This window comes from Streptomyces sp. NPDC002784, assembly GCF_053592135.1.
This window is the reverse complement of the sequence record NZ_JBSFVD010000005.1, coordinates 57672-113952: the sequence shown is the minus strand read 5'-3', so window position 1 is coordinate 113952 and position 56281 is coordinate 57672. Positions and strand designations below refer to the sequence as shown.

Genomic DNA, 56281 nt, shown 5'->3' with positions numbered 1-56281 from the left:
GTGAAGAGTCCGTTGTACTCGCCCTCGACGTCGGTGATCTCGGTGTAGACGTAGGCGGACAGGCCCTTGGTGGTCATCAGCTGCTGTGCGTCACGGACCATGCCGGTATAGCGGTCGTTCAGCTGCTCGCGGCTGGAGACCTGCTCGTAGGCGAAGAACTGGCCGTTCGGGCTGTACTCGTGACCGGGTGTACGCAGCCCGATGCCGCCGAACTCGCCGAGCACGGAGATCCGGGTGGCCGACGGGCGCGGGGCGTCCGGGCCGGTGTAGACGTGCCAGTCGATGATGTCACCGGTGCCGGGGTCGCCTCTGGAGGCACAGCAGTTGAAGCCGCTGTGCGGGTTCATCAGCCGGGTCGGGTCGTAGTTCTCCAGGTCGGTGGTGACGCGCCGGGTGGCGGCGAGGTCCCACTCGCCCCAGCCCTCGTTGAACGGGACGTAGGTGACCACGGCGGGGGAGAAGCGGTGCTCGTCGATGATCTCGCGGGCCTCGGTCTCGAACTGCGCGATCTGTGCCGGGGTGCGGCTTTGGTCGGACGCGGGCGTGGAGGGGACGTCCTGCCACACCAGCAGCCCGAGCCGGTCGGCGTGGTAGTACCAGCGTGGGGGCTCGACCTTGATGTGCTTGCGCACCATGTTGAAGCCCAGGTCCTTGTGCTTCTGCACGTCGAAGGCGAGGGCCGCGTCGGTGGGGGCGGTGTAGAGGCCGTCCGGCCAGAACCCCTGGTCCAGGGTGCCGATCTGGAAGACGAACTCACCGTTCAGGGTGGGGCGCATGATCCCGTTGAGCATCTTCTTGCCGACCTCGCGCATGCCGAAGTAACTGGTGACCCGGTCGACCGGATTGCCGGCGGCATCGCGCAGGGTGACGCGCAGGTCGTACAGGAAGGGGTCGTCGGGCGACCAGCGGCGAGCGTCGGGCACGGGGACGGAGAACTCGGTGAAGCCGCCGGTCGAACTGCCCACCACCTGGGAGCCCGACATCGCCTCGGCCAGGACGGTGTGGCCGCCCACGTTGCCGCGGGTGAAGACGCGGACCCGCGCGGTGTTGTCCGAGAGGTTCGGCACGATGTCGACGGAGTAGATCGAGGAGGCGGGGGTGGGCTCCATCCACACCGTCTGCCAGATGCCGGAGGAGGGGGTGTAGAAGATGCCACCGGGGTTGTTCACCTGCTTGCCGACCGGCTGCTTCTCGCCTCGTCCGTCGGTCGGGTCGTAGACGCGGACGATCAGTTCGTTCGTGCCGCCGCTCAGCTGCGGGGTGATGTCGGCCTCGAAGCGGTCGTAGCCGCCCTTGTGGGTGGTGACCTGGGTGCCGTTGACCCAGACCGTGGCCTCGTAGTCGACGGCCCCGAAGTGCAGTTGCACCCGCTGGCCGGCCCAGCTCTGCGGGACGGTGAAGGTGCGCTTGTAGAACATCAGGTCCCGGTTGTCGTTGCGCATGATGCCGGACAGCGCCGACTCCACCGGATAGGGCACCAGGATGCGTTCGGGCAAGGTCTGGCCGACCGGGGGAGCGGCGTTGCGGTTGACGTTGCCCGAGCTGTCGGTGGGTGGGTTGAGGAACTGCCACTCCCCGTTGAGGGACTGCCAGTCCGGTCTGGTCATCTGTGGCCGGGGATAGTCCGGCAGGGGACTGGTGGTGGACACCTGACCGGTCCACGGGGTGCTCAGCGGCGGTGTCTTGGGGGTGACGGCGGCGGTGGCGGTGGTGGTGCCGGAGACGAGTAAGCCTCCGGTCATCGCCAACAGGGCCGCCAGGCAGGCGATGATGCGGCGCATCGAACTCCTCCAGGGCAGACGGGCACGGGGAGTCCCGCTGCCGCGCGGCCGACGGCACAAGCAGCGTGCGGGAGTCCGTGCGGGGTGAGCGAAGGCGGGGGTGAGGGGCCCCGCGCCGGGGTTCCGGTGGGCGGGAGGTGGCCTCCTGCCACCGGAACCGTTTCCGGTGCGCTGTCGGTCAGGGCTTCTCGTCGGCGTGGAGGCCGCCCACCTCCTCCGCTGTCAGGGCCTTGTCGAAGGCGTGGACCTCGTCGACCGCGCCGTTCCAGAAGTCGACCTGGGAGCCGTCCCAGTGGGCCCGGCCCACGGTCAGCGGGCCGGTGCTCGGGTGCGCGGCGCCGCCGGTGGCGGTCGCCGCGAGCGCGCCGTCGACGTACAGCCGGATCTCGTTGTCGGCGGCGTCGCGGACGCCGACGAGGTGGTACCAGCGGCCCGTCTCCACGGCGGTGGGCACCTGGGCGCGGCGCTCGCCGGGCGTGCTGAAGGCGAAGGTGCCGTGCCCGTACTGGAGGTAGAAGGAGTTGGCCGTGGCGCGGGAGTCCTGGCTGACCGCGGTGGCGTAGTTGCCGGGGAGCTGGTCGAGCCGGACCCAGGCGGCCACGGAGTAGCTGCCGGTGGTGTCGAGCACCGGTCCGGCGGTCGCCGCGTACTGCTTCTGGCCGTCGAACTTCAGCGCGCTGCCGCTGACGCCGGGCGTCCAGGAGGCTCCCTCGCGCAGGGTGAGCGGCCGGTCGGCGGGGCCCTGGTCCTGGGCGGTGGTGCCTGCGTTCTCGTCCAGGCTCCAGTGTCCGCCGCCCGTCAGGGGCTTCTGCGAGCCCGCGGCGGCTCCGGCGGCGATCACCTCGCGGTTGATGTCCCGCACCTGGGCCGGGTCCACCTTGATCTCGCGACGGTCGTAGGTGTAGAGGCCGTTGAGTTCGTTCTCCAGGTCGGTGATCTGGGTGTACACCGATCCGGACAGCTCCGCGCGGGCCTGCGCGAGATAGAACCGCTCGGTGTTCTCCACGTACTTGCGGGTCAGCTCCTCCCTGGTGGTGACGCCGCTGTAGATCACGGTCGGGGCGCCGGGCCACATGTGTCCCGGGGTGCGCAGGGTGAAGCCGCCGTGCTCGCCGTCCATGGCGGCCCGGGTCTCGTCGGGGAAGGCGGGATCGGTGTTGTTGTAGTCGTGGTGGTCGATGATGTCGCCCTTGCCCGAATCGCCCTTGGAGTTGCAGCAGTTGACCCCGCTGTGGGCGTTCACGACACGGGACGGGTCGGCGGCCCGCACGGACTCGGCGATGCGGCCGGTCTCCTCGCGGCTCCACTCGCCCCAGCCCTCGTTGAAGACGATCCAGCCGATGACGGACGGTGCGTCGTGGTGCTGCCGCATCATCTCCCGGCCCTGGTCGACGAAGGCCCTCTGGCCCGTCTCGTCGGTGATGTTGCCGGAGACGAAGTCCTGCCAGACCAGCAGCCCGAGCTTGTCGGCGTGGTAGAACCAGCGGTCCGGTTCCACCTTGATGTGTTTGCGGACGGCGTTGAAGCCGAGCTTCTTGTGCGCCTTGAGGTCGAAGGCGAGGGCCTCGTCGCTGGGCGCGGTGTACAGACCGTCGGGCCAGAAGCCCTGGTCCAGGGTGGCGAGGGAGAAGACCGGCTTGCCGTTGAGGACGAGCTTGTTGAAGCCGCCGACCTTCTCGATGCCGACCTCGCGCATGCCGAAGTAGCTGTCGACCCGGTCGGTGGACCTGCCGTCGGTGAGCCTGACGTCGAGGTCGTAGAGGTAGGGGTCGTCCGGGCTCCACAGACGTGGCTCGGCCACGGGCAGGGTGAGTTGCTCGTCGGCCGGTCCGCTGACCCGGCCGACGACCGTGCCGCGGGCGTCGCGGGCCACGGCCTCCACGCGGGCGGCGGGGGAGGCGCCGTCGGAGTCGACCGTCACGGCGAGGGTGCCCGTGTCGATGTCGGGGGTGGTGACGATGTCGTCGATGGACGCGGGCGCGACGGGCTCCATCCAGACGGTCTGCCAGATGCCGGACGTCTGGGTGTAGAAGATGCCGCTGGGGTGCGTGGACTGCTTGCCCATGGGCTGGTTCGCGCCGCCCGTGTCGGTGACGGCGACGACGATCTCCTGGGGGCCGGTGCCCTTGAGCGCGTCGGTGATGTCGGCGCTGAAGGCGGTGTAGCCGCCGGTGTGTTCGGCGACCTCGGTGCCGTTGACGTACACGCGGGCGCGGTAGTCCACGGCGCCGAAGTGGAGCTTGAGCCGGTTGGCGCGGCTGTCGGTGCCCACCTTCCAGTCCCTGGGGACGTCGACGAGCCTGCGGTAGAACATGTGGTCCTCGTGCCGCTCCAGGCCCGACAGCTGGGACTCGACGGGGAACGGCACGATGATCTTCTCGTCGAGGCTCTTGCCGAAGACCGGCTCCTCGCCCTCCTCGGCGGCGCTGAACTGCCAGGGCCCGTTGAGGTTCTTCCACGCGGACCGCACCTGCTGCGGGCGCGGGTACTCGGGCAGCGGGTGCTGCTTGTCGAGCTTGTCGCCCCACGGTGTGGTGAGCCGGTGGGCGGAGGCGTTCTCGGCGTAGCGGATGACCTTCGGCACGCGCTCGCCGCCGACCGTCAGGCCGCCCTGGCCGTCGTAGGAGACCCGCACCAGCTGGTTCTTCTGGATCGGCTTGGTGAGCGTGACCAGCAGGGAGGAGTCGTCGCCCGGGTAGGGCGCGACCGACCCGATGGGCATGGCGGTGGTGTCCGCCTCGATCCTGAGGTGCTCCCCGGCCGCCTGGAGCCCGCCCACGCGGCCGTCGAAGCGCAGACGCAGCCGCTTGCCGTCCGCGGCGACGGAGGGCTCCACCGGGTAGACCTCGAAGCCGGCCGGCGGGGTGAACGCCGACATCGGCACGAGCTGTCTGGGCAGGGCCGGGGTCGACCAGCGCAGATACATGCTGGCTCCGCCGGTGTCCTGGAACATCTCCAGGCGGAAGTCGTGCGGCTCACCGGCGGTCAGCCGTACGGGGGCGCTGGTCTGTTCGCGGTCCCAGTCGCCCACCCAGTGGTCGATGACGGGCTCGTCGTCGATGTAGAGGCGGAAGCCGTTGTCGCCGATGGCGTGGAAGGTGTAGTCGCCGGTGGCGGGCGCGGTGATGTGTCCCGTCCAGCGCGCGGTGGTGTGTTCCGTCTGCCCGGTCAACTCCTCGAAGGTGCTGGTCAGTCCGGAGAAGTTGATCTGGGGGTCGAGGAGGGTGCCGCCCAGTTCGGCGAAGTCGCGGGCGCCGGGCGCCGACATGCTGAAGTACTCGCCCTTCAGGCCGTGCGTCTGGACGGCGGCCCGTGCGGCCGGGGGCGCCGACACACTGCTCGGCTGCTCCGCGGCCGTCGCGGTGGGCAGCAGGCCCACCGGCGTCAGGGTCAGGGCGGCCGCCGCGAGCAGCGCCCACCATCTGGCTCGGGTACGGGTGCGGTGTGGTGTCATCGAACCTTTCCTCGTGCGGAGGCCGTGACCGGGCGGGGGCGCCGGAGCGGGACTTTTCAACGTTGGAAATCGGGTGACAGCGGTATGACAGCACGGCCTCTCACAGCTGTCCAGACCTCTCGCACCCCTGGGTTGACTTACCGTCACAGGACCCGGCGCCAGGCGCGGCGCCGGGTCGTCACCCCGTGACCCGGTTGATGTCGTCGGCGCGGGAGACGAAGCGGGCGGTGCGGTCCGTCACCCGGTAGAGGAAGGCGCCGGCGTCGTCGTGCGCCTGGAAGAACTCGTTGTCGGCGTCGTAGCTGAACGTGCGGGTGACGCCCTGCCAGGGGCGGCGCAGGATTTCGGAACGGAGGGCGGTACGGGGCTCGGGGCCGGCCGCGGTCAGGCCGTGGGCGGCGAAGCGGACGGTGTCGTACGCCTCGGCGGCCCAGGGTGCCGGGGCGGCGCCGAAGCGGGCCCGGTGGGCCGCGGTGAACGCCTTGAGGCGCGGGTCGGCGACGGGGTCCGCGTACCCCGTGCCGATCAGCCAGCCCTCCGCCTGCACGAGGAAACGGGCGCCGAGCACATGCTCGTCCGCCACGCACACGCCGCGATATCCCGCTTCCCGCAGGGCACGGGCGCAGGACGCGGCCCGGTCGGGACGGGCGCTCGCGAGCAGGACGGCGTCGTCCCCGCGGCCGGTGATCCGCCGGGCCGCGGCGGTGAAGTCGCGGTCCGCGGCGACTTCCTCCAGCGTGACGTCGCCGTCGAGTTTGCCGTGCACGGTGACGATGCGGACCGTCGGGACGGTCTCGGCGGCGTCGGTCAGATCGTGGACGACCGCGGTCCGCGCGGGTTTCACCACCCGGTTCAGATAGCGCAGGATCGCCGGCGGCCCGGCTGTCCTCGTCGAGCGCGTCAGCAGTGTGGTGGTGAGGTTGGCGGTGTCGAGTTCGCTCGTGTCGGCCCGGGTGACGAGATGCGGCATGCCGGCCAGGGCGCAGGCCTCCATCGCGGCGGGCACGGTCACGTTGGTGCCGCTGCTGATCAGCAGGGAGACCTCCGGGTCGGCGGCCAGGGCGGTGGCTGCCGCGGCGGTCCCCTTCGCGGTGCCGCCGCCGTCGGCGGTGCGCAGCGCGAGATCGAAGGCGCGTCGCGAGGCGGTGTTGTGCTCGCTCACCGCCAGCCGGGCGCCACGCTCATGAGCGAGGAACGCGGGGTCGGACCGGTCGCCGAGCAGACCGATCACCCGCTGCGGCACGTTTCCGGCGCGGGTCGGGCCGGAGCGTCCCCAGAGCCACCAACTGCCGCCACCCGCCGCGCCGATGCCCAGGACCGCGCCGCCCATGGCCAGCACCCGGCGGCGGGACGTCCCCGGTGCCGCGAGCGGCTCGGCGGCCCGGGTCCGGGCATCCGCCGCCGAGCCCACCGGGGGCCCGTCGACGACCGTGCCCTGCGGCACCGGCAGGTCGAGCACCCGCGCCGCGCGGGCCGCCACCAGCGCCGACAGCCCTTCCGGCAGCCAGCTCCGCTCGTCGAACAGACCGAAGTGCTCCCGCAGTTCACCGACCGTCGGGCGCTGTTCCGGCTCCTTGGACAGACGCCGCCCCACGATCCCGGTGAGCGCGTCGGGCAGCCCTTCCAGGTCGGGTTCCTCGTGCACGGTCCGGTACAGCACGCCGGCCGCGCCGCCGGTGCCGAAGACGGGACGGCCGGTGGCCGCGTGGGCCAGGACGCAGCCCAGCGAGAAGACATCGCTCGGCGGACCCACCGTGCGGCCGCGTGCCTGTTCGGGAGAGAGATAGCCCGGGGACCCGATGACCGACCCGTCCGCGGTGAGCGCGGTCACGCCGACCGCGCGGGCGATGTCGAAGTCGATCAGCCGGGGGCCGTCCGCGGCGAGCAGGATGTTGGCGGGCTTCACATCCCGGTGGACGAGCCCGCTGTCGTGGACCGCGTCGAGCACCTCGGCCAGCGCGGCGCCCAGGCAGCGCAGAGCCGCCGCCGGCCAGGGACCGTGCCGGGCGACGGCCTCGGCGAGCGAGGGCCCCGGCACATAGGCGGTGGCCAGCCACGGGGAACGGGCCTCGGCGTCGGCGGCGATGACGGGCACGGTCCAGCGGCCCCTGAGCCGTACCGCCAGTTCCGTCTCGCGCCGGAAGCGGGCACGGAACCCCGGATCGTCCGCGTGCTCGGAGCGGATCGACTTCAGGGCGCACCACGTGCCGTGCGGGGAACGGGCGAGGTACACCACGCCCATCCCGCCCGCGCCGAGCCGCGCCGCCAGTCGGTACGCGCCGATCATGGCCGGGTCGGACGGCAGCAGCCGGTCCATGGCACAACCCCCCTCTCCGCCCGCCCGCTCGCCGACGCGCAGCTCCGGCGCCGGGCGCGGGCGTCTCAGCCCTGAGCGGTCTCCGTGCCCTGAAGGTCGGCCAGCGACCCCAGCTGGCGGAAGCGCCCGTCGCGCACCTCATGCGCATACGTGCTGTTCATCCAGTCGTCCCCCTCGGCGGCGAAGTGGTGGTATTCGCCGAAGGTGTACGTCCGGTCGATGCCCTGGTACTCGGCCGAGGCCAGCCGCTCCCCGAGGGCGGCCCGCGCCGGCCGGGCACCGCGCCGCGAGGGCACCGTCCGGGCGAACGCGCCGAGCAGCATGCGCACGGAGTCGTACGCCTCCGCTGCGTACGGTTCGGGCGCCGCGCCGTAGCGGGTGCGCCAGGCGGCGGTGAACTCCCGTGCCGCCTTGCTGGTCAGGGCGGCCGGTTCCGCGGCGGCGTTGACCACGTACCAGCCTTCGCCCGCGGCTCCCGCGCGGCGCGGGAAGTCCGAGGCGTACAGCAGGTGCTGCATCCGGCGCGGGCCGTCGAAACCGGCCGCGGCCAGCTGGTTCGCCGCGGCGACCGTGGCGTCCAGGGGGCCGAGGTAGGCGAACGCGGTGACCTTGTCGGCGAGCAGCGCGCGGACCGCGTCCGGGCCGTCGCCGGTCTCCTCGGCCACCACCCGGGGCACGACCTCAGCCCCGAGCGAGTCCCGCCACTGCTTGAGAGGAGGCCGGCCTGGTCCTGGACGGCCGTGCCGCCGGAGCGGTCCAGGACGACTCCGAGGCGTCCGAGCTGACCGGTGAGCATGGCGTGCAGCGCGATCCATCCGCCGAGCGCGATGTGCGCCATGCCGGTCTGGAACGACGCCTTGGGCGAGGTCAGGAAGTAGTCCTGCTGTCCCGTGGTGCTCGACACATGCGTCAACCCGGCCTGGCCGTAGACCTTCGCCGCCGTCCGCATGGGCAGCTCGGTGACGGGCCCGAGGACGGCGATCACGTCCCGGTCCGCGGTGAAGCGGCCCGCCACGTCCTGGGCGCTGGGTGCGCTGCCCTCGTCCCGCAGGACGCGGACCTTCAGGTCGTAGGCGCGGCCGGGGGTGGTGTTGTGCTGGGCGACGGCGAGGCGGGCGGAGCGTTCGCTGACCCGGCTGACCAGCGGCGCGCACGTGCTGGCGTGCACACCGAGGACGTACACCGGCCGGGCCGTGCCGGGCTTCTCGTCGTTGTCGCGGGTCGCGAGCACGGCGGCGCCCGCACCTCCCGCGGTGAGCAGCAACGCCCCGCCGGCCAGCAGCAGCCGGCGCCGGTTCGGGCGCCGGCCGGCCGCGTCCTGGGGGTCGCCGCCGGGGCCGGTCGGTGCCGCGGATTCGTCCACTGCGGTCGGCTCGATCTCGGGCAGGGCGAGCCCTTCGGCGGACCGGGCGGCGATCATACGGGCGACCGCGTCGGGCAGTTCGGCGGTGCCGTCCGGGTCGTCCTCGGCCAGCAGGCGCCGCAGCTCCTCGGCGGTGGGCCGGTCTCCCGGGTCCTTGGAGAGACAGCGGGCGACCAGGGCCCGGAAGTCCTCCTCGATGCCGTCCAGCTCGGGTTCGTCGTGGACCGTGCGGTACAGCAGGGCCTCGGGCGCCCCGCTGCCGAAGGGCGGGCGGCCGGTCAGGGCGTAGGCCAGTACGCCGCCGAGGGAGAAGACGTCGCTCGCCGCAGTGGCCGGTTCGCCGCGGGCCTGTTCGGGGGAGAGGAAGCCGGGGCTGCCGACGACCATCCCGGAAGCCGTCAGCGCCGTGTCGTCCTCGGGCCGCGCGACCCCGAAGTCGATCAGCCGGGGTCCGTCCAGGGCCAGCAGCACATTGCCGGGCTTCACGTCCCGGTGGACCAGCCCGGCCGCGTGCAGCCGCGCCAGCGCCTCGGCCAGCAGCCTGCCGAGCGAGCGGGCCGTCGCGGAGGGCAGCGGGCCGTGCTCGGCGACCGCCTCGACCAGCGAGGGGCCCGGGACGAACGCGGTCGCCAGCCATGGCTCCGCCGCCTCCGCGTCCGCGCCTAGCACCGGCACCACCCAGCGGCTGGTGACCCGCCGCGCCAGCTCCGCCTCGCGCGTGAACCGGTCCCGGAACGCGGGGTCGCCCGCGCTCTCGCCCCGGATCACCTTGACCGCCGCGAGCGTGCCGTCGTCGGCCCGTCCCAGATAGACCACGCCCATACCGCCCGCGCCGAGCCGCCGCAGCAGCCGGAACCCGGCGATCCGGGAGGGGTCGGCGGGCCTGAGCGGCTCACTCATCGCGAACCCTCCGCATCGTCCTCGCCGTCGGTGCCGCCCTTGCCGTCGGCGCCGCCCCCGGCCCGGTTGCCGCCGATGCCGTCGATCTCGGCGGCCGTGTAGCCCACGCCCTGCGCCACCTGCGAGGCGATCCGGGACGCCGCCTCCTCGTCATGGCCCGCTCCGATACGGTCCGTCGCGGCGACCGTGACCGGACCGAGCCGGTACTTGAACCAGTCGAAGGGCAGCTCGCCCTTCGTGCCGTCCACCAGGTACGTGCCGCTCTCCACGAGGTCGTCGTCGGTGATCCCGTTGCGCATCTCGGAGAACGGATCGGCCCGTGAGTACAGTCCGCTCACCCGCTCAGTGGCGTTGAGCCGCTGGTCGGGGCAGCGCATCGCTTCCTCCAGGGACGCGGCCATGTCCCGGCGCGCGGCCGTGGTGGAGGTGTGGACGGTGACCGTCAGGGAGACCTGCACGGCCCCCTTGCCCCCGCTCTCCGGCAGCACGAACCTCCGGGTGAGACTGGCCAGCACCGTGCCGGGCAGCGGCTGCCGCCGCCAGACGCAGTCCTCGTCGAGTACGGCCCACTCGGCCGGATCACTCTCGTACGGCTGTGCCTTGCGGAACTCGGCGCCGAAGTGATCCGGCCGCGTGTTGAGCCCCCGCACGAACGCGACCGCCTCGGACCGGGTTTGTGGTGCCGACTCCTCGGCCATCGTGTACGGCTCGTCCTCGGCCGCGCTCGCCGAGGCACTGGCCCCGCCCGCGCCGCCGCTGCTCCGCGCCGGACCGGTCGTCGTACGCCCGCCAGGATCCCCGTCCGCACCACTGGTGCATCCGGCCAGCAGCAGTGCCCCCACCACCGCCGCCCCGACCGGTCTCCACTCGGTCATCCCAGCCCCCCAGCCCCGTACGGACGCTCTCCCGCCCCGCGGCGGTGCGTACGGAGGAAAGCTTGGCGCATCGAACGTCGTCCGAACACCAACTCGACTGGTCCGGAACGGACTTGGCACATTGACACCGCTTGGCCACGACGGTGTGGCGGAGACCGGGTGGTCCGGCTCAGCGTCGCTTGCCGACGTCCTTCACCGACGTCGGCCCCAACTGCCTGGCGCTCGCGTACTCCGGCATCGTCATGGGCTTGTCGAACAGGAAGAAGGACTGGTTCGTGCCGATGGTGAACTCCATGTACGCACCCGTCGTGGCGTCGAAGCCGTAGTAGGCGTTGCACGTGGAGCCCGAGGAGTACGTGCCGTCCATGCCGGGCTGCGACAGGACCGCGATGCCGTCGGAGGAGGACTCCACGCGCTCGGTGGGGGTGAGCATCTTGCAGCGCGGCACCGGGAGGCCCTTCATAATGAAGTACCCGTACTCGCCCTTGGCGTTCTGAATGTAGACGTACGAGAGTTTGCCCCGCTTGCCCCACGTCTTGATCCACTGGTTGATCGCTTCGCGGGTGGGGGAGTACTCCATGCGGCCCGCCGGCTGCTGGGCCACGAGGTGGTCGTAGTTCTCCTGCTTGGCCTTGTTCTCCTTGTCCTGGCTGGAGTCGCCGGTGCAGGAGGCGAGGGCGAGGCCCACCACGAGCGCGACGACGCCGACCAGGACCGTGTGCACGAACTTCTTCATCCCTTGCTGTCCTCTTCCCGGAGTGGTGGGGATCAGTGGGCGCATGTCGTACGCTCCGCGTCGGCGTCCAGCCGGTACGGCAGGTCCTGGTCGCGGAAGGGCCCGCGGTGCTCCTGAGCGGCCTTGGCGTTGTAGTCGTTGACGGACTCGATCCGAGTGGCCTTGAGCGCGGTGATCGACTGATCGATCTGCGTCGCCCGTGCCTCCGAGGCGGTCTCCCGCTCCTCGAGGAGCGCCTGAATCGTTCCTTCGGCGTTCTGTACGGCCGCGCACAGATCGAAGAACGTCTCGTAGGTGGTCTGGCGGAACTCCCCGGACGCCACCGTGTTCCCGCGCTTGTCCACCTCCCCCCGGAAGGGTGCGGTGATCCACGCCGCGCCGCCGAAGGCGAACGCCCCGATCACGTACAGCACGGCGAGGCCGACGACCCCGCTGACGGCCCATGCGCCGACACGTGCCCCCTCGCGTAACTGCCCCATGGCTCCCCCTTCACCGGTGGCCCCGTGGCGTGGAACCACCACTTGCGAAGGAGGACACGGCGGTCGGCGGATCGGTTCCGCGGGCGGCTGCGGCAGGAATTCCCGCTAGGTCCGAGGCCGCGCCCCGGGTCCCGGCTTCGCGGAGACCTCGCGGGGCGACAGCGCGGCATGCTCCTCGGCGCACTCGACGACGACGCGGACCGGGGCTCCGCAGTCGGCGTGGCGCAGGTCGAGGACGGGTCCCTGGGGATCCGGGGCGTAGGTCTCGCCCCACTGGCGCAGCGCGACGAGCACGGGCCACAGGTCCCATCCCTTGCGGGTCAGCCGGTACTCGTTGCGGGAGCGGCTGCCCGGCTCGCGGTAGGGGACGGTCGTCAGGATGCCGGCCGCGGTCAGCTTGCGCAGCCGGTCGCTCAAGACCGCCTCGGACAGGCCGATATGGCGCCGGAAGTCGTCGAACCGGCGGACGCCGTTGGCGGCATCCCGCAGGATCAGCAGCGTCCACTTCTCGCCGACCAGGTCGAGGGTGCACTGGACGGGACAGTTCTCCGTACTGACGTCGAGCCACTCCATGCCCCCATGCTAGCGCTGGCTTCACCTTTGACAGCCAGGTGACCACCCGGCTAGCTTCAGTTGACGAAGTCAGCGGAGAGGATGCCGGGGCATGGGACGCACACGCACGTACGAGTGGGAGGACCCCTCGATCACCGCCGCCGCCGTGGGGCACGCCTCCGGGCTGGACCTGCTGCGGGAGATGCTCGCGGGCCGACTGCCCGCGCCGCCCGTCGCGGGGACCCTCGACTTCACCCTCGACGAGGTGGACGAGGGCCGGGCGGTGTTCTCGATGACACCGGGCGAGGAGCACTACAACCCGATCGGCAGCGTGCACGGCGGTGTCTACGCCACCCTGCTCGACTCGGCGGCGGGCTGCGCCGTGCAGTCCACGCTGCCGCCGGGCATGGGGTACACCTCGCTCGATCTGACCGTGAAGTTCCTGAAGCGGATCACGGTGGACACGGGGCGGGTCCGGGCCATCGGCGCGATCGTCAGCCGCGGCCGGCAGACCGCGCTCGCGGAGGCCAGGCTCATCGACGCGAAGGACCGCCTGCTGGCCCACGCCACGAGCAGCTGCATGCTCTTCCCGGTGCCTCCACCGGCGGCCTGAAGGCCACTCGCGGAAACCGGGATGCCGCGCGAGGCGGTGCTCCGGTAGCGTGCGGGACATGTCGAGTCCTGAGTCAGACGAGTCGGGGGCTTTCGGTCACGCCGTCAGCCCCCTGAACCACTGAACTCATAACCGTCCCACCGCCGTTGCGCGGCGGGACGAGTGTGCTCCGGGGGCCGACCGCGGTGACGAGACGACCCTCTTCTCTCCTCACCTCGGAGCCACTCGATGCCTCTCCCGCTGTATCTGCTCGCCCTGGCCGTCTTCGCCATGGGCACCTCGGAGTTCATGCTCGCCGGTCTCGTACCGGACATCGCCGCGAATCTCGACGTCACCGTCGCAACGGCGGGCACACTCACCTCCGCCTACGCGATCGGCATGATCGTCGGCGCCCCCCTCGTGGCCGCGTTCGCCCGCAACTGGCCCCGGCGCTCCAGCCTTCTCGGGTTCGTCCTCGTGTTCGCGGCGGCGCACGCCGTGGGCGCCTGCACCACCAGCTTCCCGCTCCTGTTCGCCGCCCGGGTCGTCGCCGCGATCGCCAACGCGGGGTTCCTCGCCGTCGCCCTGACGGCCGCCGCCGCGCTGGTCCCGCCGGACAGGAAGGGGCGCGCGCTGGCTGTGCTGCTGTCCGGCACGACGGTGGCCACGATCGCCGGGGTCCCCGGCGGGTCGGTCCTCGGCACGCTGCTCGACTGGCGGGCCACCTTCTGGGCGGTTGCCGTGCTGTGCCTGCCCGCGGCACTCGGCGTGTACCGGGGCATCCCGGCGGGGCGGCCGGAGGAAGCGTCGACGGACGCGACAGCCCTGCGAGCCGAACTCGCCCAACTCGCCGGCCCGCGGCTGCTCTTGGCGATGCTGCTCGGCGCACTGGTGAACGCGGCCACGTTCGCCGGCTTCACCTTCCTCGCGCCGGTGGTGACCGACACCGCCGGGCTGAGCGAGCTGTGGATCTCCGTCGTGCTGGTCCTGTTCGGTGCCGGTTCCTTCGTCGGGGTCTCCGTCGCCGGCCGCCTCTCCGACCGGCGTCCCGGCCTGGTGATCACCGCCGGCGGCCCGCTGCTGCTGATCGGCTGGTCCGCCCTGGCCCTGCTGGCCCATGAACCGGTGGCCCTGTGCACCCTCGTCCTCGTCCAGGGCGCGCTCTCCTTCGCCCTGGGCAGCACGCTGATCACGCGGGTCCTCTACGAGGCCGCCGCGGCCCCCACCATGGCAGGCGCGTACGCCACGGCAGCGCTCAACGTCGGCGCCGCCGCGGGCCCTCTCATCGCCGCGACCACCCTGGGCGCCACGGCCGGAAACCTCGGGCCGCTGTGGGCGAGCGGCGTCCTCGTCGCGGTCACCCTGCTCATCGCGTTGCCCTTGCGCGGCATGGTCACGACGGACCGAGGCGCTGACATGGCCCGGTGACACCCGCCCTTCACGCCGCAGGGGGAGGTGGCGGCGGTGGTGGGTGGAGAGGACGGGGCGGAAGCCGTGGCCGGGGAGGTGGGGCGGTGGCGGGCCAGAGGGGGTGCACGGCGACCAGTCGGCAGCCGAGCACGTGGGCGATCTCCTCGATCCGGCGCCGCCGCGCGGCCGAGACCCGGCCCGGCACCACGTCGACGCGGCTACGGCCGTCGAAGCGCGCCCGGATGCCGTCGTCGTACATGTGTCCCCCTCTCCGCCAGGGCCGCCAACTGCCGGGTGCCCACGGGATCTACGGCCGATCTTGGCACGTTCCGCGTCCGTCACCCCCGGCGCGGTCACGTTCGGCGGGGCCTGCCGGTGGGCACCTGCGGGCAGTCGCGGAAGGAATGCCCGAACCCGGCCGTCAGTGGCCGTCAGTTGCCGTCGTGTCCACGCGGGCGAGGCGTGGCCGACACAGTCGTGGAAGTAGTACGACTCGGGGTACTGCACCGAAGTTGACCAGCCCCGCCGCGCGCACCGTCCTGCTGTTCACCGGACTGGTTTCCCTCGCCGTCAGTCAGGTACCGCCCATGGTGCGGCCGACACGGACGTGGCGGTCAGCTCGCCGAGCGTCGGCCCAGGACGTGGGCGACCAGGAGGCCGGCCAGCAGCCCCCAGGCCAGTGCGCTGCGGCCCATATGGGTCCAGCCCAGCCCGCCCACGACCACAGCGGTCAGCGAGCCGCCCGCCCAGGCCGCCTTGTCCGTGACCCAGGCCCACTCCCGTCGCGCGCTGCCGGGCTGCCGTATCTCCAGCACCGCGGCTCGGACGACCAGGGCGGCGACGATGATCGCCACGGTCGTCACCGAAGCCGAAGGATCCACAAGCCGCCTCTTCCCGCTTCAGCGTTCCGTGGATGAACTGTATTGGTAGATGTCGGGGATGCCGTCGTGGTTGTCGTCACGGGTCTCATCCTCGTACAGCCGGCGGTAGATCCGGTTGCGCCGCTTGACCAGCATCGCGGCGAGCACCGCGGCGGTCAGCGAGCCGACGAGGACGGCGGCCTTGGCGGCTTCCGCGGTCGCCGGGTCGGAGAAGGCGAGGTCGCCGATCAGGAGGGCGACGGTGAAGCCGATCCCGGCCAGCGCCGACAGTGCGAAGACATCGGCCCAGGCCAGGTCCGGGTTGAGCCGGGCGCGGGTGAACCGTGCGGCGAGGTAGGTACCGACGAAGATGCCGACGGTCTTGCCGACGACGAGCCCCAGGACGACGCCGAGCGGTTCCGGCTCGGTGAACACCTCACCCAGTGAGGCCACGGAGACGCTGACACCGGCGGCGAAGAGCGCGAAGAGGGGGACGGCCACCCCCGCCGAGACAGGGTGCAGGAGGTGGGAGGTGCGTTCGCCGGGGGAGAGGTCCTCGTCCTTGTCGCGGGTGGTGCGCAGGATGAGGCCCATGGCCACGCCGGCGACGGTGGCGTGGATGCCGCCGTTGTACATCAGCGCCCAGATCGCGATCCCGAGCGGGGCGTACCACCACCATCCGCGGACGCGGAAGCGCTGGAGCAGATAGAAGACGAGGAGGCCCGCGAACGCTCCGCCCAGAGCCAGGAAGTTGAGATCGCTGGTGAAGAAGACGGCGATGACGAGGATGCCACCGAGATCGTCGACGACGGCCAGGGTCAGCAGGAAGGCGCGGAGCGCGGCGGGCAGATGGGTGCTGAGCACCGCGAGTACGGCCAGGGCGAAGGCGATGTCGGTGGCCATGGGCACCGCCCAGCCGTCCGCACTGCCGCCTCCCGCCGAGGCGGTGGCGGCGTACACCGCGGCGGGGACGACCATGCCGGAGACGGCGGCGATGACCGGCAGGGCGGCGGTGGCGGGGGTCCGCAGCTCACCGACGACCAGTTCCCGCTTGAGTTCTATACCGGCGATGAGGAAGAACAGGGTGAGCAGACCGTCCGCGGTCCAGTGCCCGATCGAGAGGTCCAGGCCGAGGGCCGGTATCCCGAAGTGGACGTCGTCGCGGAGGTATTCGTAGGCGTCGGACCAGGGGCTGTTCGCCCACACCAGCGCCACCACGGCCGACACCAGCAGCACCAGCCCGCCGACGGTCTCCGTCCTCAGGGCCCGGGTGATGGCCATGCTCTCGGGCAGCGGCAGAAGACCGAGGAAGGGGGAACGCTCGCGCGGCGCGGCAGCCATGAAGAAGCCTCCGGGGATCGGCATGAGGGCATACGAGCCCCTGACGCCGACCAGACTTCCCGGCACACCGCGCGTCGGCGGTACGCCCTCACGGAGGGCAGTCGCTGACGCGTTCCTTACACCCTAACCGGCGACCTCCTCTGCCGCCAGAACCCTTTCATCTGCGTAAATGCCTCGCTGCGCATGACGAGCGGGCCCGTCCACACCAAGTTTCGCGAGGTGTGTACGGGCCCGCTCGGGAGCCGGACCGCGGAGGCGGTCAGACGATGGTCTTCGCCGACTCCTGCTCTTCGCCCTCATCGCCCGCGCCGGCATTGCGGGCACGGACGAACTCCAGGAAGGAGCTGAACTCGCGCTTGACGACCGGGGCGAGCAGGTACAGGCCGATGATGTTGATGACGGCGAGCATGAAGAGCACGGCGTCGGCCAGGTCGATCAGCGTCTGCAGGGTGAGCAGCGAGCCCGCCACCGCGAAGAGGGTGTAGAGCGACTTGTACGTCACCTCGCTGGCCTTGCTGCGGCCGAAGAGGTACGTCCACGCCTTGAGGCCGTAGTAGCCCCAGGTGAGCACCGTGGAGATGGCGAACAGCAGGACGGCCACGGTGAGGACGTACGGGAACCAGGGCAGCACGGTCTCGAAGGCGTCGGAGGTGATGGTGACGCCGCCGATGCCCTCCTCGCCGCTGCGGTAGCTGGCGGGGTTCGCGATGATGATGGTCAGCGCGGTCATGGTGCAGATGACGACCGTGTCGATGAACGGCTCGAGCAGGGCGACCAGGCCCTCGCTGGCGGGGTGCTTGGTCTTCACCGCGGCGTGGGCGATCGGGGCGGAGCCGAGACCGGCCTCGTTGGAGAACGCGGCGCGCTTGAATCCGACGATCAGGGCGCCGATGATGCCGCCCGCGACGCCCTCGGGGTTGAACGCGCCCTCGATGATGGCGGAGAAGGCGGAGGGCAGCTCGGTCACGTGGACGACGATGACGACGAGGCAGGCCGTGATGTAGATGATCGCCATGGCCGGGACCAGACGGCTGGTGACGGAGGCGATGGAGCGGATGCCGCCGAGCAGCACGATGCCGACCAGGGCGGCGACCAGGATGCCGAAGAAGAGCGCGCCGGCCGAGGAGCCGAGGGCGCCGTCCTCGCCGCCGGCGACGGAGACGAGGAGGGTGTAGCTCTGGTTGACCTGGAAGAGGTTGCCGCCGAAGAGGCCGAAGAAGAGGATCATGACGGAGGCGAGGATCGCCAGCACCTTGCCGAGCTTGGCGCCGTTGCTGCCGAAGCGCTCGGTCAGGCCCTTGGGCAGGTAGTGCATCGGGCCACCGGAGACGGTGCCGTCCTCGTGCACCTCGCGGTACTTCACACCGAGGGTGACCTCGACGAACTTGGTGGCCATGCCGAGCAGGCCGCACACGATCATCCAGAAGGTGGCGCCCGGGCCGCCGATGGTGACGGCGACGGCGACACCGGCGATGTTGCCGAGGCCGACGGTGCCGGAGACGGCGGCAGTCAGCGCCTGGAAGTGGTTGACCTCACCCGCGGACCCCTTCTCGTCGTACTTGCCGCGCACGGTCTGCACGGCGAGCTTGAAGTGCTTCAGCTGGATGAAGCCGAACCAGGTGGTGAAGACGAGACCCGCGACCACGAGCCAGGCCACGATCAGGGGAAGGTCGGTGCCTCCTACGGGGACCGCGTAGAAGACGACCTCTCCGAGCCAAGTGGCTATGGGTTCGAAGAATCCGCTGACTGCCTCGTCGACGGACGTGGTGATGGAATCGAGTGACACGATGGCTACCTCGGTGGCGCGGACCGGCCCAGCGGACTGGGCCGGAAGGAAGAGCGGTCTTTGAGCGAACGCCGTTGTCCGGTCGGCGGCCGGGGTGACGTGTTCGGGGACTCGCACGTCATGGCCCTGGCCTGGGGAGTTGCGTCGTTCTATCACAGCTTTTGCGGGTTCTTTAGTGACGCAGGTCACTCCGGCTGCGATTGCGACCCAAAACACCAGCGAGTGAGGCCAGACCGTTATACGGGACGCGATGTCCGTTCATCGGACACTTATCTCTGCCGGCACCGGTCGGGGCGGGCACGGACTCTCGGTCCGTGCCCGCCCCGGGCGCGTGTTTGTCCGGTCGCTGTCAGCCGCCTACGTACCAGCTGAACCCACCGTTGTTGGCTGCGACGATCAGGAGCACGATCCAGAGGACCACGTCGACTATGCCGAGGATGATGCCGGCCTTCGCCATCCCCGCGCCGTTCTTGACCGCTGCCTGACGCCGGGCCACGGCACCGAAGATGATGGCCAAGGGGCCCAGGATGATGTTCAGGATGAACAGCCCGACGACGCCGCAGCACAGGCTCGCGATCGCCAGACCATTGGTGCGCGAACCAGCAGACGCGGCCGAGGAACTGCCGTAACTCGCCATTAGACACTCCCGGTTGTCGGTTGCACGGACCGATCGGGCCGCACACTCCCTACTGTTTGGCTGCTTTCCCGAATGCCCCTTCGAAGCGTTGTCATGTCTGAAACCTCGTGCCTCAGCCGAAGCGGGACAACGGCCGCGGGGCCTCCGGCAGCTGCCGGAGGCCCCGCCTCGTGCGATCGCTTGCCCGCGCTAGGCGGCCTGGGTGAGTTCCGCGCGGCCGAACAACAGGGCGTACCCGGCGGGGAGTTGGTCCAGGATGCGGGTGAGCAGGTCGTTGCCGGCCAGGGCCGCGACGGCGGTGAGGACGGAGCCCGTGTCCCAGCGGGTGGTGGCCAGGCCGGCGCCGTTACGGGCGGCGAGGTCCTTCACGAAGGCCCAGCCGGTCAGTGGCTGGGTGTCGGGGATCTGAGCGGTGAGTACGCGCGCGGCTTCGACGGGGAGGCAGGCGGCCAGTTCCACGCGTTCGTCACCCGTCAGCTGACGTCCCAGCCCCGCGAGGACCAGACGGACGGCCTCCTCGGCACGCTCGCGGGTGGGATAGGCGCCTTCGTAGCGGACCTTCTCCAGCATCTGCTCGTATGCCGTCCCGAAATGCTGCTGAAGCGGTGCGCGCCGGTCGGACATCTGCGGTCGTTGCCTTTCTGTCTACGGGGTGGTGGTGCCGGTCCCTGGCCGGGGCCGGGGGTGTGGGTGCTGGGGTCACGTGGGCTCAGGGCGGCCGAAGAGCAGGTCGTAGCCCGCGGGGAGCTGGAGCAGTATCTGCTTGAGCAGGTCGTCGCCGGCCGCGTCGGCGACCGTGCTGAGGACGGCGCCGACGTCCCAGGCGGCGGTCTGGGCGGTGGCTCCCTCGATCCAGGCCGCCGTCGCCCGTACGAACCGTTCCGGTGACAGGGGCTCGGCGCTCTGGAGCGGGTTGAGCAGGATCAGCGCGAAGTCCTCCGGCAGCCGTGCCGCCAGCTGGGATCGCACCTCGCCCACCAGGTGTGCGCCCAGCAGGGCGAGGATCACCCTGGCCGCACGCTGGGCCTCCTGCCGGTTCTCGTACTCGCCGCGTTCCTTGACCCGGTCGAGGAACGCATCCATGTGCAGGGTCACGTCAGCCGCCGCCCTTCTTCGAGCCCGAGGGGTGCGGAGGACGGGTGGAGGGGGAGATCGGGTACCCGTCCTCCGCGCGCTGATCGGCGTGGGTCGCCGCGTTCAGCCGGAGATCTCCTTGCGGGAGGATTCCCCGCTGATGGTGATCTTGCGGGGCTTGGCGCGCTCGGCGATCGGGATGCGAAGGGTGAGCACCCCGGCGTCGTAGTCGGCCGCGATGCGCTCGGTGTCCAGCGTGTCGGCCAGCACGATCTGGCGGGAGAAGGCACCCAGCGGTCGCTCGGAGAGCTCCACCTGCACGTCGTCGCCCTTGGCGACGGGCCGCCGCTCGGCCCGGACGGTCAGCATGTTCCGCTCGACGTCGATGTCGATCGCGTCCGGGCTGACGCCGGGGAGGTCGAAGGCCACGACGTACTCGTCACCGTCGCGGTACGCGTCCATCGGCATCGCGGACGGCCGCGACCAGGTGCCCGGCCCCATCAGCTGCTGGGCCAGCCGGTCGAGCTCACGGAAGGGGTCAGTGCGCATCAACATCGCGAAACACCTCCAGGAAGGTCAGGGGCAGTACCTGCCAATGCGCTTCACTGAAACCGTTGTAACATGTCATCCGATGGATGACAAACCCGATGTCGTCAAAAGGATGACAGCCCGGAAGGAGGTGCCCATGACCACAGCCGACCACTCGGCCGTCTCCCGCACCGACGCCCAGAGCCCGGCGTCGTTTCTCGCCGCCGCGGCGGCGCTGGAAGCCATCGACAGGGCCCTTGCCGACGCCCGGCACGAGGAGCCCGGCGCGGCCGCCGCCGAGGGCGCGGACTCCGAGCAGGCCCTGGCCTCTCTCCTGCTGCTGCGGCAGGTGCGCGAGCAGCTCGCCGGATGGGAGACCGGTCTGATCGAAACCGCCCGGCAGGCAGGTGCCAGCTGGGCCGACCTCGCCCACCCCCTCGGTGTCGCGAGCCGCCAGGCAGCCGAGCGCCGCTATCTGCGCAACCGGCCCGGCCCCGCCGGAACCACCGGCGAACAGCGCGTCCAGGCCACCCGCGAACGCCGCGCCGCCGACCGCACCCTCGCCGCGTGGGCTCGCCACAACGCCGCCGACCTGCGGCGCGTCGCCGGTCAGATCAGCGCCCTCACCGACCTGCCCAGGGCCGCCCGCCGTCCGCTCAGCCAACTCGACGCGGCCCTCGCCCAGGACGATCCCGCGGCTCTCCTCCGCCCCCTGAACGCCGCCCGCCCGCATCTGACCGACGCCCACCCCGACCTCGCGGCCCGAGTGGACACCCTCACCGACTCCGCCACGGCCGCGGCCGACGGCTCCCGGTAGTGCGGGTCCGGTGTGCGCTCCTTGCCGCGAGAAGGGACCTCAGTAGGTGAGCGCGTCCTCGGCCGTGCCGAAGAGGCTGGTCACCTGGCCGTCGTTGACCGTGACGGGGCCGCCGTCGATCACCACGGTCGACGGGCTCTCGGCCGCACTGAGAGCGACCTCCACCTCGTCCGCGCTCTTGCCGCCCGCGGTGTCGGCGCGCGCGAACATGATCCCGGCGTAGGCGCTCTCGCCGGCCTTCAGCATCCAGTCCTTGACCTCCGGCCCCGCGTGCTCGGCTGCCCCGTCCAATTCCGGAATCGTGATCACCAGCTCGTTGGCCGACAGCAGGCACGGGTCGCCGCTCGTGTTGGTCGCGGTCAGCAGCGCGTGGTTCACCGGACTGGACGCGACGGTGACCTTGTAGCTGAAGTCCTTGGTCTCGCACATGCCCACCCCTCCGTCCTGGTCGTCCTCGGCACCGGGCTCCGAGGGCGGGGTGCTGGCGTCGCTGCCGGCGGAGGCGCCGCTGTCGCCCTCACTCGGGCCGCCCGTCGAGGGGGTGTCGGCGCCCTGGCTCGTGCCCGAAGGGGACGGGCTCGTCGCGGTGCTCGGGGCAGCCGTGTCCTTGTCCCCGTCGCCGTTGCAGGCGGTCAGGGCCAGGACGCCGAGGGAGAGAGCGGCGAGTGCGGCGACGGTACGGCGTGAACGAGCGGTGTGAGCCATGAGAAGTCCCCCGGGGAGTCGCGATGTTCCGGTGATCGTGCCTCATGGCGGCGAGGTTGCCGCCCCCGTGAACCGACAAAGGTCCGACTGCGGACACGTTCGTGACACTGTGACAGCGGCCATGGGTACAGCAGATCCATGAACTCCAGACTCATGTGACCCACATCACATCCAGTTCCTGTCAGCAATCGAGGCCCTGTCCCGCTCAACCCTCGAAGGCAAGCCATCCGACAGGAGCTACTCATGAAGCACCGCATCGTCGTCCTCGGCGCCGGTTACGCCGGGGCCTTCGTGGCCGGGAACCTGGCCCGTCGGCTGTCCCCGGCGGACACCGAGATCACCGTGGTCAGCGCCGAGCCGGACTTCGTCCAACGGCTGCGGATGCACCAGCTCGCGGCCGGCCACGAAGTCGAGGCCCCGAAGCTCGCCGACATCTTCGCGGGCACGGGAATCGAGCTGCGCCTGGCCCGGGTCACGTCCGTCGACCCCGAGCACCAGGCCGTCACCGTGGCCGACGCCACCGGAGGCGGCGAACTCGGCTACGACACCTTGGTCTACACGCTCGGCAGCCACGTCGCCGACCAAGGTGTTCCCGGCGTGACCGAGCACGCCTTCAACGTCGCCGCCCGGCCCTCGGCACTGCGCCTGCGCGAGCGTCTGGACCGCCTGGACCAGCGAGGCGAAGGCGGAAGCGTGCTGGTCGTCGGCGAGGGACTGACCGGCATCGAGACCGCCACCGAGATCGCCGAAGCCCGGCCGCGCCTGTCGGTGACGCTCATCGCCCGCGGCGCACTGGGCGCCCCGCTCTCCACCGGAGCCCGCAGCCACCTGCGCCGGGCCTGCGACCGGCTGGGCATCACCGTCCTGGAGCACACCAGCGTCGAAGCCGTCGAAGCGACACGGGTGCTGTGCGCCGACGGCACCGTCCTGGCGTCCGACGCGACCGTGTGGACGGCCGGGTTCGCGGTCCATCCCATCGCCGCCGCCGGCGGTCTCGAGGTCACCGAAGAAGGCCGGATCGTCGTCGACGGCACCATGCGCTCGGTCTCGCACCCGAACGTCTACGCCGCCGGTGACAGCGTCCACGCCATCGGCGACAACGGCCGGCCGCTGCCGATGTCCTGCGCCTCGGCCGGCTACACCGGCAAGCAGGTCATCGAGGCGATCATGGGCAACCTGACCGGCCGCAAGATCGGGCACGTCAAGCTGGCCTACGTGGGCAACCACATCAGCCTCGGGCGGCGCGACGGCATCCTCCAGATGGTCGACGGCGAGGGCCGGGCGAAACCGACGTACATGGGCGGCCGGAAGGCCGCGCGCATCAAGTCCGCCGTCCTCAACGGCTCGTTGTGGGCCACCGCGCACCCGACCTTCCACCTGCCCAAGCGCAAGCGCCGCCTGGTCGCAACGCCGGACGCGGCCGCCGCGAAGGCCACCGCCCAATAAGGTGATCAGCGTGGACAGCGCCGCCACCGATCGCTTCGACACCAGTCGCTTCGAGGCCAGCCGCAACCGGCTGGCCTCCCTGGCCTACCGTCTCCTCGGCTCGGCCACCGACGCCGAGGACGCCGTGCAGGACGCGTTCCTGCACTGGCAGGCCGCCGACCGGCACCGCATCAAGGTGCCGGAAGCCTGGCTGACCAAGGTCGTCACGAACCTGTGCCTCGACCGGCTCCGCTCGGCGCAGGTCCGCCGCGAACGCACCGTCGGCGCCTGGCTTCCTGAACCGCTCCTCGACGGCGACCCGATGCTCGGACCGGCCGCCACCTTCGAGCAGCGCGAGTCGGTCTCCCTGGCCGTGCTGACCGTCATGGAGCGCCTGTCGCCCGTGGAGCGGGCCGTGTACGTCCTGCGCGAGGCGTTCTCCTACGGCCACGCCGAGATCGCCGAGATCCTCGACATCACCGAGTCCGCGAGCCAGCAGCACCTGCACCGGGCCCGGCGCCGTATCACCGCCGCCCGCCGCGGCGGCGAGGTCGACGCGGCAGCCGCCCGCCGGATCGTCGAGGAGTTCCTCGCCGCTGCCTCCTCGGGCCGCACCGAGCGGCTGGTGGCGCTGCTCACGGACGACGCCATCGCGGTCTCCGACGGCGCCGGCGGCACGGCCGCGAAACTGCTGCGGTTCGACACTCCGCAGCGCATCGCCGCCGTCGTACGGGCCGGCCTCAAGCCCACACCCGCCAAGCGGCGACTGCTCGGCGGCACGCCCGCCCTTCACTACGCGGTCGTCAACGGCGCCCCCGCCATCCTCTTCGTGCTCGGCGACCGGGTCATCGGCTCCGCGATGTTCGACATCGCCGACGGCAAGATCGCGACCGTACGCGGGATCGCCGCCCCCGCCCGCCTCGTCCGTCTCACCGAAGCCTGGCGTCAGCGCGAACCGGACGCGCCCCTCATCGCCCAGTGGTGACCGGAAAGGCGCATTCACCGTAAAGGGTGAGGAAGTTGGACGCATACGAAGGCGAACGGCAGCATGGCCCGGCGGCGGCCAACCGGACGCCACGTCTTCGGTGCTCAACGCACCCCATTTCAGGAGTACTTGGTGTTCAACGGATTTCGCTCGTTCCTCCTGCGCGGCAACGTGGTCGACCTGGCGGTCGGCATCGTGATCGGTGCGGCGTTCACCGCCGTCGTCACCGGTTTCGTCACCGCGTTCCTCACGCCGCTGATCGGCGTGGCGACCGGAGCGGTGGGCGACTTCAGCAAGCAGACGTTCACCGTCGGCGAGACCACCTTCCCCTACGGCGCCTTCCTGAACGCCCTGATCAGCTTCGTACTGGTCGCCGCCGTCATCTACTTCGCGGTCGTGGTGCCCGTGGGCCGCCTCCAGGCGCGCTTCAACCCGGTCAAGGACCAGCCCGTGGCCAAGGCCGACTGCCCGGACTGCCTCAGCACCGTGCCCGCGGCGGCGACCCGGTGCGCCTTCTGCACCTCCGACCTGGCCGGCCGCCCCGGATTCCCCGCCCAGGCGACGGCGTCCCTGCACTGACCGGATCCCGGCGAAGCGATTCCTCCCAGTTCAGGTCAGCTGCCGCTGCTCACACGCAGAGCGAGGCCGCAGGTCTCGGAGCTCGTCGCGCCGTCCTGTCCCGTCAGCTCCACGACGGCCTGGCCCTCGGCGTCCTGGCTGTAGGCGATCGTGCAGGTCAGCTGAGCCAGAGCGGTGCTGTCGAGGTCGTCCAGGGCCAGCGGCACGCGGGCCGTGACCCGGTTCTGGGGGAGGGCCTCGATCTCGACGCTCCCGCCACGGGCGGTCGCGGGCAGGGCGGTTCCCAGGCCGGCGGCCCGGTCCTCCTTCCGCGGCCCGCTGAGCAGCGCGGCGACGACCTTCTCCGCCGACACCGGTCCGGCCGGGTCACCGGAGCCTTCTCCCCCGTACTGGCCCCCGGCTCCCTCTCCCACGTATGGGCCGCTGAACTCGCCCGAGGGCCCGGTCGTACGGATCACCGGGCGCAGTCCTCCGTCGGCGGAGCGGAAGAAGAGCACCATGTCGTAGTCGCGGTCCAGGAACGCCTGGAAGCTGGCGGGACCGCCCGCCTCGATGACGTCGGTCTCCTGGATGCCGCAGGCCCCGAGCAGCGGCAGGGCCACCGCGAGTACGACGGCCGCCGCACGTCGGCGCCTGTGCGCACCCCTCATGTCCCGGTCTCCTCGGCGTGCAGCGGCAGTTCGACGGTGAAGACGGCACCGCCTCCCGGAAGGTTCCCCGCGCGGATCGTTCCGCCGTGCAGCTTCACGTTCTCCAGGGTGATCGCCAGTCCCAGACCGCTGCCGGCCGAGCGGGTGCGGGCCGCGTCGGCCTTGTAGAAGCGGTCGAAGATGTGGGGGAGCACCTCGGGCCGGATGCCGGGGCCGTTGTCGGCGACCTCGGTGATCAGCACGGGCGGCCCCTCGGGGCGGGCCGCGGTGCGCAGGCCCACCGTGACGGGTGCGGCGCCGTGCCGCAGGGCGTTGCCGACGAGGTTGGCGATCACCAGGTCGAAACGGCGCGGGTCGAGCCGGGCCCGGACGCCGCCGGGCAGGTCGGCGCGGATCCGGTCGTCGGTCCAGTGCCTGCTCTGCAGGGTCTTGCGGATGGCCTCGGCGACGTCGACCTCGTCGGTGTTCAGTTCGGCGGCGCGTGCGTCGAAGCGGGAGATCTCCATCAGGTCCTCGACGAGCACGGCGAGCTTTCCGGTCTCCGCGCTGACCAGCCGGACCGCCCGGGCGGTGTCGGCGTCGAGGCGGTCCGCCTCCTCGTCGAGCACCTCGGTGACGGCGAGCATGCCGGCGAGGGGGGTGCGCAGTTCGTGCGAGACGTCGGAGGCGAAGCGGCGGGCGCGTTCCCCCGCCTCGCGCAGTTCCCGCACCGAGCGCTCCAGTTGGGCCGCCGACTCGTTGAAGGTGTGTGCCAGGTCCGCCAGTTCGTCGCTGCCGCGCACCCGGATCCGGGTGTCGAGTCTGCCGCTTCCCATGTTCCGGGCCGCGTGGCGCAGTTCCCGCACCGGGCGCAGCACGCTGCGGGAGGCGATCAGGCCCGGTATCAGCGCGATGGCGAGGCCCGGCAGGGCGCCGTCGCGAGCGGCCATGAGGAGGGCGTCGACGTTGATCTGCTCCCCGTTCATCGGCATGACGGCGTACAGGACGAGTCCGCTGGGCAGCAGGCTGTCCGGGCTCGTCTTGAAGACCATGGGCATGGCGATGGTCAGGTAGGGGACGCCGTCCTTGACGACCCGCTCGAAGCTGCCGTGGGGGTTGGCCAGTGCGGTGCGGCGCAGTTCGGGGGTGATGACGGTGGATTCGGGGTTCTCGCCCGAGGAGGCGCGGAGCGACCCGTACTCGGCGAACACCACCCAGGGGTGCGGCTTGCCCTTGCGCGCGATGTCCCGCAGGACCTCCTCCAGGCTGTCCCCTCCCCGCAGGGGCAGGGCGAAGCTCGTCTGCTGCACCTGGTCCCGGAACGACGTGACCGCCGTGTCCTGGGCGGTCTCCAGCAGCGCGTTGCGGGCCTCGCGGTAGGTCAGCGCGGCGGTGGTGCCCGCGCTGACGGCGGCGACCAGCAGGAAGGCGAGCAGCAGCCGCGTCCGCAGCCCGAACGCCCGGATGCGGCGAGGGTCCTTGATCACAGCGGCCCGAAGCGGTAGCCGAAGCCGCGCAGGGTCTGGACGTAGCGCGGGCTGCCGACCTCGTCCTCGATCTTGCCGCGCAGGCGGGCGACGCAGGCGTCGACCAGCCGGGCGTCGGCGGAGAAGCTGTGCTCCCAGACGTGTTCCAGGAGTTGCTGCCTGCTGAACACCTGCTCGGGGGCGGCCGACAGGTACAGCAGGAGCTTGAGCTCCGAGGGAGCGAGCGCGAGCCGCCGGCCCGCTTTGGTGACGGTCAGTCCGGCCCGGTCGATGGTGAGTTCGCCGTACACCTCGACGGCCGGGCGGCCGGGGCTGTCGTCCAGGCGGCGCAGCACGGCACGGATCCGGGCCTCGATCACCTCGGGGCGGGCGGGCTTGACGATGTAGTCGTCGGCACCGGCTTCCAGGCCGATGACCACGTCGAAGTCGTCGCCGCGCGCGGTCAGCATGATGATCGGCAGTTGGCTGTGCTCGCGGACCTGCCGGCAGACCTGTACGCCGTTCATGCCGGGCAGCATCAGGTCCAGCAGCAGCAGGTCCGGGCGGAACTCGGCCAGCGCGACGAGACCGGACTCACCGGTCGCGGCGGCCCGTACCTCGTGGCCGCGGCGGCGCAGACCGATCTCGACCCCCTCGCGCACGGAAGGGTCGTCCTCGATGAGGAGCACGCGGGACATGAGTGGTTCTCCCTCGGTGGTGGTCAGGTCCGGGTTACTGCGCGGCGTACGCGGTGGAGCAGCGCGTCGAGTTCGGTGAGGCGCAGCGGACGGGCGAGCAGGGCGAAGACGAGCACGACGACGGCCGCGCCGGCACCCGTGGAGACCACCGCTCCCGCCGGTGCGGTTCCCGTTGCGGCGAGATGACCCAGCATGGTGGCGGGGACGGCGGCCAGCAGCAGCCGGGCGTGAGCGCCGACGGGGGTCGAGCGCAGGGGCCGCTCGACGGCGAGCCGGCGGCTCAGCACGCGGGCGGTCAGCGCCCAGCCCGCGCACAGGGCCAGGGAGTACGCCGCCGCCATGCCGGTCACGGCCCAGCGCGCCGGCAGCAGGTGGGCGGCGGTCAGGGAGAGGCCCGCGTTGAGGGTGACGACGACCAGGTTGAGCAGGAACGGCGTACGGGTGTCGGAGAGCGCGTAGAAGGCGCGGGACAGGACGTACTGGCCCGACAGCGCGACCAGTCCCGGCGCGAACGCCATCAGGATCCCGGCCATGGCGGCCGTGTCGGCGGCGCTGGTCCTGCCGTAGCCGAAGACCAGGGCCATCACCGGCTGGGCGAGGGCGAGCAGGGCGCAGGCGGCGGGTACGACGGCGGCGGCAACCACGCGCAGGGCGTGGGAGACGTCGCGTCGTACGGCGGCGAGGTCCCCGTCGGTGGCGGCCGCGCTCATCCGGGGCATCAGCGCGGTCACCACGGAGACGGTGATGATGCCGTGCGGGACGACCCACAGCGCATACGCGTTGTTGTACGCGCCGTACCCGGGACCGCCGTCCTGGCCCGCGGACGTGGCCAGCCGGGTGGTGACCCAGTAGGCGGCCTGGTTGGCCAGGACGAGCAGCACCAGCCAGCCGGCCGCGCGCAGGGCGGGCACCAGGGCGAGGGCCTGGACGGCGATACCGGCGGTCGTGCCCCAGCCGAGTACGGCCGTCTCGGTCGCGGTGAGGGTGTCCCCGACGCCCATGGCCAGGGCGAGGTACAGCCCGAAGACGGTCATGACGACGACGTTGTTCAGCACCGGCGCCCACATCATGGCGCCGAACCGGCCCCGCGCGTTGAGCACCTGCCCGAGCAGTGTGAACAGACCGAGGAAGAAGATCTGCGGCAGGCAGTAGCGGGCGAGCGCGGTGGTCATGGCCGCCTGCTCACCGGTGTAGTCGGTGTACACGTCGATGATGGCGGGGGCCGCCCACACCGCGGTCGCGGTGATCGCGAGCAGGGCGGCCACGCACACCGTGACGAGCCGGTCGGTGTACGCGGCACCCCCGTCGGCGTGTTCCTTCGCCGCCTTGACCAGCTCCGGCACGAAGACGGCGTTCAACGCGCCGCCGAGGAGCAGCATGTAGACGATGGTGGGCAGCGCGTTGCCGACCGCGTAACCGTCGGCGACCGGCCCGATGGTGCCCAGCGCCGCGGCGACCACGGCGGACCGGGCGAAACCGGTGGCCCGCGAGACGACGGATCCGGCGGCCATGACGGCGCTGCCGCGCGCGGCGGAGGCAGCCTTGGAAGCCGGTACGTCCGCGGCCCGCGTACCGGTCGGCGTGGTCTGCCTCATCGGCGGTTCAGGTATGCCTGGAAGGCGCGGTAGAGCGTGTGGTTGGCGCTGCCGCTCAAGGGTGTCTCCCATTCCCCCGACGTCTCGACGACCCGTCCTCCGGTGCCGAGCTTCCACCGCAGCAGTCCGTACGCACGTTCCCCAGGATCGAGAGTGGAGGGTACCCCGCGCATGTCGTAGACGTCGGCGCCGAGGGCGAGGGCGTCCCGCAGCATCCGCCATTGCAGGGCGTTGGAGGGCCGGACCTCGCGCCGGTGGTCGGCGGAGGCGCCGGTCTGGTACCAGGCCCGTCGGCCCACCGTGATCAGCGTGTGCGCGGCGAGGATCTCGCCCCGGTGCCGGGCGAGGTACAGCTTCATCCGGCCCGGCTCCTCGGCGTTGAGCGCCGCGTACTGGCGCTCGTAGTAGGCGAGCGAGCGGCCGAGCCGGAATCCGTCGCGGCGCTCGGTGATGCCCAGCAGCCGGTAGAACTCGGGGAGTTCCGCCGCACTGCCCACCACCACCTCCACGCCCTCCTTCTGCGCTCGGCGGACATTGCGCCGCCACTCCTGGTTGAGCCCGGACCACAGGTCCTCGGGGGTGCGTCCGGCGAGCGGCACATGGAAGACGTGCCGCGGCTGGGCATCCCCGTCCTGCCCGGTGTCACCACCGCAGCGCCGCCAGCCGCGGGCCCGCAGCCGTTCGGCCACGGCGGTACCGAGCGGGTCGACCTCACTGGCGAGGACGTCACCGAGGCGTCGGCCCGGCCCGGTCAGCGGCTTGAGCAGGGCGGCGTCCCAGCGCCGGTAGGCGGGCGACGGCCCGATGCGTACGGCGAAGGCGCCCGCGCGGCGCAGGTGTTCCAGCAGCGGACCGAGCCAGCCGTCGATGTCGGGGTCGCTCCAGTCGGCGACGGGCCCCTCGGGGAGGTAGGCGAAGTACTTGCGGGTGCCGGGGAACTGCCGCAGCAGCACCAGGGCCACGCCCGTCAGCTGCCCCGCCTCCGGATCCGGTCCCCAGCCGAGCAGTTGGGCGCGCCAGCCCTCCTTGACCTCGGCCCAGGACGGGCATTGCAGAAAACCGGCGCCGAGGGCCGCGCCGTCGGGGGACGCGAGGAAGGCGCGGTAGGTCTGCGCGGTGATGGGACGCAGGGCGAAACCCTGGGGGTGTGCCCGGGACGAGCGGCTGGGCGGAACGAGCAGCGCTGACACGGTGTGAGCCTCTCCTTCTCCCCGGCCCTGTCGCGGGGACACACAGGAGGCTCACAGCGGCCCATGACCGCTCCGTCCGGCGAATGTGACCGGACCATGACCGTTCCGCACCAGTCGCCGTCACCTTGCTCCACCGCCGCTGAGCTCGGGTTTCACGGCTCTACAGTCACGACATCGCCGCATCTCCCACCCATGAACGTCCTTCTTCGGAGGTCCCGTTGTCGCGCACCCGTGCCCGCACCCACGCCCGCGTCCGAGCCGCCACCGTGGCCGCCCTGCTGGCAGCCCTCACCGCCTGCTCGTCGAGCGGCGCTGGCGACTCCCAGAACGGCGAGGCACCACCGGCCGCCGACGACCGCCCGGTCAAGGTCGCCGTCACGCCCAAGGGAAAGCAGGCCCCGGCGGGCGAGCCGGTACGCGTCACCGCCACCGGCGGCGAACTCACCTCGGTGAGTGTCACCGACGACGAGGGCCACCGGCTCACCGGCAAGGTCGCCGCCGACGGCCGGTCGTGGGTCTCCGACCGCAAGGCCGTACCCGGCGCGGCGTACACGGTGACGACAGCGACCCGCACCGCCACCGGAACCGCCGAGAGCACCAAGGCCGCCTTCACCACAGCACCGGCGGACGAGGTCAACAAGGTCGACTGGCGGCCGGGCACCGGCGCCACGGTAGGCGTCGCCCAACCGATCTCGCTGGTCTTCGACCATCCGGTCGAGAACCGCGCCGAGGTCGAGAAGCACCTGCGGATCGCCACCTCGAACAACACCGAGGGGTCCTGGGGCTGGATACGCGACCGGTCGGGCCGGGACCGGGTGGACTGGCGGCCCAGGACGTACTGGAAGCCCGGCACCGAGGTCACACTCAAGGCCGAGCTGAACGGCACCGACTCGGGCACGGACGGGGGCTGGTTCGTACGCGACTACACGACCACGTTCACCATCGGCGCCCAGCAGATCGTCAAGGTCGACCTCGACCGCCACCAGCTCACCCTCGTGCGCGACGCCGAGACGGTGCGACGCATCCCGGTCTCCGGCGGCACACCCGGAGGCGACAAGCGTTCCTGGCGCGGAACCGCCGTGCTCATGGCCAAGGAGGGCACGATCAACATGAACTCCGAGACCGTGGGCCTGGGCGACGCCTACGACAAGATGGTCGACTACTCGATGCGCCTCACCTGGTCGGGCATGTACGCACACGCCGCCCCGTGGAACGCCCGCTACTTCGGCAACTCCAACCGGAGTTCCGGCTGCATAGGCATGAGCGACGCGAACGCGGCCTGGTTCTACGGTCAGGTGCGCCCGGGTGACCCCTTCGAGATCACCGGCGAGGACACCAAGGGCGTGATCGACCCCGGGAACGGGTTCGGCGCGTGGAACCTGTCGTGGACCCAGTGGCAGCAGAAGAGCGCGCTGCGCTGAATCCGGCCACAGCGTCACCGCGCGGGACACATCCCTGCTCCAGGTCGCTGCCCGGAGCCCCGCGCTCGCACCGCATCCCGGGCCGCTGCCTGACCAGCGCCCGGTGCCTGCGGCACAACCGCTCAGGACGACTGGGGCGCAGTCTCCTCGTCGGCCGCGGGGGAGTCCGCCGCCTCGGGGGTGGTGTAGAAGACGGAACTGCCCTGCTTGGTGCGCTGCGCGCGGTTCTTGGCCACGAGGCCCTCGAGCGTGGTGCGCACGACGGTCGTCTTGATGCCCCGATCCGGGTACTGCTGGGCCAGTGCGGTGCTGATTTCCGCGGCTGAACGGGGTTCGCGCTGGTCGGCGAGGTGGCCGTGGACGAGGTCGACGAGCGTGGGGGACGCGGAGGCAGCGGCCGGCGTCTTCTCGGCGGTCTTCTTGACGGTGCGCTTGCGGCTCGCCGCAGGCTTCTTGCCCTTTGCCTGCTTGGTCGTCTGCTTGGTCGCCGTGGATGCGGCGGCCGGCTTCTTGCGGGCGGCGGGTACCTTCGCGACGGCCTCCGGAGCGGGTTCCGCGGTGACACCGAGGGCCTGCTGGATGCTGACGAGGACCGCCTGGTCGTGCCGCAGGGCGGCCAACTGCGCCTGGAGCACGGCGATTTCGTCGTTGAGACGCTCCTGCTCCTTGAGGTTCCGCTCGAGGTCGCCGACTACTTGGGCGTTGTACTGCGAGGTCAACTCGGTGTTCGGAGCAGTGGTTTCGGACATGTTGCTCACGCCCTTCCTGGTTGCCGCCGTCAACAGTCATCCGTCGGCGGCGTATGCGATGCCTAATGTGGGTGCTGTTCGGGCTGGTACTGCGCGCTCGGTGAAAGTTACTGCCGCACAGTCGTGTCGTAGTGATACTACGGAAAAGGGCCGCGATGTTCTCTGCTGTGTGGCTGAGATACAGCAGGGAGAACAGACTTACGGTGTTGTGTCCCTGCTTCACCTCCCGGCGGGGACGGTTGGCGAGGGCAGTGTCCGGCCCAGGCGGGCCAGGGGGGACAGGGCCATCAGCACTGGTGACAACAGCATGCCCGAGGCTGTCACCAGCAGGCTCGTGCGTGTCCCCCATGCCTCCGCGAGAAAGCCGCCGAGCAGTGAGCCCAGTGGAGTCAGTCCCATGCCGACGAAGGTGATGGTCGCGGCCACGCGGCCTTGCATGCCATCAGGAGTGACTGTCTGCCGGACGGCCATGACCGTGACATTCACCAGCTGGCTGAAGGTCCCGAAGACGAAGTTGACGGCAAGGAGCGCGGGAACTGTCACCGCGGGGGAGCCACCCAGCGCGGGCACGAGCAGAAACACGCCGTCGCCGATCGCCGCCGCGGACACCAGCACGGTGCCGTATCCGATGCGGCTCGGCAGGCGGGCCGCCAGCAGCGAACCCAGCAGCGCACCCGGCCCGGTCGCCGCCAGTGCCAGCCCGACGGCGGTGCCCGACAGGTGCAGGTCCCGCGGCAGGAACAGCAGATATACGGTCATCACCGCCGCGAAGGAGAACTGGAAGGCGGCTGATGCGAGGCACACCGTCCGCAGCGAGGTGTCACCGGTGACGAAGCGCAGGCCCTCATGGATGCGCCGCCAGACCCGAGGAGGACGTGCCGCGCTCTCCGGGACGGATTCACGGCGAGCGATCCGCCTGATCGACAGGAACGACAGCGCGAAGAACACCGCGCTGGAGGCGGCGGCGACCGGCGCCGACAGCGCGGACACCAACGTACCGCCGAGTGCGGGACCGCCGATCTGTGCGGCGGACCGGCTGCCCTCCAGTGCGCTGTTGCCCCGTACCAACTGATCCCGTTCCACCAGCCGTACCAGCGAAGCCTGGTAGGCCACGTCGAAGAACACGGACAGTGCCCCGACGGTGAAGGCGACCACCAACAGCGCCGGCAGCCCGAGACAGCCCAGGAGGCCGGCGACGGCCGCGGCGCCGAGTGCCAGGGCCCGACCGGCGTCCGTCAGCACCATCAGCGTGCGGGTGCGCCACCTGTCCACCCACGCACCGGCGAACAGCGACAGCAGCAGGATCGGCGCCTGCCCCACCGCGCGCAGGGCGCCCAACTGGCCGGGATCGGCATGGAGCGTCAGGACGGCGAAGAGCGGCAGCACCACCAGAGTGGTGTGTTCGCCCAGCTGGGAGGCCGTCTGACCCAGCCACAGCCTGCGGAAGTCGCTGTCCCGCCACAGGCTTGGACGACCATGCGGACCGGAATCGGATCCAGCGGAGGAAGAGGACGGCACAGGGACACCTCGGACAACCGAAGACGCGAGCAGCCACCACGTTCAGGCAGCGGGAAGGGAAGGCTCGCTGTGCCACGCCACATCAAGGGCAGCACGCGATGACCGGCCACTCATGGCCGCAAACGTCAACGCGTGCGCGAACGGCCGACCATGTCCTCGCTCCTCGTGAATCACTCGCCGCAGGCACACTAACTCCGCCGCACAGGACACGAAAGGCGATTACGGTCGGGCAGCCCCTGCCCCTGCCCCTGCCCCTGCCCCTGCCTCCGCCTTGCGGGCGAGCAGGTGCACTTCCTTGAACTGCCGCCGGTCAGTGGGCTGCGGCTCACGAACCATCCGCGCCACCTCGGCCAGACCTGCCGTGCGCAGCATCGCGGCGAGGTGATCCGGCCACCACCGATAGGCCGGCGCGACCGCGTGGTCGAAGACCTGCGACGGCTGAGCGGGACCGTCGCTGGCCGAGAAGCCGACCAGCAGGTGGCCGCCAGGTGCCAGCACCCGGCCGAACTCCGCCAGGATCGCGGGGAGCTCCGGCGGCGGCGTATGGATGAGTGACCACCGTGACAGTACGCCCGCCAGCGCGCCGTCAGCGATGTCCAACGCGGCCATCGAACCCACGTCGAACCGCAGCCCCGGGTACGCCTGCCGAGCCGACGCGATCATCGCAGGCGAGGCATCGACACCGGACACCGCCAGCCCCAGCTGATCCAGATGAGCGGTGACATGGCCGGGCCCACACCCCAGGTCCCCGACCCGACCACCACCACCCGCCCGCACGGCCTCGGCGAAAGCACTCAACATCGCGCGGTCCAAGGGCCGGTCCCGCAACTCGTCCCGGAACATCTGCGCGTACACGGCGGCAGCGGCGTCGTAGGCATCACGGGTGACATCGAGGGCGTCATGTTCACTCACCCGCCCGACGGTATCCCTGCCTGCGAGCGACGAGGATCGCGGGGGCGGGAGGACGGCCGGCCTCCATGGCCAGGGACGGGCCCTGGCGCCAGGAGAGGTCATACCGCCCGACACATTCCAGCGGCGCCTGCGGGATCAGCCGGTGTCGGGTGCGGAGCTGTCGGGTGCCGCGTGGCCTGCGCGGCGGCGGTACTCGGCGTTGATGCGCTGTGCCTCCTCGAGCTGGTCCTCGAGGATGACGATGCGGCAGGCCGCCTCGATCGGGGTGCCCCGGTCGACGAGCTCGCGGGCGCGCGCCGCGACCCGTAGTTGGTAGCGGGAGTACCGGCGGTGCCCGCCCTCCGAGCGGAGCGGCGTGATCAGACGAGCCTCGCCGATGGCTCGGAGGAAGGCCGGGGTGGTGCCGAGCATCTCGGCGGCCCGTCCCATCGTGTAGGCGGGGTAGTCGTCGTCGTCCAGACGACCACTGAGGGGGGTATCCGCTGTCATGTCACCTCGTTGAGCAGCAATGCGTCGAGGGGCCCTGGTGCCGTACGGCACCAGGGCCCCGAAGGAAATTCAACACCATCTGTCGGCCCTCATGCTCTGCCGACCTTCTGTTTCCGCTACCAGCCCTGCTCAGAGGGGTGCGGGGATCGCGACTGCGTGACCGGGGACCACCTTCCAATCCGGGGTCTTGCGGTACCCGGCCCAGTACTGCTCCGGCCGGGCGATCCTGATGGCGTCTACTCCTCCGTCCTTCTCTCGAGCTTCGCTTGACCGTTTCTATGAGACAGAGCCTAACCATGTCGAAGCTCAATGTCTACTCTCGCAAAAGTAGATTTTGGTTCCTCGAAGGTGCAGATAGCCTGCGGCCCGCTTCGGTGCCCCCCGAGGGGGCCGGGACAGCGGTGAGGGCCCCGCCGACATATGTCGGCGGGGCCCTCACCGGGTCCGGTCAGGTCACGCGGTCGCCGGGTGATACGCCCCCGGAGCGACGTCCCTCAGACGGATCCGGTCCGTGTACGTGGAGCTGCCACGGTGGACGGCGAGTTCGGCCCGGGTGATCGAGCCCGTCAACTGGTCGTCCCCGTCGCACAGCAGGAGGTACTCGACCCCGGCCCCGGTCAGGAGGGACAGGGCGACCTCGACGGTCATGTCGTCCCGGACCCGCGGTCCGGACGCGTCCAGACCGTCGACCATGGTCGGAAGAGTGGGGTCGTGCACCGCTGTCAAAGCTGTCTCCTCGCAGATGGGTGAGCCCAAGATCAATGCCGTCAGACCGTGCAGACCGTGCAGACCCTCAGGCCGTCGCGTCGAAGGCGGACCGCTGCGGCCTGCGCCGTGCCGGTCGTCCGGTGGCGTGCCCCTGGGCGGGGCGCTCGTAGCGGCCGCGGGACGAGGGAGCCCCGGAGGACCCGGCACGGCGGGGCCGGGAAACGGCCGGCGCGGCGATGACCACAGGGACACCGGAAGGGGCTTGGGCGCCGGTGATGCGGCTCAGCTCCTCTTCACCCGAACGCACCGCGGTGACCCGGGGCGCGATGCCCGCCGAGGCCATCAGCCGGGTCATGCCGCGGCGCTGGCCGGGGGTGACGAGGGTGACGACGCTGCCGGACGCGCCGGCGCGGGCGGTACGGCCGCCGCGGTGCAGGTAGTCCTTGTGGTCGGCCGGCGGGTCCACGTTGACGACCAGGTCGAGGTTGTCGACGTGGATGCCGCGGGCCGCGACGTTGGTCGCCACCAGCACCGTCACCTGGCCGGTCTTGAACTGGGCGAGGGTCCGGGTGCGCTGGGGCTGCGACTTGCCGCCGTGCAGGGCCGCGGCGCGGACACCGCTGGTCAGCAGGTGCTGGGTGAGCCGGTCCACGGCGTGCTTGGTGTCCAGGAACATGATCACCCGGCCGTCCCGTGCCGCGATCTCGGTGGTGGTCCGGTGCTTGTCCGCCTCGTGCACATGGAGCACGTGGTGCTCCATCGTGGTGACCGCACCCGCCGACGGGTCGACGGAGTGGACCACCGGGTCCGTCAGGTAGCGGCGGACGAGCAGGTCGACGTTGCGGTCCAGGGTGGCGGAGAACAGCATCCGCTGCCCTTCGGGGCGCACCTGGTCGAGCAGAGCGGTGACCTGGGGCATGAAGCCCATGTCGGCCATCTGGTCGGCCTCGTCGAGGACGGTGATGTCGACGTCGTCCAGTCGGCAGTGGCCCCGGTCGATGAGGTCCTTGAGCCGCCCCGGTGTCGCGACGACCACCTCGGCCCCGGCGCGCAGCGCACCGGCCTGTCGGCCGATCGACATGCCGCCGACCACGGTGGCCATGCGCAGCTTCACGGAGCGGGCGTACGGCGTGAGCGCGTCGGTGACCTGCTGGGCGAGCTCGCGGGTGGGTACGAGAATCAGGACCAGCGGCTGCCGCGGCGCGGCACTCCGGCCCGCCGTACGAGCCAGCACCGCCAGGCCGAAGGCGAGGGTCTTGCCCGAACCGGTGCGGCCACGGCCCAGTACGTCACGGCCGGCCAGCGAGTTCGGCAGGGTCGCCGCCTGGATCGGGAACGGCTCGGTCACGCCTTGACGGCCGAGCGTGGCCACCAGCGGCGAGGGAAGGGCGAGCTCGGTGAACTGCTCGACGGCGGGCAGCGGGGGCGTCGTCGTCACCGGCAGCGCGAACTCGCCCTGCGGGGCGGTCGGCCGACGGCTGGAGCCCTGGTAGCGCCGCGGAGCTCCCGAGCGCTGGGCCGGGGCACCCCCGGAGCGGTCGTAGGTGCGGGGCGTGCGGGTAGTGCGTGCGCGGTTCAAGCGGAACCTTCCTCGATGTGGGTGCGTAGGCACGTAGCAAGGAATTTTCCGCAGCAAAATGAACGGCGCAGAGAATCGCGAGAACGGGCCGGTGATGGGGGCGCCGAGTCGGATCGACGGGGAATGCGTCACCGAAAGGTGAAGCGGTGGGGTCTCCCGTCACGCGCCCTGAAATGCAGCGAGCTGGGGCCCGCACCCCAAGGTGCGGGCCCCAGCTGCGAAGTATGCGTTGCTGCCGTGTCAGGCGGGAACGATGTTCTCGGCCGTCGGGCCCTTCTGGCCCTGGGCGATGTCGAAGGACACCTTCTGGCCTTCGAGCAGCTCACGGAATCCCTGGGCGGCGATGTTCGAGTAGTGGGCGAAGACGTCGGCGCCGCCGCCGTCCTGCTCGATGAAGCCGAAGCCCTTTTCCGCGTTGAACCACTTCACGGTGCCAGTAGCCATGTCAATTCTCCTTCGGAGACGATGTTCGAAATTCACCCTGTGTGAATTTCGTGTCGCCCGTGCTGATTACCCCGTAGGAAAATGAACCTTCTGGCAACCACACCTGCAACTGACGACGACATTAGCACGCGGTGATCGTCCCCGCACGGCCCTCGATATCGTCCCGGTGGGGAGGTCAGGGAATACTCGCGGTGCGCCGCAGTTATTTCTTATGTCGCGACGACAGATATTGATTCACGCCGACGCAGTGTTCCCGCCGGTTTCCCCGGCCGCAACGCGATGACCTCCTGCGATGCGCCGCGGGCCGCCGTTTTCGTCCGTACCGGGCGCGTCAACCGCGGGCGCCCAGAATGCCCCCGTGGGGACGAAGATCACATCCGTTCCTGGTCGGCGTGGCCAGGGGTCCACGTGATGTGCGGGGGTTCGAGGCGGGCGCACAGGGGCCCGCCTTGAGCGTCGGTCAAACCTAGCCGTCCGACCAGCAGCCCGTCGTGCGCGGCGGCGGCGAGTACGTCGGCGGGTATGACGTCGAGCATGAGCTTGGCGCGGCGGAACATCGAGAGGGTGCCCGACTCGTCGGCCGCGCACCACGACAGATAGATGAACCGTCGGCCCAGCCGGTTCTGCACATAGGGGCCCGCGATCTCGGTGCCGGTCGGCGAGGCGCTGGTGGTGCACTCCAGGGTCCACGTGGCGGACGGGGCGTCGCCGGGCTGGGGGTCGAGGAGTTCGGCGGGACGGTCACGGCGTTGCACCGCGACGTGGAGGCCGGCGTAGGCGGGCACTTTGCCGTCAGGACGGGCGGGGCGGGTGAGACCGGGCAGGTCGACGGCGTCGATGCGGATGCGCATGGCGGCCATCATCCACCCATGCCGATCCAGCGGTGATAGGCGTCCAGGTCGACGTTGCTGCCGCACACGACGGTGACGACGTGGCGGCCGGCGTAGCGGTCGCGGTCTTCGAGGACCGCCGCGATGCCGAGCGCCGCCGAGGGTTCGACGACGAGGCCGGCATGGGTGAGGAGCATCCGCATACCGGCGATGATCGATGCCTCCCGGACCAGTACGGCGTCGTCGGCGACCAGGAGGAGGTCGTCCAGGACGGCCGGGATGGGACAGCGGCCCGCGACGCCGTCGGCGATGGTGTCGGCCGAGTCGGTGGTGACGACCCGGCGCTGGTGCCATGAGCGGGTCAGCGCCGGTGCGCCGAGCGGCTGGACGCAGATCACCTCGACGCCGGGTGCCAGGGACTTCATGACGTGACCGATGCCGGTGGCCAGCGCTCCGCCGCCGAGGGCGATCAGGACGGTGTCGAAGGACGACGTGCTGTCCACCAGTTCCAGGCCGATGGTCGCCGCGCCCTCGCAGGTCTCCAGGTCCAGACTGTCCTCGAGCAGCCGGATGCCGTCGTACCGCGCGATGGCCGCCGCCCGCTCGCGGGCCACCTCGTGATCGCCGTCCACCAGCTCCAGCCGGGCGCCCAGCGCACGGATGCGGTCGAGCTTGGCCGCGGTCGCGAAGCGGGAGGCCACCACGGTCACGTCGAGCCCCCGGCCGCGACCGGACCAGGCGAGGGCCTGGCCGAGGTTGCCCGCGCTGGCGCACACCACGGCCGTCGGGCCGTGCTCGGCGAGCAGGTCCGCGACCAGCTCGGTGCCGCGGGCCTTGAAGCTGCGGACCGGGTTCGCCGTTTCGAGCTTGATGCTCACCGCGCACCCGAGGCCGGGCTCCAGCGCCTCGCAGCGGTACAGCGGAGTGTCGAGGAACTGCGGGTCGATCACTCGGCGGGCCGCTCGGATTCGGGTGGTGTCGAGGCGCGTCTGCGGCACGGACGCAAGCGTAACGGCGCCGGCTCCGACCCCACGCAGGTGTCGCGGTCACACCGTCCGTTCGGTGCGGTCGGTGACGTCGTCCCAGTGGAGGGTGCGGTCGCACCAGCGGTCCAGGAGCACCTGGTCGTGTCCGACGGCGAGCAGACCGGCGCCCGTGGTGGCGCGGTACTCCTCGACGGCTGCCACGAGCGCGGCGGTGGTGGACGCGTCGAGCATCGCGGTCATCTCGTCGCAGATCAGCCAGCGGGGGCGGAGGACCAGGGCGCGCGCCAGACAGGCGCGTTGGAGCTGGCCGTCGCTGACCTCGTGGGGGCGGCGGCGCAGGAGGTCGGGGGTGAGGCCGACGGTCGACGCCAACTCGGCCACCCGGTCCGGGACTTCGTGGCGGGAGCCGCCTGCGCGCAAGGGTTCGGCGATGAGGTCGGTGAGCGGCAGCCGGGGATCGGCGGACAGGCGGGGCTGCTGGAACACGACGCCGATGGCGGTGCGCTGGGCGCGCGGGGCGCGGTGGCGCCAGCGTCGTACGGGTTCGCCGTCGAGCGTCACGGTGCCCGCGTCCGGGCGGTGCAGCAGCGCCGCGACCCGGGCGAGGGTGGACTTGCCGCAGCCGCTGGGGCCGAGCAGACCGACCGCCTCGCCAGGGGCGACGGACACGGCGGCACCGCGGACGGCGGGGGCCTTCCTGTCGTAGCCGGCGGTGATGTCGTGCAGGTCAAGCACGGAGGTCCTCCCGTACGTGCGGGTGGTGGCAGGCGATGCCGTCGGTGGTCCGGGGGATCGCGGCGCAGGCGTCCGTGGCCCGCTCGCAGCGGGGGGCGAAGGCGCAGCCGTCGGGGAGGTCGCCGAGTTCGGGCGGCATGCCCGGGACCGGGGTGAAGGCGCGGTCGGGGAGGGCGTCGAGGAGGCCGCGACTGTAGGGGTGGCGAGGACCCGGCGCCCCGAAGAACGCCTTCGCGTCGGTGAGTTCGACGATCCGGCCCGCGTACATCACGGCCACCCGGTCGGCGATGCGCTCGGCGGCGGCCAGGTCGTGGGTGATCACGAGCAGGGCGTGCCGGCCGGTGTCGACGTGACGGCGCAGTTCGGTCACGGTGTGGTCGACCAGGTCGCGGTCGAGGCCGGTGGTGGGTTCGTCGGCGAGGAGCAGGCGTGCGTCGCCGACGAGGGCGAGGGCGGTGGCGGCGCGCTGGGCGAGCCCGCCGGAGAGTTCGTGCGGGTGGCGGTCGAGGTGGTCGGCGGGGAAGGCGGCGCGTTCGGCGGCTGCCTCGGCCGCGTGCCGCAGCGCGGTCCGCCCTCGGACGTCGGTCAGCGCGCCGACCGTCTCCTCCAGCTGGGACCGGACGGTGCGGACGGGGGTGAGGTGGGCGGCGGGGCTCTGCGGCACGAGCCCGATCAGGCGGCCCCGTACGGTGCGGGCGAGGGTGCGTTCGTCGGCGGCGAGGACGTCCAGGTCACCGAGGCGGGCCTCGCCGGCGGCCTGCGCGTTGGCGGGCAGCAGCCCCAACAGGGCCGAGGCGAGGACCGACTTGCCGCAGCCGCTCTCCCCGATCAGGGCCAGGCACTCGCCGGCGGCCACCTCGAAGTGGACGTCGGTGACGGCCGCGATCCGGCGGGCGCCGGGCATCAGGAAGCGTACGGACAGTCCGCGTACGGAGAGCACGGGAGGGCCGGCTGGGGGAGTCACAGCATCAGCTCCGATCGGCGCCGGGGGTTGATCCGCTCCCGCCAGGCTCCGGTGAGACCGGCGATGGCGAGGGTGGGCACGATGATGAACAGGCCGGGGAAGAGGGTGGGCCACCACTGCCCGGCGAGCAGCGAACCCTGGGCGCCCTGGATGAGGGTGCCGAGGCTGGCGGTATGGGTGGGCAGGCCCAGGCCGAGGAAGGACAGCGCCGACTCGTGCCACATGGCGTGCGGCACCATGAGCACGGCGGCCAGCGCGGCCTGGGGCAGTACGCCGGGCAGCAGATGCCGTACCGCCACGCGTCGGCGGGAGGCGCCCCCGGAGACGGCGGCGTCGACGTACGGCCGCGAGCGCAGGGACAGCGTCTCCGCGCGCACGATCCGTGCGGTGGACAGCCAGTGGGTGAGTGCCACGGAGACCACCACCGGCCACACCCCGGGCCGGAACATGGCCACGATGAAGATGCCCAGCAGCAGGTGGGGTACGGCGGAGACCGTGTCGACGATCCGCATGAGCCCTCGGTCGACCCAGCCGCCCAGCGCTCCGGCGGTCGCTCCGACGGCCGTGCCGAGCACGGTCGCCGCGAGCGCCGCCACGACCCCGACCAGCAGGGAGACGCGCAGTCCGTAGACGCAGCGCACCAGCAGGTCCCGGCCGAGGTCGTCGGTGCCGAAGGGGTGGGACCAGCTCGGCGGGAGCAGTTTCGCGGACAGATCGACGGCCTGCTGGTCGAGTTGGACCAGCGGCGGTACGAGGAGCACGGCGAGGACGGTCACGGCCACCACTGCGGCCGAGACACGTACGCGCACCGACCGGGTGGAACGGCGGTCGGTGCCGTAGGACCGCCAGGCCGTCGCTGGAGGCGATTCACATGTCACTGAACTTCACCCTCGGGTCGAACAGGCCGTAGAGCAGGTCGGAGAGGAGATTGCCGAGGAGTACGGCGGCGGTGGCCAGCGTGGTGAGCGCGGCGAGGAGCGGGAAGTCGACGGCGGTGGCCGCCTCGACGGTCGCCGCCGCGATGCCGGGCCAGCTGAAGACGCTCTCCACCAGCAGGGCGCCGGTGATGAGTTCGGGGACCCTGGAGCCGACCAGGGTGAGGACCGGCAGCAGCCCGGAGCGCAGGGCGTGGCCGAGGAGCACGGTGCGTTCGCTCAACCCGCGTGCGCGGGCGCCCCGTACGGGATCCTCGGCGAGCGCGTCGCCGACGCCCTGGCGGACGTACAGGGTGAACCAGGGGAGTTGGGAGACGGCGAGGACGCCGGCCGGGAGCACGAGGTGGCTCGCGACCTGGCCCGGGGTGACGTGCTCGCTCGCGGTGTCGGTCAAGCCGCCCGCCGGGAGCACACCGAGTTGGAGGGCGAACAGCCAGACGGCGAGCAGGGCGAGCCAGAAGACGGGGGCCGCCTCCAGGGAGTACGCGACGGAGGTGATCGTCCGGTCCAGCAGCGAGCCGGGACGACGGGCCGCCAGGACGCCCAGCAGCGTGCCCGTCAGCACCGCCACCACGAACGCGACCGCGCACAACAGCGAGGACCAGACGAGGCGTTCGCCGATCACCTGGGCCACCGGCTGCCGCAGCACGCTGGACTGGCCGAGGTCGCCACCGAGCGCCGCGGTCAGCCAGTTCCACCAGCGGCTGGTGAACGGCTCGTCCACGCCCAGGTTCTGGCGCAGCCGCTCCAGCGTCTCCGTGTCGGCGCCGAGCGCCGCCGTGCCGGCGTACGCCTTGACCGGGTCGAAGGGGGAGGCGGCGGCGATCGCGAAGACACCGAAGGTGACCACGAGCAGGATCGGGGCGATGAACAGCAGCCGTCGCCCCGCCAGGCGTGCCATCGCTCCCCAGGGGAGTGCGGTCACTTCTTCGGCTGCCAGGCTTCGAGGTTCCACCAGGGGCCGCTGGCGAAGCCGTGCTCGTGCGGCTCGGTCTGCGTGGTCAGGCCCGCCCAGCGGTCGGCGAGGACGTAGACGTGGTCGATGTGGGTGAGGAAGGTGTAGCCGGGGTTCTTCACCAGCTCGCGCTGGAGGTCGGCGTAGGCGGCCTTCCGGGTCGACTCGTCCGAGCTGCGGCGGCCGGTGTCGAGCGCCTCGTCCACGACCGGGTCGTCGTAGCGGCCCATGTTGTTGAAGCCGTCGCCGGCCAGGGAGGAGTGCAGCAGCGTGTAGAGGCCGAAGTCGGGGTCGCCGTTGCTGCCGAAGCCGGCCAGCACCGCGTCGTTCTTCATGCGCGGCTCGATGACCTCCCAGGTGGCGCTCTCCACCTTCACCTCGATGCCGGCCTTCTTGGCGTCCGAGGCGTAGGCGAGGGCGTGGTCCTGGCGGACCTTGTCGCCGGAGGGATACAGCAGGGTGAAGGAGGCCCGCCGGCCGTCCTTGGCGCGGACACCGCCCTCACCGGTCTTCCAGCCGGCCTCGTCGAGGATGCGTTGCGCCTTGGCGAGGTCGTGCTCGCGCTCGATGCCGGGGGCGAACCAGGGGTCGTCGACGGGCAGCGGCCCGTACGCGGGGTGGCCGGCGCCGTCCAGGATCGTGTCGACCATGGCCCGGCGGTCCACGGCCGCGTCCAGGGCCTGCCGGATCGCCCGGTCGCCGGTGACCTCGTTCTCCTGGGGGAGGGTGACCGCGCGGAAGTCGTAGGTCTTCGCCTCGTACGTCCTTCTGCCGCTGTCGTTCGCGAAGGTGGCGGCGAGGTTGGGAGGCAGGACGGCGCCGTCGAGGTCGCCGGAGCGCAGCCGGGTGGCGCGCACGTTGTCGTCCTCGATGATCGCCATGGTCACCTTCGTCACCTTCGGCGCACCGCCCCAGTAGTCGGGGTTGGCCTTGAAGGTGAGCTTCTCGCCCTTGCTCCAGGAGGCGAGCACGTAGGGGCCGGTGCCGACCGGCTTGCTGTTGAACGAGCCGGTGTTGGGGTCCTGCTCGGCGGCGATGTGCTCCGGGACGATGGGCAGCACGGTGCGCCCGGCGAAGGGGGCGTAGGGGTACTTGAGGTCGAAGACCACCTTGTCGTCGCCGTCCGCGCGGACCCGCTCGATGGCGTCCAGTTCGCTGCGGCTGGTGTTGTTGGTCTTCGCGTCGAGGATCGTCTCGTACGTGTAGACCACGTCGGCGGAGGTCAGGGGCTCGCCGTCGCTGAACTTCACGCCGTCGCGCAGGGTGTACGTGTAGGTGAGGCCGTCGTCGGCGACCTTGGGCAGCGCCTTGGCGAGGGCGGGCTTCAGTTTCAGGTCGGCGTCCCGGGCGAGCAGTCCGTCGAAGATCTTCGAGTTGCCGTCCTTGCCGTAGCCGAGCAGCGGGCTGAGCGTGTCCGGCTCGGAGGCCACGCCGATCACGACGGAGTCGGCCGTGTCGCCACCCGTGCTGCTGCCGGGGGCCGAGCAGGCGGCGACACCCGTGAGTACCGCCGCCGTGGCGGCGGCTGTCCGTATCCGTCGGACCGTCATGCGACCTCACACCCTTATCGAAGATCCAAAGCTGTTGCATATTAATTGCAATAAGGGGTGCGGTGTCACGCGGGGTGGGGGTGCCGGAGTGGGGTCGTCTGGATAGGGAGTGGAAGGCGCGGGGTTACGGCATGCTCAGCGCAGGTCGAGCAGCATGACGTCGTGGAGGTCCGGGGCGGTGTGTCCGAAGGTGCGGTTTGCGTCCTCGCGCCGCAGGTCGTCGGGCACGGGCTCGGTCAGTTCGTCCCACCCCCGCCGGGCTGTCGCCGCCCCGTCCTCAGAGGCCGCTGACCTTTCCGCTCGCGGAGACCTCGTACACGAGGGTGATCGTGCGCCGGGCGCCGGGCGGCAGGGTGATGTGCCAGCGGACGATGCCCTCGTCGTCGACCGCGTCCGGCACGGGGGAGCAGCCCTCCTTGCGCAGCCGTACGTCCACTGCCGAGACCTCGGAGACCGGCATCCGCTCGCGCAGCACGACGGTCCGATCGCCCTGCGCTCCGGGAGCGGAGAAGCGGGACAGGTGCAGGCGTACCGTGTGGGTGACCGTGGTCCGCTGGGTCATGGTGGCGGTGTCGCGGGACTCCTCCGCGTACCGCACCACCCGGTAGTCGTCGTGGCTGCCGAACGCGAGCTCGACGGGCCCGCCGGGAGCGGTGAAGCCGAGTGTGCCGCGCCCGCTGAACCCGCTGCCGCGCACCAGGTCCACGGGCCCGGCGAGCAGCGCGTGCCCGGAGGAGTTGTCGAACCGCACCACCTGGGTCACCAGCGGGGACAGTTCGGGGGCGCAGGCGTACTCGCTGCGCGCGGGCGCCGCGACGGAGGAGAGCGGCACGCGGTGGGCGCGTCCGTCGGCCGGGACGCAGACGGGTGCGGGGGAGCGCAGCACCCGGGTCTCACCGCCGTCGTCCACGCCGGGCAGGCCGAGCACGGGGGCCGGGCCGAGGTCGGCGATCTCCTGCTCGCGCACCTCCACCTCGACGGTGCGCCGCTCGGCGGGGGAGCGGTCGGTCAGCGTCAGCCGGTCCTCCACCAGGGTCGGCGGCTCGTTCGCCGCAGCGGAGCGGGCCGTCGACAGCGTGAGGGCCACGTCGGACCAGTCCTCGCCGGTGCATTGCCACACCATGGCGTCCGTCTCCAGCGTCACGGTGTCCGCGTCGAGCACGGCCCGGTAGGCGGGGCGCCACAGCGCGCAGGGCACGAGGTGGGTCAGCCGCAGCCGCGCCGGCCCCGCCGCCGCGGACCGTACGGTCAGTTCGACATGACCGAGCAGTTCGGCGGGCCTCTGCTCGGACAGACGGATGGCGTGCCCGGTCTCCTGGAGTTCGGTGGCGAGCACCGCCAGCCGGGCCTGCGCGGTGCGCAACTCCTCGCTGCGGGCGTCGCGTTCGTCGTCCACGCGGTCGAGTTCCCGGCTCCAGCGCGTGGGGTCCGTCTCGCCCGTACCGGCTCCCTCGCCTATCTCGCGCAGGAGGTCGGCGGCGAGGCGGGCCAGCAGGTCGAGGCGGGTGCGCAGCCGGTCGGTGCGCTGCTCCAGCGTGCGGCGCTCCTCCTGCAGAGCGTGGACGCGCAGGCGCAGCGCCGAGTCGTCGGCGGCGGGCAGCGGCCCGCGCGGCGTCCAGGCGCGGACGATGCGGGCGTCGAGGACGCTTGTCTGATGGTCGGCGCTCAGCTCGGCGTGCAGGGTGCGGTCGACCGCGAGCGCGGTGACCGGCCCGAGCCGCAGCCGCCGCACGCCCGCTCCCAGGTCGAGGGCGAGGCTGCGTTCGACCTGGGCGCGGTCCTCCAGGCAGGTGACGGCGGTGACGGGGGCGGGGATCAGGTCCGGATCCGTGGACATGGTGTGTGTCAGCTCCTGCGGTTGCCGCCGACGAGGGCCTTCGCGGCCGGGATACGGATTTCGTAGCCGCCGTGCAGCGCGACGGTGCCGCCGGGCGGCAGGTCGACACGCCACACGCGGGTGCCCGGGGCGTGGTGATCGGGCCCCGCGCCCTCGTTGGGCACCGTCCAGTCGGCCCGTTCGTCGATCCGCACATCCGGATCGGAGGTGACCGGCACCTGCTCGCGGACCTCGACGGAGACGGGCCGGGCGAGGCGGTTGGCCAGGTCCACCTGGACGCGGTGGTCGAGCACGGTGACGTTGTTGCGCAGGCCCGCCGTGGACTCGTCGAGGTGGGTGCGCCGGGTGACCTGGACGCCCTCCGCGGGGCCGAGCCCCATCCGGCGGACGCCGCCGGGGGCGAGCGTGGGCAGCGCGGCGGTCAGCAGGAAGTCGTCGTCTACGGTGACCTCCACCGGGCCGGCCAGCAGCGCCTGGCCGGTGGCGTTGGAGAGGACGAGCGTCCCGTACACCCGCTGTTCCGCGGACGGCACGCACAGGTACTCGGTGCGCAGACCGACCGGGATCTCGCTGATGGTGACGGTGTGCCAGGTGCCGTCCGAGGGGATGTCCGCGCGGGCGACGGCGTCGTAGCGATGGTCGAAGGAACCCGCCGACTCACGGGGCCGCACGGCGTGCCCGGGCAGCGGCAGCGAGGCCACCGCTTCGGCCCGGCGGCGGTGTTCGGCGGCCACCGGGTCGAACGGCGTGCCGGGGAACAGCCGGCCCCTGCGCGCGGCGGGCTCGTCGGGGCCGCTGAGGTGGAGCGCGGCGTAGTCCAGTTCGTCGCCGCTCGGGCGCGGCGGACCGGTCACCGGCGTGGGGGGCGGCGGGGCGATCGGGCCGGAGGGGGCTGGTGGCGGCGGGGGCCCTCCGGCGGCCGGTGCCATGGCGGCGAGAGCGGGGGCCGGTGCGCCGCCTGCTTTGCCTCGGGGGCGGGCGAGTGGCTGCGGTGGGGCCTGCCCGTAGGCAGTGGAGCGGTCGGGCGCGTCGGCCTGTGGCATGCGGGCGCTGCCCGGTTCGCCGGGCCGTGCGGGTGCTCCGCTGTATGCCGGGGGCGCGGGGAGAGGAGGCGGAACGGGGCCGCCGACGGCGATCGGGGGCGCAGTCGTACGCGGTTGAGGGCGCGGGCCCGCCGAGTCGTACCCGGTGAACAGGTCGGCCAGGCCCGCCGGGGGCTCGCGCCAGCCGGACGGCGCGGGGACGGGCTGGCGGCGGCCGATGCGCAGCGAGCGCAGCTTGGGCAGGTCGGTGCGGCGCCGCAGATCGGCGGTGGCCAGGGCGATGCGCACCCCCGTCCAGTCCTCTCCGGTGCGCTGCGCGACCGAGGCACGCAGCACCAGGCTGCCGCTGTCGGCGCTCTGCCGGTAGGCCAGCCGGTACGCCGGGACCCAGACGGCGCCCGGCACGCCGTACTCCAGCTCCAGTTCGACCTCACCCGCGACCTCACCCGGTCCGTCGAGGGTCAGGACGGCGCAGACCGTGGTCCGGACGTGGGCGGAGGGGGCGTCGGTGGAGGCCCGGGCCAAGCGGTCGGCGGCGACGGTGAGTTCGTGTCCGAGGCGGTCCAGCTCCGCCTCCAGTTCGGTGAGGCGGTGGTGCAGGGCCGTCAGCCGCTCGTCCACGAAGTCGGCGAGGGTCAGCCACGCCTCGGCGGGGGTGCGGCGATGCGGGTCGTCGCGCTTGCGCGGCGGCGGAACCGGGCACAGGTCCGTGACCTCCGTGATGCGCGCGAGCACCCGGTCGCGGCGCCCCTGCACCGCGCCGTGGGCGTCGCGCAGCCGCTCCACTTCCTGCCGCACCTCAGGGGAGGAGCCGGTGACGGACGGCTCGGCGTCCACCTCCATGCGCACCTCGGTGACCCGCACTCCGCTGTCGCCGAGCACCCGGGCGCGCAGGGACCCCGGGTCCATCGAGCGAGGCAGTCCCGTGACCCGCACACGCCCGTCCGGCGGCACGGAACCCCGCGCCCGCCGGCTGCACATCGCGCCCTGCGCATACACCACGACCGCGTCGAGGGCCGACGCCCACCGCGGTGTCTCCTCGGACTTCATACGTGCCGCCCCCGTCGTATCCGTGCCGCGCGAAGCCTAGCGCCCACGGCACTTCAGGTGCCGAGCGGTGGTCCGAACCGGCGTCACGCCCGCGGGCTCGCGGGAGACCGGACGGTCCCGTAGGGTCCCGCTAGGGCAGACGGGCGGTCCGCGGAGTTCGTTCGAACCGAGTCACGGACACCGTGGGGTTGAAGTGATCGAGGAGCGCTCATGTCAGGAACGTTCGAAGCGACCGTCGAGATCGACCGACCCGTCGAGGCAGTGTTCGCGTACCTCGCCGACGGCCGCAACGATCCGCGGTTCAGCCCCCGCGTCCTGAAGATCGAGCGCGTTCCCGACGCGCCGACGGCTGTGGGGACGGTCTTCCGCAGCACCGTCAAGGACGCCGGGATGAAGACGGCACGGGAGTTCCGCATCACCGCGCTCGAAGCCCCGGGACTGATCCGGTGGGCCGAGGTGTCGAAGAACAGCGTCACCGCCAGTGAGGGCGGCTACGACCTGGAGCCCCTGCCCGGTGACCGGACCCGGCTCCGCATCTTCAACGTCCTGGAAGGCCATGGCCTGGGCAAGCTCCTCGTCGGTCTGGCGCTCGCCGCTGCCCGCAAGGACGCCCCCGCGTTCGGTGCCCGCATCAAAGCGGCGGCCGAGTCGGCGATCGCCCCGAGCTGAGCTGTTGCCGAACCGTCAGGGACAGGCGTACGTGAACTGAGCGGTGGCCGTAACACCGGTCGGCGAGAGGATCTCGAGTTCGGCCCGCGCGATGCGGTGGCCCTCGCCCTGGAAGGTCCACCTCAGGTGCAGGCGTGCCTGCTCCTGGCCCCTCACCAGCACCTCGCGCAGGACGCCGGAGGTGGTGCCGTCGCTTCTGGTCCAGCGGTAGGAGAGCGTGCCGGGGCTGCCGTTCGTCGTCACCACGCCCACGATGTCCGCCGTGCCGTCGCACCCGAGAACCGTCGGCCGGGCCGTGACAGCCACCGCGCTCACCTCGACGGACGGCCCCACGCGCTGCCAGGCGAGGAATCCGAGGACACAGACCAGCACCAGGGCCGGCAGCGCGTGTCTGCGCCACCGCCGACGAGGGGGCGCCGGGGGCGCGGTCATCGTCGGGAGTGTCACGTGCGTGCGGTGCGCGACGGCGGCGGTGACGCCCGGGCCGAAGCGCAGCACGGTGCCGTCGACGCGGTCGGGCGGGGGCGCGGACGGGGTCGCCTCGACGAGGGTGTCGCTGGAGGTCGGTCCCTGGACCCAGTGGCTGGCCAGCACGGTGGCGCTGTACTCGGCCGATGCGGGGATCCGCGTCGGTTCGCGGTCCTCGGTCCGTGCGGGAGCGCGGTCGTCGTGAGCGGTCATCGGATGTCGCACCGCCTGGTCAGGAGCTGCTGGGAGGCGGCACCGCCGGCGGCGCCGGGGTCCGTGGTGGCCTGGACCGTCCAGTAGCAGCCGGTGTTCTGGAACGTGTGGTCGACGGTGACCGCGTACGTGGTGGCCCCGCTGCGCGTGAAGGTCTGCGGCGCACCGTCGGCGGCGCCGGGCTGTCCGCTGGTGTCGCTCGTGGACCAGGAGACGGTGAGGGAGATCGGCCCGGTGCCGTCGGTGGTGACATTCAGGGTGGCGGTGGCGGTCGTGGGGCCGGTCTGGCTGAAGCCCGACACCGAGACGGCCTTGACGGCGGGGGCGGCCGGGGAAGGGGGAGCGGCGGTCGTCGGGGCCGCCGTGGTCTCGGTGCCCGCGGGCGGTGGCGTCGTGCCCTCCCCTCCGACGACAGGGGGTGCTTCGCTCTCGGTGGCCGCCGGGTCCGAGGGCGACTGGTCCGCTGAGGGCGACGGGCTCTCCGACGTGGTGGTGGTCGAGGTGGGGGAGGCGGACGCCGTGGGCACGGCGGTTCCCGCGGGTTCCGCGCCGGGCTGGGCGCTGGTCGTGGCCAGGGCTTGTGCCGCCTGCTGAGCGGCGGGCCCGGGGTCGAAGGGGGTGCCGAAGGCCAGGAGCGCTCCGAGGACGACGGCGGCGACCGACACCAGCATGCCGGGCCGGCCGGGCAGCCATGACCGTGCGGGGACGGGGCCGGGCCCCTGCCGGGGCAGGATCGTGCGGGCGGTGTCCGTGGTGGTGCGCGGGGTGCCCCGGCCCGAGGGCAGCAGCAGGGGCAGCAGCGCCACCAGGGCCGCGAGCCGTCCCCGGCCCCGTTCCTCCCAGTCGGGCCCGTAGGCGGTGCCGGCGACGGCCTCCAGTTCCGTGACGAACTCCGCTGCCTGCGCGGGCCGTTGCTCCGGGTCCTTGGCCAGACCGCGGCGGACGAGCTCCCGTACGGCCTCGGGAGCCTCCTCGGCGGGGACGGGCGCCTCGACGTGCTGCAAGGCCAGCTCGGCGACGTTGCCGCCCGAGAAGGGCCTGCGGCCCGTCAGACACTCGAAGAAGGTGGCCGTGGCGGCGTAGACGTCGGCGGCGGGCGAGGCGGGCGCGCCGGTCCACTGCTCGGGGGACATGTACGACGGGGTGCCCGCCACGCCGGCGCTGGTGCCCGAGTCCACCGCGATCCCGAAGTCGACGAGCTTGGACGATCCGTCCGGCACGACCAGGACGTTCTCCGGCTTGTAGTCGCGGTGGACGACACCGACACGGTGGGCGTCGGCCAGGCCGAGCAGCGATCCCTTCAGGACGACGAGCGCGGCTTCCGGGGCGAGCGGGCCGTGCCGGGTGAGCAGGGTCCGCAGGGAGACGCCGTCCACCAGCTCCATCACGATGGCGGCGCCGTGCGGGCTCTCCACGTACTCGTACAGACCGGTGACGTACGGGCTCTCCAGGCCGCCGAGCAGGCGGGCCTCGGCCCGGAAGCCGTAGACGAAGCCGGGCCGGGTGAGCAGTGCTTCGCTGAGGTACTTCACGGCGACCGCGACGCCGGTCTCCTCGTGGACGGCCAGCACGACCCGCCCGCTCGCTCCCGAGCCCAGTTCCAGCGAGTCGGTGTAGCCGGGCACTTCCCATGTGCTCATGCGCTCAGAGACACCTTTTCGGCCACCGCGGTTGCGGGACCCGACGCAAAGGTGGGACGTACCCGGACCGTGACACACCCCGGAACCATGATCGAAAAGAGAACAAAGCGGTAACGGCGGGCAACGAAAAGGGGATTGGAGAGGTCTGGTCCGCCATGAAGATCTCTTTCCTGATCCACAACGTGTACGGCATCGGAGGCACGATCGCCACCACCCTCAACCTGGCTCAGGCACTGGCCGCGCGCCACGACGTGGAGATCGTCTCGGTGTTACGCCATCGGGAACGCCCGAACTTCACCGTGGATCCGAGGGTCTCCCTGCGACCGCTGGTGGACCTGCGGACGGAAAAGGACGATCCGCTCCACGGGAGACCCGCGCGCGTGTTCCCCGCCGCCGAGTACCGCTACCGGCAGTACAGCGAGCTGACCGACCGGCGCATCGCCGAGTGGCTGGAAGGGACCGACGCCGACGTGGTGATCGGCACCCGCCCCGGGCTCAATGTGCACCTGGCGTCCCAGGCCCCGCCCCATGTCGTCCGCGTCGGGCAGGAGCACCTCACCCTCGACAACCACCCGCCGGCGCTGCGCACCGCGCTGCGCCGGGCCTACCGGGGGCTCGACGTGCTCACCACCGTCACGGAGGCGGACGCCGCCGCCTACCGGCGCAAGACGCGGTTGCCCGGGGTCAGGGTGCAGGCGCTGCCCAACAGCGTCCCCGACCCTCTGCTGCCTGCCGCGGACGGCCGCGCGAAGGTGGTGGTCGCGGCCGGGCGGCTGGTTCCGGTGAAACGTTACGACCTGCTGGTGGAGGCGTTCGCCCGGGTGGCCGCCGAGCACCCGGACTGGCAGCTGCGGATCTACGGCAAGGGGGAGGAGCGGGACCGGCTGCGTCAGCTCATCCAGCGCCTGGGCCTGTACGACAACGTCTTCCTGATGGGTGCGGCCGCCCCGATGGAAGCGGAGTGGGTCAAGGGCTCGATCGGCGCGGCCGCGTCCGACTTCGAGCCGTTCGGCATGACCCTCGTCGAGGCGATGCGCTGCGGACTGCCCGTGGTGAGCACCGACTGCCCCTACGGCCCCGGCGAGATCATCAAGGACGGACAGGACGGCCGACTGGTGCCGGTCGGGGACAGCGCGGCGCTGGGGGAGGCTCTGCTCGAACTCGTCGGCGACGACGAGCGACGCCGGCGCATGGGCCGTACGGCCCTGGAGAACGCCCGCCGCTTCGCCCCGGGTCCCGTCGTCGAGCAGGCCGAACGCCTGATAGAGGAGGCGATGTCGGCGAGAAGGGCCGGCCGGCCGGTCGCCCCGGAACGCCACGGGATCCAGCGCGCCCTGGTCAGCCGGGGCTTCGCCGCGCGCGACGCCGCCCATGCCGCGGCCGGCGGTGCGCTGCGCGCCGTACGGAAAGGACAGCGATGAACCGGGAACCGGGCACGACCCAGGACACCCAGCTCCGGGTCCACTGCACGGCCGACGCGGACGGCCGCATCACCTTCCGCCTTCCCGCCCTCGACGCGCCACAGCCCCAGGTGCTGCTGCGGCTGCGTCCGAAGAAGGGACAGACCGGGGAGACCGTTCGCGTCCTCGCGGCCGAAGCGGTGCACGACGGCACCCGGCGCGCCGTCCTGGAGCCGTGGCCCGCTCTCGCCGAGGGACGGTGGGACGTGCACCTGCTGCCCGAACCGGGAGCGCCGCGACAGCGCCTGCGGCCCGCCCTGCGGGACGTGCGGGCCCTGGTCGACGGGCACACCCGTGACTGGCCCTCGCCGGTGGCGGTGCGGGTCCCGTACACCACCAAGGACGGCTATCTCGCGGTACGGACATGGCTGCGCACCGCGCACGCCGAGGTCGAGGGCATTGCCGTGACGGACGGGTCGATGACGGTCACGGCGCGGTCGCACGGCGCCCCGCTGGCGGCCGGAGCCGTGGTACGACTGCGTGCCAGGGGCACCAAGGGCGCTGAGCTGACCCGGGAGCCGCAGGTCGACAGCGGTGGCCGGCGGTCACCGTGGACTTCGCCGAGTTGGTCGCCGCCCGAGCCGTGGGCGACCGCGTCTGGGACCTCAGCGTGCAGCCTCGATCCGCCGCCGGAGCCACCGCCCGTATCGGCCGTCTCCTCGACGACCTGGCGGAGCGCAAGGAAGTCTTCGTGTACCCCTCGGCCACCCTCGCCGGTGCCGTGGTGCGCCCGTACTACACGGTCGACAACGACCTCTCCGTGGAGGTGACAGCTGTTCGGCCACAGTGAGCCCCAGCGGCCGTCTTTCGGCGGCTACCGGACGGGCGGCCTGTGGGCCGCGGCAGCGATCTCCTTCGGAGCCCTGGTCGTCGGCTCGGCAGTCGCTCTCTTCGGCATGATCGAGTTCGACGAGTGCATGCACGGGCTGCCCACAGGGCCGGGCGAACTCCTGCGGACGCGGGAGCAGGCGTTTCCGCCCGCGACGGTCTGCGAGTTCCAGCACGGGGACGTCGCCTCGATCGGTGGCCGCGGAGTGCTCGGTGTGCCGCTCTGGGGCAGCCTGCTGGTCCTGGTCGGGCCCGGCGGCGGTGCCGCCTGGGGAGTGACACCGGAGCCCTCCGCCCCGTACAGGTGATCGTCAGCTCCCCGAAGGGAGTACTGCCAGGGCCCGGTGGCCTGTTTCGCTTCTATCGTGGAACGTCTCACCCACGCTCGGCGCCGAGGCAGGGCAGTACATGCGGGAACCGCAGATCGACTACGCGGCGGTCTTCCATGCCCTGCCCGGCATGGTGGCGCTGCTCACCCCCGACCTGGTCTACGTCGACGCCAACGAGGACTTCCTCCGGCTGGCCGGGCGCACCCGCGAGCAGGTGCTGGGCCGGTACATCTTCGACGTCTTCCCCGAGAACCCCCACGAGCCGGCCGCGGCCGGCATGCGCGAGACCCGGGAGTCGATGCAGCGGGTCGTGGCCACCGGCGAGCGCGACCCCATGGCGCTGCTCCGCTACGACATCGAGGACCCCCAGCGGCCCGGTCACTGGCAGGAGCACTACTGGAGTCCGGTCAACGCGCCCGTCCTCGACGCCGACGGACAGGTGGTGCTGCTGGTGCACCGGGTGGAGGAGGTCACCGACCTCATCCGCGCCTTCGGCCGCCGGGGCGGCGACAGCCGCGACCGCGTCCTGGAGGCCGAGCTGTACACCCGGGCCCGCGAGCTCCAGCAAGTCAACGAAAGGCTGCGCAAGGCGCACGCCCGCGAACGTGAGGTCGCGCTGGCGCTGCAGGCGGCGCTGCTGCCGCCGCCCGGCCCGAGCGGCCCGCATCCCGCGGCCGTGCGCTACCAGCCCGCCATCGGCGCCCTGAACGTGTGCGGTGACTGGTACGACCTGGTCGACCTGCCCGACGGGGACCTCGCGGTCGCCGTGGGCGATGTGGTCGGCCACGGTCTGGCGGCCGCCTGCGCCATGGGCCAGCTGCGCAGTGCCCTGAGCGCGGCGTGCCGGGTCGCGGACGGCCCGGCCCAGGCCCTGGACGCCCTCGGCCTGTACGCCCGCTCGGTCGAGGGTGCCGAGTCGAGCACCGCGGCCACCGCCTTCGTCGACCGGGGCGCCCGCTCCGTCTTCTACAGCTGCGCCGGGCACCCGCCGCCCGCGCTGCTCCGCCCCGACGGTGCCGTGACCTTCCTCGACCAGGCCACCGACCCGCCGCTCGGCGCCCGGCCGGAGCACGTTCCCCGCGTCCAGGCCAGTACGCCGTTCACCGAGGGCAGCGTCCTGGTCCTGTACACGGACGGTCTGATCGAGCGCCGCGACGAGGACATCGACGTCGGCCTGGGCCGCCTGGCCGACTCG

Annotated in this window: 51 protein-coding genes and 2 pseudogenes (2 of these 53 only partly in view); 12 read left to right on the top strand and 41 right to left on the bottom strand. The window is 71.8% G+C overall.

What is annotated here, in order from left to right:
• From ACWD1Z_RS12565 to ACWD1Z_RS12525, 9 genes and pseudogenes are all read right to left on the bottom strand, one after another.
• A pseudogene (locus ACWD1Z_RS12565) lies at positions 1–1781 on the bottom strand (AbfB domain-containing protein); its annotated part reaches 553 nt to the left of the window's first position; the annotation flags it as partial.
• Between the two features lie 178 nt (positions 1782–1959).
• Positions 1960–5235, bottom strand: coding sequence for a LamG-like jellyroll fold domain-containing protein (locus ACWD1Z_RS12560; RefSeq protein WP_451118010.1), 3276 nt, complete (start codon positions 5233–5235; stop codon positions 1960–1962).
• 178 nt (positions 5236–5413) lie between these two features.
• On the bottom strand, positions 5414–7552 hold the full coding sequence (locus tag ACWD1Z_RS12555) for a bifunctional serine/threonine-protein kinase/ABC transporter substrate-binding protein (RefSeq protein ID WP_451118009.1): 2139 nt from the start codon (positions 7550–7552) through the stop codon (positions 5414–5416).
• A 65-nt stretch (positions 7553–7617) separates the two neighbouring features.
• The gene (locus ACWD1Z_RS12550) at positions 7618–8367 is read right to left on the bottom strand and encodes an ABC transporter substrate-binding protein (protein ID WP_451118007.1); all 750 of its coding nucleotides are present in this window, start codon (positions 8365–8367) and stop codon (positions 7618–7620) included.
• Between the two features lie 275 nt (positions 8368–8642).
• A pseudogene (locus ACWD1Z_RS12545) lies at positions 8643–9815 on the bottom strand (serine/threonine-protein kinase); the annotation flags it as partial.
• Entirely contained in the window at positions 9812–10690 is an 879-nt protein-coding gene (locus tag ACWD1Z_RS12540; protein ID WP_451118005.1) for a hypothetical protein, read from the bottom strand. The pseudogene ACWD1Z_RS12545 and the gene ACWD1Z_RS12540, both read right to left, overlap by 4 nt.
• 169 nt (positions 10691–10859) lie before the next feature.
• Positions 10860–11426, bottom strand: coding sequence for a hypothetical protein (locus ACWD1Z_RS12535; protein ID WP_451118003.1), 567 nt, complete (start codon positions 11424–11426; stop codon positions 10860–10862).
• A 32-nt stretch (positions 11427–11458) separates the two neighbouring features.
• Positions 11459–11905 (bottom strand): hypothetical protein, encoded by a 447-nt coding sequence (locus ACWD1Z_RS12530; RefSeq protein ID WP_451118001.1) that lies wholly within the window; start codon positions 11903–11905, stop codon positions 11459–11461.
• Positions 11906–12010: 105 nt separating this feature from the next.
• Positions 12011–12478 carry a winged helix-turn-helix transcriptional regulator gene (locus tag ACWD1Z_RS12525; RefSeq protein WP_451117999.1) on the bottom strand — a complete coding sequence of 156 codons (468 nt, stop codon included), beginning with the start codon at positions 12476–12478 and terminating at the stop codon, positions 12011–12013.
• A 91-nt stretch (positions 12479–12569) separates the two neighbouring features.
• On the opposite strand from ACWD1Z_RS12525, the gene ACWD1Z_RS12520 reads away from it, so the two are divergent.
• Positions 12570–13070, top strand: a complete 501-nt coding sequence (locus ACWD1Z_RS12520; RefSeq protein WP_451117998.1) for a PaaI family thioesterase — start codon at positions 12570–12572, stop codon at positions 13068–13070.
• Positions 13071–13298: 228 nt separating this feature from the next.
• On the top strand, positions 13299–14477 hold the full coding sequence (locus tag ACWD1Z_RS12515; protein WP_451117996.1) for a Cmx/CmrA family chloramphenicol efflux MFS transporter: 1179 nt from the start codon (positions 13299–13301) through the stop codon (positions 14475–14477).
• A gap of 10 nt (positions 14478–14487) precedes the next feature.
• Here the strand turns inward: ACWD1Z_RS12515 and ACWD1Z_RS12510 are convergent, their stop codons facing one another.
• From ACWD1Z_RS12510 to ACWD1Z_RS12475, 8 genes are all read right to left on the bottom strand, one after another.
• Positions 14488–14718 carry a hypothetical protein gene (locus ACWD1Z_RS12510; RefSeq protein ID WP_451117994.1) on the bottom strand — a complete coding sequence of 77 codons (231 nt, stop codon included), beginning with the start codon at positions 14716–14718 and terminating at the stop codon, positions 14488–14490.
• Between the two features lie 355 nt (positions 14719–15073).
• Complete coding sequence (locus ACWD1Z_RS12505; RefSeq protein ID WP_451117992.1) at positions 15074–15313, bottom strand: hypothetical protein; 240 nt, start codon at positions 15311–15313, stop codon at positions 15074–15076.
• Positions 15314–15358: 45 nt separating this feature from the next.
• Positions 15359–16660 carry a Na+/H+ antiporter NhaA gene (nhaA, locus tag ACWD1Z_RS12500; protein ID WP_451118466.1) on the bottom strand — a complete coding sequence of 434 codons (1302 nt, stop codon included), beginning with the start codon at positions 16658–16660 and terminating at the stop codon, positions 15359–15361.
• Positions 16661–16919: 259 nt separating this feature from the next.
• Positions 16920–18446 (bottom strand): alanine/glycine:cation symporter family protein, encoded by a 1527-nt coding sequence (locus tag ACWD1Z_RS12495; RefSeq protein ID WP_451117990.1) that lies wholly within the window; start codon positions 18444–18446, stop codon positions 16920–16922.
• 349 nt (positions 18447–18795) lie between these two features.
• Positions 18796–19083 (bottom strand): DUF4190 domain-containing protein, encoded by a 288-nt coding sequence (locus ACWD1Z_RS12490; protein WP_389417292.1) that lies wholly within the window; start codon positions 19081–19083, stop codon positions 18796–18798.
• A gap of 189 nt (positions 19084–19272) precedes the next feature.
• Positions 19273–19707 (bottom strand): DUF2267 domain-containing protein, encoded by a 435-nt coding sequence (locus ACWD1Z_RS12485; protein ID WP_451117988.1) that lies wholly within the window; start codon positions 19705–19707, stop codon positions 19273–19275.
• A 75-nt stretch (positions 19708–19782) separates the two neighbouring features.
• Complete coding sequence (locus ACWD1Z_RS12480) at positions 19783–20178, bottom strand: DUF2267 domain-containing protein (protein ID WP_451117986.1); 396 nt, start codon at positions 20176–20178, stop codon at positions 19783–19785.
• Positions 20179–20280: 102 nt separating this feature from the next.
• On the bottom strand, positions 20281–20712 hold the full coding sequence (locus tag ACWD1Z_RS12475; protein ID WP_389417295.1) for an Hsp20/alpha crystallin family protein: 432 nt from the start codon (positions 20710–20712) through the stop codon (positions 20281–20283).
• Positions 20713–20842: 130 nt separating this feature from the next.
• Here ACWD1Z_RS12475 and ACWD1Z_RS12470 point away from each other — a divergent pair, with 130 nt between their 5' ends.
• Positions 20843–21502 (top strand): type III effector protein, encoded by a 660-nt coding sequence (locus ACWD1Z_RS12470; RefSeq protein WP_451117984.1) that lies wholly within the window; start codon positions 20843–20845, stop codon positions 21500–21502.
• A gap of 39 nt (positions 21503–21541) precedes the next feature.
• Here ACWD1Z_RS12470 and ACWD1Z_RS12465 read toward each other — a convergent pair whose 3' ends face one another.
• Complete coding sequence (locus tag ACWD1Z_RS12465) at positions 21542–22207, bottom strand: DUF4232 domain-containing protein (protein ID WP_451117983.1); 666 nt, start codon at positions 22205–22207, stop codon at positions 21542–21544.
• Positions 22208–22450: 243 nt separating this feature from the next.
• Here ACWD1Z_RS12465 and ACWD1Z_RS12460 point away from each other — a divergent pair, with 243 nt between their 5' ends.
• The 3 genes from ACWD1Z_RS12460 to mscL all read left to right on the top strand — a co-directional run bounded on the left by ACWD1Z_RS12460 (position 22451) and on the right by mscL (position 25196).
• Positions 22451–23653, top strand: coding sequence for an NAD(P)/FAD-dependent oxidoreductase (locus ACWD1Z_RS12460; protein ID WP_451117981.1), 1203 nt, complete (start codon positions 22451–22453; stop codon positions 23651–23653).
• A 10-nt stretch (positions 23654–23663) separates the two neighbouring features.
• Entirely contained in the window at positions 23664–24617 is a 954-nt protein-coding gene (locus ACWD1Z_RS12455; protein ID WP_451117980.1) for a sigma-70 family RNA polymerase sigma factor, read from the top strand.
• 132 nt (positions 24618–24749) lie between these two features.
• On the top strand, positions 24750–25196 hold the full coding sequence (gene mscL, locus ACWD1Z_RS12450) for a large conductance mechanosensitive channel protein MscL (RefSeq protein ID WP_451117978.1): 447 nt from the start codon (positions 24750–24752) through the stop codon (positions 25194–25196).
• Between the two features lie 35 nt (positions 25197–25231).
• Here the strand turns inward: mscL and ACWD1Z_RS12445 are convergent, their stop codons facing one another.
• The 5 genes from ACWD1Z_RS12445 to ACWD1Z_RS12425 are packed head-to-tail and all read right to left on the bottom strand — an operon-like array spanning position 25232 to position 30774.
• Positions 25232–25846 carry a hypothetical protein gene (locus ACWD1Z_RS12445; RefSeq protein ID WP_451117977.1) on the bottom strand — a complete coding sequence of 205 codons (615 nt, stop codon included), beginning with the start codon at positions 25844–25846 and terminating at the stop codon, positions 25232–25234.
• Complete coding sequence (locus ACWD1Z_RS12440; RefSeq protein WP_451117975.1) at positions 25843–27312, bottom strand: ATP-binding protein; 1470 nt, start codon at positions 27310–27312, stop codon at positions 25843–25845. The genes ACWD1Z_RS12445 and ACWD1Z_RS12440 overlap by 4 nt, the downstream gene beginning before the upstream one ends.
• Entirely contained in the window at positions 27309–27989 is a 681-nt protein-coding gene (locus tag ACWD1Z_RS12435) for a response regulator (protein WP_451117973.1), read from the bottom strand. Before ACWD1Z_RS12435 ends, ACWD1Z_RS12440 begins: the two co-directional genes overlap by 4 nt.
• 23 nt (positions 27990–28012) lie before the next feature.
• Positions 28013–29584: a murein biosynthesis integral membrane protein MurJ gene (murJ, locus tag ACWD1Z_RS12430; protein WP_451117972.1), complete on the bottom strand. Its 1572-nt coding sequence runs from the start codon at positions 29582–29584 to the stop codon at positions 28013–28015.
• Positions 29581–30774, bottom strand: coding sequence for a lipid II:glycine glycyltransferase FemX (locus ACWD1Z_RS12425; protein ID WP_451117970.1), 1194 nt, complete (start codon positions 30772–30774; stop codon positions 29581–29583). The genes murJ and ACWD1Z_RS12425 overlap by 4 nt, the downstream gene beginning before the upstream one ends.
• A gap of 218 nt (positions 30775–30992) precedes the next feature.
• Between ACWD1Z_RS12425 and ACWD1Z_RS12420 the strand changes: the two genes are divergently transcribed.
• Positions 30993–32195: an Ig-like domain-containing protein gene (locus tag ACWD1Z_RS12420; protein ID WP_451117968.1), complete on the top strand. Its 1203-nt coding sequence runs from the start codon at positions 30993–30995 to the stop codon at positions 32193–32195.
• 122 nt (positions 32196–32317) lie between these two features.
• Here the strand turns inward: ACWD1Z_RS12420 and ACWD1Z_RS12415 are convergent, their stop codons facing one another.
• The 16 genes from ACWD1Z_RS12415 to ACWD1Z_RS12340 form a co-directional block, all read right to left on the bottom strand.
• Positions 32318–32944, bottom strand: a complete 627-nt coding sequence (locus ACWD1Z_RS12415; protein WP_451117967.1) for a hypothetical protein — start codon at positions 32942–32944, stop codon at positions 32318–32320.
• A gap of 219 nt (positions 32945–33163) precedes the next feature.
• Positions 33164–34462 carry an MFS transporter gene (locus ACWD1Z_RS12410; protein WP_451117966.1) on the bottom strand — a complete coding sequence of 433 codons (1299 nt, stop codon included), beginning with the start codon at positions 34460–34462 and terminating at the stop codon, positions 33164–33166.
• 219 nt (positions 34463–34681) lie between these two features.
• On the bottom strand, positions 34682–35374 hold the full coding sequence (locus tag ACWD1Z_RS12405) for a class I SAM-dependent methyltransferase (RefSeq protein WP_451117965.1): 693 nt from the start codon (positions 35372–35374) through the stop codon (positions 34682–34684).
• Positions 35375–35509: 135 nt separating this feature from the next.
• On the bottom strand, positions 35510–35863 hold the full coding sequence (locus ACWD1Z_RS12400) for a helix-turn-helix domain-containing protein (protein ID WP_451117963.1): 354 nt from the start codon (positions 35861–35863) through the stop codon (positions 35510–35512).
• Between the two features lie 453 nt (positions 35864–36316).
• On the bottom strand, positions 36317–36556 hold the full coding sequence (locus ACWD1Z_RS12395) for a CBS domain-containing protein (protein ID WP_451118464.1): 240 nt from the start codon (positions 36554–36556) through the stop codon (positions 36317–36319).
• Positions 36557–36656: 100 nt separating this feature from the next.
• Positions 36657–38150 (bottom strand): DEAD/DEAH box helicase, encoded by a 1494-nt coding sequence (locus ACWD1Z_RS12390; protein WP_451117962.1) that lies wholly within the window; start codon positions 38148–38150, stop codon positions 36657–36659.
• 240 nt (positions 38151–38390) lie between these two features.
• Entirely contained in the window at positions 38391–38594 is a 204-nt protein-coding gene (locus ACWD1Z_RS12385) for a cold-shock protein (RefSeq protein ID WP_004986771.1), read from the bottom strand.
• A gap of 371 nt (positions 38595–38965) precedes the next feature.
• On the bottom strand, positions 38966–39445 hold the full coding sequence (locus ACWD1Z_RS12380; RefSeq protein ID WP_451117960.1) for a DUF5990 family protein: 480 nt from the start codon (positions 39443–39445) through the stop codon (positions 38966–38968).
• A gap of 8 nt (positions 39446–39453) precedes the next feature.
• Positions 39454–40422 carry a threonine ammonia-lyase gene (locus tag ACWD1Z_RS12375; RefSeq protein ID WP_451117959.1) on the bottom strand — a complete coding sequence of 323 codons (969 nt, stop codon included), beginning with the start codon at positions 40420–40422 and terminating at the stop codon, positions 39454–39456.
• Positions 40423–40470: 48 nt separating this feature from the next.
• Entirely contained in the window at positions 40471–41145 is a 675-nt protein-coding gene (locus ACWD1Z_RS12370) for an ABC transporter ATP-binding protein (protein WP_451117957.1), read from the bottom strand.
• The gene (locus ACWD1Z_RS12365) at positions 41138–42049 is read right to left on the bottom strand and encodes an ABC transporter ATP-binding protein (RefSeq protein ID WP_451118462.1); all 912 of its coding nucleotides are present in this window, start codon (positions 42047–42049) and stop codon (positions 41138–41140) included. The genes ACWD1Z_RS12370 and ACWD1Z_RS12365 overlap by 8 nt, the downstream gene beginning before the upstream one ends.
• Before the next feature lie 56 nt (positions 42050–42105).
• Positions 42106–42987, bottom strand: coding sequence for an ABC transporter permease (locus ACWD1Z_RS12360; protein WP_451117955.1), 882 nt, complete (start codon positions 42985–42987; stop codon positions 42106–42108).
• Entirely contained in the window at positions 42977–43945 is a 969-nt protein-coding gene (locus ACWD1Z_RS12355; RefSeq protein ID WP_451117954.1) for an ABC transporter permease, read from the bottom strand. The genes ACWD1Z_RS12360 and ACWD1Z_RS12355 overlap by 11 nt, the downstream gene beginning before the upstream one ends.
• A 20-nt stretch (positions 43946–43965) precedes the next feature.
• Entirely contained in the window at positions 43966–45549 is a 1584-nt protein-coding gene (locus ACWD1Z_RS12350; RefSeq protein ID WP_451117953.1) for an ABC transporter substrate-binding protein, read from the bottom strand.
• 277 nt (positions 45550–45826) lie between these two features.
• Positions 45827–47386, bottom strand: a complete 1560-nt coding sequence (locus tag ACWD1Z_RS12345; protein ID WP_451117951.1) for a DUF4139 domain-containing protein — start codon at positions 47384–47386, stop codon at positions 45827–45829.
• 8 nt (positions 47387–47394) lie between these two features.
• Positions 47395–49479: a DUF4139 domain-containing protein gene (locus ACWD1Z_RS12340; RefSeq protein WP_451117949.1), complete on the bottom strand. Its 2085-nt coding sequence runs from the start codon at positions 49477–49479 to the stop codon at positions 47395–47397.
• A gap of 210 nt (positions 49480–49689) precedes the next feature.
• On the opposite strand from ACWD1Z_RS12340, the gene ACWD1Z_RS12335 reads away from it, so the two are divergent.
• Positions 49690–50148, top strand: coding sequence for an SRPBCC family protein (locus ACWD1Z_RS12335; RefSeq protein ID WP_451117947.1), 459 nt, complete (start codon positions 49690–49692; stop codon positions 50146–50148).
• A 15-nt stretch (positions 50149–50163) separates the two neighbouring features.
• Here the strand turns inward: ACWD1Z_RS12335 and ACWD1Z_RS12330 are convergent, their stop codons facing one another.
• On the bottom strand, positions 50164–50829 hold the full coding sequence (locus ACWD1Z_RS12330; RefSeq protein ID WP_451117946.1) for a hypothetical protein: 666 nt from the start codon (positions 50827–50829) through the stop codon (positions 50164–50166).
• Positions 50826–52469, bottom strand: a complete 1644-nt coding sequence (locus tag ACWD1Z_RS12325; protein ID WP_451117944.1) for a serine/threonine-protein kinase — start codon at positions 52467–52469, stop codon at positions 50826–50828. Before ACWD1Z_RS12325 ends, ACWD1Z_RS12330 begins: the two co-directional genes overlap by 4 nt.
• 155 nt (positions 52470–52624) lie before the next feature.
• Here ACWD1Z_RS12325 and ACWD1Z_RS12320 point away from each other — a divergent pair, with 155 nt between their 5' ends.
• The 4 genes from ACWD1Z_RS12320 to ACWD1Z_RS12305 form a co-directional block, all read left to right on the top strand.
• Complete coding sequence (locus tag ACWD1Z_RS12320) at positions 52625–53890, top strand: glycosyltransferase family 4 protein (RefSeq protein WP_451117942.1); 1266 nt, start codon at positions 52625–52627, stop codon at positions 53888–53890.
• Positions 53887–54699: a transferase gene (locus tag ACWD1Z_RS12315; RefSeq protein WP_451117940.1), complete on the top strand. Its 813-nt coding sequence runs from the start codon at positions 53887–53889 to the stop codon at positions 54697–54699. Before ACWD1Z_RS12320 ends, ACWD1Z_RS12315 begins: the two co-directional genes overlap by 4 nt.
• Before the next feature lie 126 nt (positions 54700–54825).
• Complete coding sequence (locus ACWD1Z_RS12310; protein WP_451117938.1) at positions 54826–55065, top strand: hypothetical protein; 240 nt, start codon at positions 54826–54828, stop codon at positions 55063–55065.
• 100 nt (positions 55066–55165) lie between these two features.
• Positions 55166–56281, top strand: the 5' portion of a protein-coding gene (locus ACWD1Z_RS12305; protein WP_451117936.1) for a PP2C family protein-serine/threonine phosphatase. It continues 114 nt past the right edge of the window; only the first 1116 of its 1230 coding nucleotides appear in the window; its start codon is at positions 55166–55168; the stop codon falls past the right edge of the window.

What these genes read in the sequence shown, in the direction of transcription:
- ACWD1Z_RS12560 (WP_451118010.1), bottom strand. Translation starts at nt 5,235, where the DNA reads ATGACACCACACCGCACCCGTACCCGAGCCAGATGGTGGGCGCTGCTC.
- ACWD1Z_RS12555 (WP_451118009.1), bottom strand. Translation starts at nt 7,552, where the DNA reads ATGGACCGGCTGCTGCCGTCCGACCCGGCCATGATCGGCGCGTACCGA.
- ACWD1Z_RS12550 (WP_451118007.1), bottom strand. Translation starts at nt 8,367, where the DNA reads ATGGATCGCGCTGCACGCCATGCTCACCGGTCAGCTCGGACGCCTCGG.
- ACWD1Z_RS12540 (WP_451118005.1), bottom strand. Translation starts at nt 10,690, where the DNA reads ATGACCGAGTGGAGACCGGTCGGGGCGGCGGTGGTGGGGGCACTGCTG.
- ACWD1Z_RS12535 (WP_451118003.1), bottom strand. Translation starts at nt 11,426, where the DNA reads ATGAAGAAGTTCGTGCACACGGTCCTGGTCGGCGTCGTCGCGCTCGTG.
- ACWD1Z_RS12530 (WP_451118001.1), bottom strand. Translation starts at nt 11,905, where the DNA reads ATGGGGCAGTTACGCGAGGGGGCACGTGTCGGCGCATGGGCCGTCAGC.
- ACWD1Z_RS12525 (WP_451117999.1), bottom strand. Translation starts at nt 12,478, where the DNA reads ATGGAGTGGCTCGACGTCAGTACGGAGAACTGTCCCGTCCAGTGCACC.
- ACWD1Z_RS12520 (WP_451117998.1), top strand. Translation starts at nt 12,570, where the DNA reads ATGGGACGCACACGCACGTACGAGTGGGAGGACCCCTCGATCACCGCC.
- ACWD1Z_RS12515 (WP_451117996.1), top strand. Translation starts at nt 13,299, where the DNA reads ATGCCTCTCCCGCTGTATCTGCTCGCCCTGGCCGTCTTCGCCATGGGC.
- ACWD1Z_RS12510 (WP_451117994.1), bottom strand. Translation starts at nt 14,718, where the DNA reads ATGTACGACGACGGCATCCGGGCGCGCTTCGACGGCCGTAGCCGCGTC.
- nhaA (WP_451118466.1), bottom strand. Translation starts at nt 16,660, where the DNA reads ATGGCTGCCGCGCCGCGCGAGCGTTCCCCCTTCCTCGGTCTTCTGCCG.
- ACWD1Z_RS12490 (WP_389417292.1), bottom strand. Translation starts at nt 19,083, where the DNA reads ATGGCGAGTTACGGCAGTTCCTCGGCCGCGTCTGCTGGTTCGCGCACC.
- ACWD1Z_RS12485 (WP_451117988.1), bottom strand. Translation starts at nt 19,707, where the DNA reads ATGTCCGACCGGCGCGCACCGCTTCAGCAGCATTTCGGGACGGCATAC.
- ACWD1Z_RS12475 (WP_389417295.1), bottom strand. Translation starts at nt 20,712, where the DNA reads ATGTTGATGCGCACTGACCCCTTCCGTGAGCTCGACCGGCTGGCCCAG.
- ACWD1Z_RS12470 (WP_451117984.1), top strand. Translation starts at nt 20,843, where the DNA reads ATGACCACAGCCGACCACTCGGCCGTCTCCCGCACCGACGCCCAGAGC.
- ACWD1Z_RS12465 (WP_451117983.1), bottom strand. Translation starts at nt 22,207, where the DNA reads ATGGCTCACACCGCTCGTTCACGCCGTACCGTCGCCGCACTCGCCGCT.
- ACWD1Z_RS12460 (WP_451117981.1), top strand. Translation starts at nt 22,451, where the DNA reads ATGAAGCACCGCATCGTCGTCCTCGGCGCCGGTTACGCCGGGGCCTTC.
- ACWD1Z_RS12445 (WP_451117977.1), bottom strand. Translation starts at nt 25,846, where the DNA reads ATGAGGGGTGCGCACAGGCGCCGACGTGCGGCGGCCGTCGTACTCGCG.
- ACWD1Z_RS12435 (WP_451117973.1), bottom strand. Translation starts at nt 27,989, where the DNA reads ATGTCCCGCGTGCTCCTCATCGAGGACGACCCTTCCGTGCGCGAGGGG.
- murJ (WP_451117972.1), bottom strand. Translation starts at nt 29,584, where the DNA reads ATGAGGCAGACCACGCCGACCGGTACGCGGGCCGCGGACGTACCGGCT.
- ACWD1Z_RS12415 (WP_451117967.1), bottom strand. Translation starts at nt 32,944, where the DNA reads ATGTCCGAAACCACTGCTCCGAACACCGAGTTGACCTCGCAGTACAAC.
- ACWD1Z_RS12400 (WP_451117963.1), bottom strand. Translation starts at nt 35,863, where the DNA reads ATGACAGCGGATACCCCCCTCAGTGGTCGTCTGGACGACGACGACTAC.
- ACWD1Z_RS12395 (WP_451118464.1), bottom strand. Translation starts at nt 36,556, where the DNA reads ATGGTCGACGGTCTGGACGCGTCCGGACCGCGGGTCCGGGACGACATG.
- ACWD1Z_RS12385 (WP_004986771.1), bottom strand. Translation starts at nt 38,594, where the DNA reads ATGGCTACTGGCACCGTGAAGTGGTTCAACGCGGAAAAGGGCTTCGGC.
- ACWD1Z_RS12380 (WP_451117960.1), bottom strand. Translation starts at nt 39,445, where the DNA reads ATGCGCATCCGCATCGACGCCGTCGACCTGCCCGGTCTCACCCGCCCC.
- ACWD1Z_RS12365 (WP_451118462.1), bottom strand. Translation starts at nt 42,049, where the DNA reads ATGCCCGGCGCCCGCCGGATCGCGGCCGTCACCGACGTCCACTTCGAG.
- ACWD1Z_RS12355 (WP_451117954.1), bottom strand. Translation starts at nt 43,945, where the DNA reads ATGGCACGCCTGGCGGGGCGACGGCTGCTGTTCATCGCCCCGATCCTG.
- ACWD1Z_RS12350 (WP_451117953.1), bottom strand. Translation starts at nt 45,549, where the DNA reads ATGACGGTCCGACGGATACGGACAGCCGCCGCCACGGCGGCGGTACTC.
- ACWD1Z_RS12345 (WP_451117951.1), bottom strand. Translation starts at nt 47,386, where the DNA reads ATGTCCACGGATCCGGACCTGATCCCCGCCCCCGTCACCGCCGTCACC.
- ACWD1Z_RS12340 (WP_451117949.1), bottom strand. Translation starts at nt 49,479, where the DNA reads ATGAAGTCCGAGGAGACACCGCGGTGGGCGTCGGCCCTCGACGCGGTC.
- ACWD1Z_RS12335 (WP_451117947.1), top strand. Translation starts at nt 49,690, where the DNA reads ATGTCAGGAACGTTCGAAGCGACCGTCGAGATCGACCGACCCGTCGAG.
- ACWD1Z_RS12330 (WP_451117946.1), bottom strand. Translation starts at nt 50,829, where the DNA reads ATGACCGCTCACGACGACCGCGCTCCCGCACGGACCGAGGACCGCGAA.
- ACWD1Z_RS12325 (WP_451117944.1), bottom strand. Translation starts at nt 52,469, where the DNA reads ATGAGCACATGGGAAGTGCCCGGCTACACCGACTCGCTGGAACTGGGC.
- ACWD1Z_RS12320 (WP_451117942.1), top strand. Translation starts at nt 52,625, where the DNA reads ATGAAGATCTCTTTCCTGATCCACAACGTGTACGGCATCGGAGGCACG.
- ACWD1Z_RS12315 (WP_451117940.1), top strand. Translation starts at nt 53,887, where the DNA reads ATGAACCGGGAACCGGGCACGACCCAGGACACCCAGCTCCGGGTCCAC.
- ACWD1Z_RS12310 (WP_451117938.1), top strand. Translation starts at nt 54,826, where the DNA reads ATGATCGAGTTCGACGAGTGCATGCACGGGCTGCCCACAGGGCCGGGC.